A 57,671-nucleotide genomic window follows, 5' to 3' on the forward strand; every position below is an offset into this window, starting at 1 on the left:
AATCTCAAGTAAAAGAAGGAGTACCATCTGGTTCGGAAATTTTAAATACAGCAAAAATTGATTTTACAAATAAAAATGATGTAATTGGAGAAAAGGAATCTAAACCTGTAGTTGTTGTTCCAACAACTGGAATAATTGAGTTAACAAAAATTGATGGTGCTAATAAGAGTAAATTAAAAGGTGCAGAGTTTGTACTTAAAGATAAAAATGGAAAAATAGTTGTTGTAGCAGGAAAAGAAGTAACAGGTGTATCAGATGAAAATGGTGTTATTAAATGGTCTAACATTCCATATGGAGACTATCAAATTTTTGAAACGAAAGCACCAACATATACAAAAGAAGATGGTACAAAAGCTTCTTATCAATTATTAAAAGATCCCATTGATGTAAAGATTAGCGAAAATAATCAAACGGTTAAATTAACGATTGAAAATAATAAAAGTGGATGGGTTCTTCCGGTAACGGGTGGCATAGGAACGACTCTTTTTACTGTAATAGGTCTTACGTTAATGGTTACAGCGGCATTTGTTTTCTTCAGAAAAAAGTTTGCTAATAATTAAGATTTTAGGAACATGTAACTATGGGAAAAGGGGAGAAGCAAAATGCTTCCCTCTTTTCGATATTTAAGCATATACAGAGGTGGAAATATGAAACGAAATCTTGTTTTGGGAGGTATTTTTTTATTTGGATTAGGTGTTTTTTTATATCCTACTATTAGTAATTGGTTGGCGACTCGTGCACATTATTCTGAGATTAGCTCTTACGATAAGAAGATCAAAGCGCTACAAAAGAAAGAAGTTGAACGTAGGGAAAAAGAAGCAGCCGAATATAATAAACAAGTTCACACTTCCACGAAAACATTTACTGATCCATTTTCTGAAAAAAAAAGTAATCATCAAGCATATGCTGATGCGTTAAATTTAGGAGATGTAATGGGGTATATTGAAATATCGAAAATTAATATAAAACTGCCAATCTATCAAGGGACATCTGAGGAAGTATTGAGCCGCGGGATAGGTCATTTAGATTTTTCTTCGCTCCCGATAGGTGGAGAAAATACGCACACTATTTTAACAGGGCATCGTGGTTTACCATCAGCAAAATTATTTACAGATTTAGATAAGTTGAGCGAAGGAGATCTTTTTTATATTCATTCTTTAGACAAAGTTCTTGCTTATAAAGTAGATCAAATTAAAGTAGTGTTACCACACGAAACGGACGATCTACAAATTGTACAAAAAAAAGATTATACAACTTTAATTACGTGTACGCCTTATGGAGTAAACACCAATAGATTGCTAGTTCGAGGTGTGCGTGTGGAGTTAAACGAGAAAGAAAAACAAAAAGTGAGTACAGAGATATTTATATTTAATAAGTGGACTGTAATAGTTCCAATCCTATTGTTATGTGTGTTTCTAGTCGTAATTTATAAGAAAAGGTTAACTAGATAGAATGTATTTATTTATCCTGCATTAATGGACAGTGGGACCGGAAATTCAGAGATAAGTAAAGAAGGTATATAGGGAATGAAGTAAATCCTCATTGATAAATATGTCATTTTATTCGACTATAGAAAAAATACGGTAAAGGTGGGAACAAAGGAATTGAGGCTACGATTAAAGCTGGTAAGTATTCATTTTATTGTTTTGTTAATGTTAAGTGTAAGTTTTGTCGTATATGTACCAAAAGAAGTATATGGATCCACGACAAACTTAGAAGGTCTAGGTGATATATCGCGTTATAATGCAGTTGTCTTTGGTAACCATAAAGCAATAGGTGGCGACATTGAAGGAGCAATTGCAGTTCAAGGTGATATGGATGCATCGGGGTATACGATTGTAGGTGCTGCAGCGGGAACATCTAATATAGTAGGTGAAAAATGGGTTGATGAGGGATATCCGTCCTTGTTATTGTCTGGAAAATTTAAGAAATCAAGAGAAGAATCTTTTATCATTCAAAACGGAATAGTCGTAATGACAAAAGAGAGTGATCCAGATCGCATCATACAATCCTCTTATGATCGTATCGTTTATAAAGAAAAACTAGAAATTGACGCGAAATTTAATGAATTTCGCAATATAGTGAACCAAGTCAGTAAAAATGCAGGTCAATATAAAACGAATACCCCAATTCCAAATATGAGTCATGGAATCGGAAAAGATATAAACAATCCTAATATTTATGTTTCATCAGAATTGACAGGGAAAATCAATTTAGATATAAGAGATGTATTTTTACCAAATGCTAAGGACAAAGATTTTATTGTTATGTATTCGGATGCAACAGAGGTTACATTTAAAAACGGGTCTATTCTATATGACACGAACAATATTGGAAGGGCTACAGATATAGTTCCTACATCACAACCATATTCTCCTAATTCCCCGTTTACTGAGCTATACGGGAAAGTGATTTGGGTTTTTCCAAATGCGAAAAAAATTACAACAGAGGGATATGGTGTCGTTGGGAGTGTGTTTGCCCCAAATGCTGTATTAGAAACAAAAGGCGGCTCGATTAATGGACAAGCATTTGTCGGCGCGGTACAACAAACTGGTGGATTTGAATTTCACAATTTCAAATTTAACTGGCAACATTGGAACAAGCCTAGTACTGGAAAAGTAAAAATAAAAAAAGTTGATAGTAATAATGATAATAAAAAATTGGTGGGAGCAAAGTTTCATATAGAAGATTCAAAAGGAAAAATAGTTGGAGAACTATTAACAAATGAAGAAGGAGAAGCGATATCAAAAGACTTACCAATAGGAAACTATACTTTAGTGGAAAAAGAAGCACCTAAAGGTTACGAATTATCAAAAGATAAAATAGCTGTAAAAGTAGAGAAAGATGCAGAAGTAGAAATTAAAATAGGAAATAAGAAATTGCCAGATCCAATGGGAAAAATGAAGCTTGTGAAAGTAGACATAAGTGATAAAAATAAAAAGCTAGCAGGAGCAAAGTTTAAAATTGAAGATTTAAATGGGAAAATAGTTGGAGAACTAGTAACAAATGAAGAAGGAGAAGTAATATCAAAAGACTTACCAATAGGAAACTATACCTTAGTGGAAGTAGAAGCACCTAAAGGTTACGAATTATTAAAAGATAAAATAACTGTAAAAATAGAAAAAGATGCAGAAGTAGAAATTAAAATAGGAAATAAGAAATTGCCAGATCCAATGGGAAAAATGAAGCTTGTGAAAGTAGACATAAGTGATAAAAATAAAAAACTAGCAGGGGCAAAGTTTCATATAGAAGATGCAAAAGGAAAAGTAGTTGGAGAGTTAATAACAGGTGAAAAAGGAGAAATGATATCAAAGGACTTACCAATAGGAAACTATACCCTAGTGGAAATAGAGGCACCTAAAGGTTATGAATTATTAAAAGATAAAATAGCTGTAAAAATAGAAAAAGATACAGTAGTAGAAATTAAAATAGAAAATAAGAAATTGCCAGATCCGACTGGGCAATTTGAAATTGAAAAAGTTGATGATAAGGATAGTGAATTAAAGCTAAAAGGCGCTGTATTTCAAGTGTTAGATAAAGAAGGGAAAGAAGTTAGTAGATTAATAACGGATGAAAAAGGAAAGGTAATTTCCAACCAATTGGCAATTGGAAAGTATACGATTAAAGAAATAAAAGCACCGAACGGATACATGTTACTTAGGGATCCAATAGAAATAGAAATTACAGAAGCAGTAAAGACACAAAAAATAACAGTGAAAAATGCGAAGAATAATTGGGTAATTCCTAATACTGGTGGGAGCGGAACAACAATTTTTTACGTAATTGGTATTATGCTAATGTTTGGTGTGCTATATTTCTGTAAGAAAAATCGTATATTATGAACTAATTTTATAGAGTTAGACAGATCGTTGCGTTAGAGAGTTTTAGGACATGAGTTTGGTATTGTACTGGACTCATGGTACTAAATTTGTTAAAGGAGGAAGGATAATAGTAAACATAGAATATATTAATGAATTAAAATATTTAAGAGGTGAACATGGTGGCAATAAAACAAGACGAAATTAAAGTAGTTGCCGGAGCTGGAGTGTTTAATAATAATCCAGCTTGGATTCAAACGCAAGAAGATGAACTTAACTTACTAGATAAAGCTACGTGGGAAGAAAGATTTGAATACAACTCTATTTCAGCTATTTTAGCTGAGCATGTATGGGAACACCTTACTTTTGAAGAAGGTGTAAGAGCAGCTGAAATTTGTTATGAATTTTTAAAGCCAGGAGGGCATATTCGTTGTGGTGTTCCTGATGCATTTTTCCGAGATGAAGCATACCAAAACATAGTTCAAATAGGCGGACCTGGCCCGAAAAATCATCCAGCAGCAAGTCATAAAATTGTTCATAATTATAAAACATTAACGGAAATGTTTAAATTTGCTGGATTTGAGGTAGTTTTACTTGAATATTGTGATGAAAATGGTCAGTTTTATTACAACGAATGGGATGCAAACGACGGTGTTATTTTCCGTTCGAAAAGGTATGATTCTAGAAATAAAGGTGAGAAGCTTGGTTTTCCATCGCTAATTGTTGATGCGATTAAGCGGTAAGTCATTCAATAAAAGCAAGGGTTAATACTATAATTTCATGAGTCGCAAATGCGGCTTTTTTTATTGGTGCGTAAGTCTATATTTAATAAGGAAACGGATATACATGATAATTATTTTTCAACATTATATAACTCGACTTGGAAAATATTTAAGTTTTTCTCATTACCATTAACTTTAAATTAATACTTCGTTGACATAAAGATTTATTTTATATTTATATTCGTGTAAAATAGAGTGAGAACATACATTCTGTATAAAGGGGCAATCAATATGATAGCTGAAATTTGGAAACTAACTAATGGGTATATTGTAAAATTTGAACGCCGATTTCCAAATACAATAGAGGAAGTTTGGTCTGTTTTAACAGAAAACAGTAAGCTTAAAAAATGGATGTCTAATTTACAAATTGAAAGTCTTAAAACGGGTGGAATAATAAAGTTCGACATGATGGACGGTTCATTTATAAATATGGATATTTTAGAGTGTCAAGTAAATTCAGTACTTGAATTTACTTGGGATAAAGATCGTGTCCGATTTGAAATACATAAAGAAGAAAGTGGGACTCTTTTACTTCTTAAAGAGTACATTCATGTATTAACTGATCATACACCGAAAGATATAGCTGGTTGGCATATTTGCTTAGATCTTTTTTCTTCCGTACTAGAAGGAAAAGAAAAAGAATTTTCTAAAGATGAATGGCAACAATGGTGTGAAACATATAAGAATAAGATCCTTGAAATGAGAGGATAATTGTATAAAAAGTTATATTCATTATGTAATTATTACACTGTAAAAATGATTTTAAAGAAAAATAAGAATAGAGGTTAATATGAAAGTAAATCAATTAATTGCTAATAACATAAATAAATTAGATACAGTGATTCCATTTAATAAGTCGTTTGGAATCGCTGGGTTATCAGGCTCAGGTAAAACAACCTTTTGTCAAACGATTGGTGAAGAATCAAAAAAACGATTAGTTTCTTTATTGCCAAAGGCTGAATATCAATATTTATTTCCTAACATTATGCAAACGAATTTTAGTGCTATTAAGATAGAAGATATGCCTTTAGTTCTTTTTCTAGGAAAATCATCGATTTCTTCCAATCCACGTTCAACAATCGGTACACATACTGGTGTTTTCACAGAGGTACGTGAAAAACTTGCTGATGTATTTCATCTTTCACCTGAGGTTTTTTCATTCAATAACCAGTTAGGCTGGTGTACTGGCTGTAAAGGCCGAGGTACTACTAAAAATATTGAGTGTAAAAAATGTAAGGGAAAACGTTATAGCGAAGAAATCGAACAACATAAGATAGATTTATTTGCTAAACCACATACAATTTCAAATATTAATGATTTAAGTGTTGAGTCTATTCTTTCGTTAGCGGAAGAGTTAAAAATTAGTGAAGCAAAGCAACATATACTGCAAAATATAATTAATATGAACATTGGTTATTTAACATTAAATCGAATTATGGGTACGTTGTCAGGTGGAGAGTTAACAAGACTATATTTGGCTGAATTTATGGCAGTAAGCGAAAATGCTGTAATTATTATTGATGAGATTTCAGTTGGACTTGATCATGAAACATTATTACAAATATTAGAAGAGATTAAGCAGTTAGGGTGTAAAAATCAAATTTGGCTCATTGATCATTCAGATACTGTACTGGATACAACAGATGAGCAATTGTTCTTTGGACCTGGTAGCGGAAAATATGGTGGACAAATTGTGAAAGAATCGCCAAGACCAAAACCAATACTGTCGGATCTAAATAAAGAAGTACCAACAGAATACTATACATTCCATGAATTATATTGCCGTAATATCCAAATGGCGGAGTTTCAAATCCCTAAAAATAGGCTTGTGACGGTTACTGGAGAATCTGGATGCGGGAAATCTACACTTGTCAATGAATGTTTAGCTACAGATTTCTTGAAACGATATCCAAAAGATAAATTAGTTATGGTAGGACAAGATCGAAATCAATCCATTACAAGTCGATCAACTGTAGCCACTTTCCTAGATATTAAAAAGAAACTATCAAAGTATAGTGAAGAAATTGATGATATTTTTGAGCGTTCGATCGAGGATATTATAGATGAACTTCCAAATGAAGATATTGCGTATAAACGCTTGAGTCTACTTATTAAATTAGGACTTGGTTATTTAACGTTAGAACGAAAAACACAAACATTATCAACAGGTGAGTTTCAATGTGTTCATTTAGTTTCGGAGTTATTTGCAAACACTAGAAATCCACATACATTATTTATCTTTGATGAGCCTTCAAAAGGTTTATCCCAAAATATTTTAAATCAATTTATAGATAGTGTTAGAGGGATATTGCAAGATGAATCAGTCTCTATCATTATGATTGAACATAATAGTTACATGTTAGAAAGCTCTGATTATATTGTAGATTTCGGGAAAAGACAGCCTGAATCTATAAAGCATCTTGATGTAGTAAGTCATGAAAATTATTATCGTCAAAAAAGCAGTGTGAATAATGCTGAGCAAATACATATTTCTTCAGCACTTAAGCATAAAGAAGGCGTTCACTATTTAGAAGAAAATCATATTAACTATTTTAAAAATGCCGAAAACATTTATAAGGGTGGTATTTTAAAAAGTTTATCATCAATGGCCCGTTTAATTTATGGCGAATATGAATCTGATACAATTGCACCTGTTGTTGCTATTGATCTTGAAAGACATTTATATAGTCAATATAGTTTCTTATATGAGATTGGTGGATTAATTAATCATATTGTAGCTGCTCATCCAATTAATAAAGATACGAGAAGTTTTGATTTCTATTCACAGGACAATCATTGTCCATCTTGTTCTGGACGTCTTCAAATTGAAGTTTTTGATAAAGATATTGCCATTCAAGATAAAAGTGTTCCATTTTGGGATGGGCTATTCGATCAAGAAATCATGAAGGTATTAAAATTTTATCAGCATGAAAAAATAGAATTTCTATTCGAAGAAATAAAAAATGAGCTTGGTCACGATTTGTCAAAGAGCTATAATGATATGTCAGAAGAAGAAAAGCATACGTTTTGGTACGGATATTTTGAAAAATCATTTTATGATAAAAAAGGAAAGACACGCAGAACATGGGTAGGGTTTAATACAATTATTGGTGGATATATTGTTATTTCAAAAGCACCTATTAAAGAAGAAATTAAGAGTTCAAAAAAAATGATGAAATGTCCAATTTGTGAGGGGACGGTTTTAAATCATCATAAACCACTTAAATTTGGTAACGTAAATATTCGTGAAATAATCAATCAGCCTATTAATAAAGTATTGAAAATAGTTGGTGATTTACCGGCACTTGTTAAATTGAAGTCTATTGTTGGTGGCGATATGGTATTGACGGAAGATGTTTCTTTATTGCCAAGAAAAGCACAAGTTGCATTGAAAATGTTTGAATTAGAACAAGCAAGCTTTTCAAACTATGAAATGGTGTTACAAAATGTCTTACCATTCTGGAGCGAAATAAAAGGAAATATCGAATCCATTAGTGTTAATAATCAGGTAACTGTTTGTGATTTCCCTAATGTTTATGAAACGAGAGAAACCATTATAGATAAGTATTTCACAAATGGTAAATATAAAAAACTTACGTATGTATACGAAGCGTTTGGATACAAAAAATTAGTTACCCAAATTAATAAAATTAAAAAAAATAATCCATGTCCATTTTGTAAAGGTAAGAAAGTGATAACCGAAGATAATTTACATGATGGTGTCTTTAAACTAACAATTCCATGTGTAACTTGTAATGCAAGTGGTATTAATGACGAAGGGTTAAAAGAAGTTGTCGAGGGCGTGGATGTACAAACGTGGTTAACTGGAAAAGTAAGTGATGTTGTGAATGAAAGCTTATTAACAGAAGCTGTTGGACAAATACCCATTTTCAATCGCATACGTGAGTTGGATAAACGAGATATGATGGCGGTTTATGAATGTCTTGAGAGTAATCAGTAAATTTTATTAATATATGTTTTATTAATATAAATTAATAAAACATATATTCTTTATAATGTATATATTAGCGCAGTATGATTAATACAAGGTAATGAAAGAAGATCCAATTTCTTAATATCAAAATTAAGAAATTGGATCTTTTAGTATTTTTATGTCTCCATACAATATTTTTCAATAAGAAAAGAAGTAATATGGAAGGAGAGATACAAAACAAATAGTGATAAACGATTAATATATTATGTAATTATTATATTATAAAAGCGAAAATTAAGGTTTAAAATGGTTCGTAAGTGATATGTTTTGTTTATTAATCTATTTTTCATTGTGTGATTTTTTAAATTTAACAGAAATATATACTTGAATGAAGTATATATTTCTGTTAAATTTATCCTATGGATAGAACAAGTTTAATTAAAGGTCATTTAGAAATGTGTGTATTATCTATTTTGTCGAAAAAGAAAAGTTATGGTTATGAGATTATGAAAGAACTTGAAATAAACAATTTAAAATTGAAAGGAGTAGGAAGTATTTATCCTATTTTAACTAAGTTGAAAAATCAAGAGTGGGTTAACACTTATCAAGAGGTAACAGACAGTGGTAAAGTGAGGATTTATTATGAAATTAATGAAAATGGGAAAATACGTCTTGAGAAGAAAATTAATGAGTGGTTAGAATTGCAATTGGACATTCAAACATTATTAAAAAGCGGTTTGAAAGGAGACCTTCTGAAATGAGGAATAAATTGATAGGTAAAGAAAAGCAATTTTTAAGAGACGTACTTAAGGAATTAAAGCAATACGATATTAGTTTAGAAGAAAGGGAAAATATTAAGAGACAAATATTAGAACATATTCAAGAGTGTCATGAACATGGTGAAGACAGTATAGATGATTTAGGTACCCCTCAATTATTTGTTAAAGATTTTATAGAAATAAATGAAATTGATTTACAAGTTAAAATGAAACAACTTCAAAATGAAAAAGGAAAATTCAACACATTTATCTTACGTGGCATATTCATCGCAATTATTACTTACCTCATCTCGCAAACTACATTTTCAATATTTTTAACTGAATCATTTAATTCAACTAATAGCAAAAATACATTTAATTATAATATTTTATATCGCATATCAGAGAATCAATGGTGGAACGTTTTATTAATAATGATTAGCTTTATGCTCTCTGTAGTAGTGTTTATTAGCTTAGTAAGTTATAAAAAAAGAAAGCTATCTAAAGTATAATGAAGAAAACTATCTATAAACTATTTCAAATCTATATTCTTTGTAATGTAATAGTATTATGTATCATTTATCCAAAAGCATATGCTCAGCAAGATATTAAAGCTACTTTAGATAAGTATATTGAAAAATTTATAAAGGAACAGAATATTCCAGGGGCTGCTGTTGCAATTGTACATAATAAAGATGTATTCTTCACTAAAACGTGGGGGATTACTGGGGAATCTGAAAAAAAAATAACTAGTAAAACACCATTTGCAATCGGCTCAATAAGCAAATCTTTAACAGCTTTAGCTATAGTGAAATTAATAGAAGACAAAAAGATAAAATTAGAGGATTCAGTTCAACAACATCTTCCTTGGTTTAAACTAAAAGATTCTCAAATATCCTCATCTATAACAATCCAACACCTTTTAACTCATACAAGCGGAATAAACACATATGAAGGCTTATTAATATCAGATAAGCAATCCAAAAGTTCTACAGCATTAAAAGAAAATGTAATGAGACTTTCAAATGTAAAATTAACTGCTCTACCAGGAGAAAAATATCAATATAGTAATGCGAATTATATTGTTTTAGGTGCACTTATTGAGGAAATTACAAATGATACATATTCCTCATATATGGAAAAACATGTTTTTCAGCTATTAAATATGAATGGTGCGGTAGCAAGTAAAGAAACTGCATATGAAAAAGGCTATTTAACAGGTTATCAGTCATGGTTTGGCATACCAAGAAAAAGTGTAGTATCCTATGATAATGCCGGGGCACCGTATGGTTATATTACCGCAAATTTGGAAGATATGATTCAATTTATTATGTTTTTGAATCGACAAGAAGATACTCAATTTTTAAAGAAAGAAAACATCGACCTTTATCTTACACCACTTTATAACATAAATTCAGAAAAAAGCTATGGTTTTGGATTAAGAACAACAAGTATAAATGAAAGCGAAACGATGATTTGGCATTCAGGATCAACGCCCGATGCTCGTACAGAAATATTTACTTTAAATAAAAGTGGCTGGGGTGGTGTGATTTTAACAAATAAAAATCATGTATTAGAAGAACCAGCACTTTCAGTATTAAAAAAGGGGATTATTAATATTTTGAATGAAGAAGAACCGGTTGATCCCCATAAAAGCATACCATTTACACAAATTGTTATGTCTACAGTTATACTCGCGCTTTTCATTTCATCAATTATGTTAATTAAAAAATATAAACATAAGGAAACTGTAAAAAAATTAACTTGGTTATTCGTAGGGGCTCTATTCCTACTATTATCTATTATTTTCATTCCACTTCTTACTTATTGTACAAGCTCACCATGGCGTACGATAAAAATATTTGCGGCAGATGTAGGTTTACTTACAAGTATTATAGTAATTTTATTAGCTGTGAACGGATTATTATCAATCTTTATAGGCATAAGACAGAAGAGTATATAAGGGTAAATAATTAAAGAAATATAATTCAAACGTTATAAACAGTTGACCCTCACACAATGTCATTGTTTAAGATAAAGTTGAGCTTCAAAGTAGATGTAACTTATAGGAGGAAATTATGTTTAAAATAGGGGATTTTTCAAAACTATCTTCCATTAGTATACGAATGTTGAGACACTACGATAAAGTGGAATTACTACAACCAGTAAAAGTCGATGAGCAGAGTGGATATCGATTTTATTCAGCAGACCAATTAAAAAAAGTAAATCAAATTCAAACGTTAAAAGCTATGGGGTTTAATATTGCTACCATCAAAGAAATAATAGAATGCGATAATATAGATACCATAAAAGAGCAATTTTTTAATCGTAGTGCTCAAATTAAAGAAGACATGAATAACCTCCAAAAACAATTACGTCTCCTCGAAGACTCAATGAAAATGATGAGAGAGGATGTTGTTGAGATGAATTATCATGTTTCAATAAAAGAAATTCCAGAAAGAACTGTAGCTAGTGTTAGAAAGATTATTCCATCGTATAATTGCGAAGGTGATTTATGGAGTATATTGATGCAAGAAATTCAAATGAAAAATATTAGTATTGCCCATTCGAGTTATAGTATTGCGGTTTTCCATGATCGTGAATACAAAGAAAATGATGTAGATATAGAAATACAGCTAAGTATTCTTGGTAAGCACGAAAATACAAAAGACGTTACATTTAAAAAGATTGAATCAATTCATGTAGCTTCCATAACGGTTAATGGAAGTTATGAACAGATGACAGCTGTAAATGAAGCTGCGGCAAAATGGATTGAGGCAGAGGGTTACAAATTAGTAGGCCCGATGTTTAATATTTATCATGTGAGCCCAGCGATGGAAGCGGATCCTAATAAGTGGGTTACAGAAGTTTGTTATCCAATAAACAAATAAGTAATAAAAAAGGCATGTTTTATGCCTTTTTTATTTTATTAATATCTCAAAATATGTACTTTTCCCTCTTTACAGTTTTCGTATCGGACTATATAAGGCAATAAAGACTTCAATTAATTTAGTAAAAGCAGCTAAAGCAAATATAAATACAGGATTGTAGGCTGAAATAATTCCACCTACTAATGCGCCTAATGGCATAGCTAATCGTGTAAGTACACGAGAAAAACCTAAAACACGTCCTTGCAAATTGGATGGAACAGTTTCCTGGCGAATTGATGTAACAATCGTATTCCATGTGATATTACATGTCATCGCGATTCCGAAAGCAATTCCGGGAGCGAGCCAATATGTACTTCACAAAGCAAATGTTAATCCAAGCGCTCCTAAAAATAGGAGTAAAGGAATAAGTACACCACGTCGAAATTTCTTTTCTAAAGGAATGGCAATTAAGCTTCCTAAAAGCCCACCTATTCCTATTAAAGTATAATTATAGCCACTTTGTGCGGAGGTAAGATTTAATGTCGATAATAAATAATACATAAGTATACCTAAAACAGCACTTGCTCCAAAGTTACCTACCATAGCTTGAAGTGACAAAGCTATATTTAACCGATCATTTTTGAGCCATTTAAATCCATCAAGCAAATCATTTAGTACATTTTGCAATGTATTTTTATCGGTATTCTTTTTGATTAAGCTTTTCATAGAAGGTAATATAATCACAGCAATTAATGTAGCAATAAATGAAAGAACATTAATCCAAAGTACTTGAAAGCCGCCAATAAAAGATATGAAAAGCCCAGCTATGATTGGACCAAACAAACTAGCCAATTGATTAACCATTTGATATAAAGAATTAGCCTTCGTTAATGATGCACCTGCGATGTGTGGAATGACTGTAACAGTTGTTACATCAAAAAGCATGGACATAACTGCTAAGATAAAAGTAATTACGTATAAATGCCAGATTTCTAATAGATGTAATGCATGTAGAATTGGTACGAGACTTACTAAAATAATATTGGTAATATCTGCCATCCAAAGTAACTTTTTTCGATCATATCGATCAACTAGTACACCAACTAAAGGGCCAAATAAAACGATTGGCAATACGTTAACAGCAAATAAAGAACTCATAATTACAGCTGAACCAGTTAATTGATAGGCAATCCAAGGCAGTGCAAAAGTATATAGTGAATCCCCGATTCGTGAAATGAGTAAACCAAAAATAAAAATCTTGTATTCTTTTGAAAAAGTTGTCTTGACAGTTAATCTTTGTTCTTGTACAAATTTCACAATTGTATGACCTCCCTTTTTTATAGAGGAACTTGAAAATAATCCGTCCAATACGTATTAAATATAGAATTCTGTAAGAAGTTGTTGAATCCTACTTTATAATATTGATTTTATATAAAATTGTAGGGAATAGAAATTAGGGCGGTTTTTATGCGAGGAGGCGGAATGATTCGAGAACAAAAGGGGTTGCTGGATAAAGAGTTAATCTTATGACCTTTTCCGCAATTAGTGTTGTTAGCAGAACTTTTGAAAGAAGATCCTACATTAATAGATCCCTTTTTTAGTTAATAATGCCTCCTTAATGCTAGTTAATACAAGGAGGCATTAAATTTTTAATAATTAATGATATGTGTACCCTCCATCTGGAAATAATACATTACCTGTAGTAAAACTATTTTGCATTAAATATAGAACAGTATGTGCAATTTCATTATTATGGCCAGGCCTTTTTACAAGAGAAAGAGATTTATAAGATTCATAAGCATCATCAAGAAATACCACCTAAAGTAGAATATAGCTTAACTGAGCATGGAAAAACAGTCAGTACTGTTTTGGATAGTATGTGTAGTTGGGGAAGAAGACATTTAGAACATATAGTTAAAGATAAACTATAAAATTGTTATGTAAACTAAATGTAGTGCGAAGTGAAATGTTGTTTTAATAATTTTTATTTTATAATATATAATTAAACAGTGTTGCAGGTTATAATACATGTTTAATTTATTTTTACAAAGGGGAAATTATAAGGTGAATGAATTAGAGTATAAAAGCTTTTATGATAAAGTAGGAAGATTAAATGGATGGGATTTTAGTAAAATAAAAAGTGAAACTGTAGGAGAAGTATGGGACTTTTATGGAGAAGTAAAAGAAAGATGTAAACCATCAGACATTCTACTTGATGTTGGTACAGGTGGAGGAGAAAATGTACTTAACATAGCATCTTGGGCTAAATTGTTAATTGGAATTGATAATTCTAACGGCATGATTGAAACGGCACATTCTAATTTGAAAAAATCAGGTGTACAAAATGTTGAGTTTCTTCAAATGGGTTCTGAAGCTTTAACGTTTCCACATGCGCATTTTGATATCGCTTCAAGTTGTCATGCACCATTTGCAGCGACTGAATTATCAAAAGTAATGAAAAAGGGTGCTTTTTTCTTAACGCAACAAGTTAGCGAACATGATAAATTAAACCTAAAAGAGACATTTGGGAGAGGACAATGCTTAGGTGAAAGAGATGGAACTTTAAAAGAAAAGTATATGGGTGAACTTATAAATGCAGGATTTGAACTCGTGCAAGTACGTGAATATGATGTTACTGATTATTACAGTACGCCTGAAGATCTTATTTTCTTATTAAAACATACACCTATTATTCCTAGATTTGGAGAAGAGGAAGAGGATTTTACTATTTTACAAAAGTTCATTGACACGAATAGTTCTGAAAAAGGGATTCATACAAATTCAAAAAGATTTATGATTATCGCTGTTAAATTATAATATATTTTAGCGTAAAAGCTGCTTTTCATTTAAAGAAAAGCAGCTTTTTGTGTGGAAAAGAATACAGGAAATACTTGAAAATAATAGAAATAAATAAAGTGTAAATCAAAATATGGAGGATAAATGTTTTGAAACGTTACTATATTAGCAATGAAAAAATAAATGTACATATTACTGAATGGGGGAATAATGACAAGCCCGTTATCTTTTGTTTACATGGATTAGGTAGTACGAGTTTAAGTTTTATAGAAATTGCTGAGGAATTAAAAGAAGAGTATAGATTTATCTCCGTTGATGCACCTGGACATGGTAAAACACCGCCATTTGAAAGAACAGAAGATTATGAGATGCAGAATTTAGCAAATTGGTTAAATGAAATAATAAATGAATTGAGAATCGAATACTTCTATTTTCTATCACATTCATGGGGAAGTTTTGTAGCGTTATTTTATTTGTTACATCATTCAGAAAAAGTACAAGGAAGTATTCTTATTGATGGTGGATATCAAACAAAAAGGCTTCAAGAAAAAACGTTGGAAGAAGAAATTGCTTATTATGAAAAGGACTTTGATGAATACGTTTTTAATAATTGGGACGAATTTTTCAAAAGTGAAAAAGAAGCTTATACTAGGTGGTCTTCATTGTTAGAAGTTGCTGTAAAGGACCTAGGGATCGAAATGGATAACAAAGTATGGTGGCATGCCAGGGGGAATACAGCTAGTAATATAATAAGAGGTATGCATAAAGATGAAACGATAGATATATATGAGAAGCTGCCGGCTAATATTGTATTACTCCGAGCTACAGTTCCACAAGTTTGGGCGGATTATAGAGATAAGACAGTAAATGTTTTCAAAGAGAAAACGGACAGGATAGTAAAAGTAATTCCTGATACTACACACATGTTGCACTGGGATAAACCAGAAATTGTTATAGCAGAAATAAAAAATAATTGGAGCTAACATATTCATACTAAAGTTGTAGTTTCTATATGAAAAATCCATCCTTCCGTTTGATTTTATCTATTTATAAGTGTAATACAATACGAATAGATAATAAGAAATGAGGGGGAATGTAAAGTGATTACACATATATCAGATATAAAACTACAAACGGTTTCCATGGAAGGGGTAAAACAAGTTTATAAGGACATATTATCTTTTCCAATAAAAAAAGAAACAGCATCCTTCATTCAATTTGAAGTAACACCTTATACAACAATTAGTTTTCAAGAAGTGTATGAACCAATTGCACCTGCACATGTTGCTTTTGAAATCCCATATTCAAAATTTCATGAAACAGCAAGATGGCTTGAGGAGTCTGGATTACTCATTGCGAAATGGAAAGATGGTCATATAATTGATGAAGAGGATGGTCGATTCAATTTATACTTTAAAGACGGAGATGGAAATCTACTCGAAATTATCGCGCATAGTTATGTTAAAGAAGATGTATTAGTACCGCAGTCACCTTTAAACATTTTATATGTAAGGGAAATTGGTCTTCCTGTTAAAAGTGTACCTATTTTTAGGGAATGGCTGAAATCAAATCTAAATATGAAAACGATGGAAGACGGGGATATTTTTAACTTTGTAGTTGGTGGCACTGCTTATGTCGTCGCAACTTGGTGGCAGCGACCTTGGATTCCAATCGCGATGAAAGCTCTATCACCGAAAGTACACGTTTCTTTCGGAACACCAGACGTCGCATTTTTACAGCGAATCCAAAATAACTTTAAGAAAAATGGTGTATCATTTGAATATAAATGTAATGAAGTATCATTTATTGAGCAAGGATATACATTTTCAATTGTGCATACATCAGAGTTTCATTCTGATATTCCTAAACAATTAAACTTACCGCTTTCTATTTAAGGATGGAAAGCGGTAAGTTTTTTGTATATTCGTGAAGAAGGTTTTAGCTAGGATTATAGTGAATTTAAAGAGAGGTATAAGGTGTTATTTTAATTTATGTTAAGGGGAGAAATGAAGTGGTTTTAGGTAATCCGATTGCAAAAGGGAATACAGCAGAAATTTATTTAACTGATGATAAGGTTGTAAAATTATTTAAAGATTACCTCTCAGATACAGAGTCTATAAAGGAAGCAAAAAAACAAAAATATGCGTATTCATGCGGGCTGCCAGTTCCAAACGTATTTGAAGTGACAAAGATACAAAATAGACAGGCAATTATTATGGAATATGTAAAAGGGGAGAACATTGGTAATCTCCTGCTTAATAATTTGAATGAGGCAGAGCGTTATATCGGACTTTGTGTTAATGAGCAAAAAAAGATCCATGCTATACGTGTGAATACAGATGAAATGGAGTTAATGAGGAAAAGGTTAGAGCGTCAAATTAAATCTGTACATAAATTGGATGAAAGCAAAAAGAAGAATATATTACAAAAATTAGATTCTATTACATTTGATTTTAGGCTATGTCATGGAGATTTCCATCCATTTAATTTGATTTTGAGTAAGGAAGAGAAAGTGAAAGTTATAGACTGGGTAGATGCAAGTTCAGGTGATATTCGCGCAGATGTATTTCGAACATACTTGTTGTACTCACAATCTTCGGTAGAATTAGCTGAGATGTATTTACATATATATTGCAGTCGTACCGGCTTATCAAGAGATGAAGTTTTTCAATGGGCTCCTATTATTATTGCAGCTAGATTTTCTGAAAAAGTATCACCGCAAAATGAAGTGTATTTGAAAAGATTATTGAATCAGTATTTATAAGTCATAAAAAAGGCTGTCAGCAAATTAATAAATGCTGTTGTTTAACCAAAGTTTCCTTGTAGTTAAACAACAGCGTTCTTAAATATTGATATAGGTATTCTTATTTTCGATCTTCATCCTATAAAGGTTCATAATCCGTACTTGTTCCTCCCTTAATTCTTCTTTATCCCAATACATATGCATTAAGCTATATTCAAAAATCTCCTTTAATTTAATAAATAATGGAAACTTGTCTATCATCTCTTTTGGTAGTTCATTTTCCTCTTGGTAGCCTTCAAATAGTGCTTTTGTAATAGAATGTTCATAGTCAATGATATTCCCATTTCCAGCAAATGAATATTCTATCGCACTATAAATAGGAATGGCTAAATCGAATATGTAAAAATGTTTTTGGAATGAATCCAAGAGAATATCAACTTAACAAAATGTCTATTCAATCATTTCTTAAACTAAATTTAAATAAAGAAGGGGCGTTTAATATGAATATTTCTAGAAAAATAGAGGTTGAACAGTTGCGAAATAGGAAGAGTGAGCTATTTGATAAAGAGGTACTTAACATATTAAATGGTCAAGTTATGTATGAAGAATTTAAAAATAAAAAGCTAATGGGTGATTCTGATTATGCCCCATTTAATGAGGCAATGTGTGTGAACTCGGCTACTACTCAAGTTTTTAATGAAGAGTTTATTAAAACAAGAGCGAAAGGACATAACAGTTCAGTAGAAAGTTATATAAAAAAGGTTATAGATCCGTTAGAAAACCTTTTTACGAAAAAGTATAAATGTATTGTTCTATGGTTTGGTGAAGATATGTTTTGCCAAATGAACCTACTTACCATACTTTCTCACCTTGAACAGTCTGCTTATGAAGGGAAGGTATACTTAAATAGCTTTAGAGAGGATGAATTTAAAGTAAATCAAATTGAACTTGAATTGGGGAATTACTCTTCTATATACAATGAAGTATTAGTAAACCATAAAAAGACCCCCCATAAGGTACCACCTGTAATGTATCAGGCTATAGACTTATTTTTAGAAATGTTAACAGAAGATAATGCAGTAATGAAATTCATTTCTAAAAATAAAGATTTATCAACTCAAGAATTATTAAAGAAGTTGTTTCATCTTTTTCCTACAATCGGATATGGAGATACTCAGTACATAGAACTGATTAATAAAATAAAGAAGAAAACTACACCTAAAATATAGGTGTAGTTTTCTTCTTATAATTGCTCAAGTAATTCTAATTCTTTTTCTACAAATAGCATTAGTTCTTTAATGGTTTCACCAGAGAAATCAAAACGAATACCGGCTGCATCATATACTTCTTTTATAGATTGCGAGCTTCCTAGTGATAATGCCTTTTTATAATTTTCTAGTGTTTGCTTAGGATCCTCTTTATATTGTTTATACATTTGTAATGCCCCAAGTTGGGCAATCGCGTATTCAATATAATAAAATGGTACTTCAAAAATATGGAGTACAGGTAACCAACTCGTTGCTATCCAGTTTTCGTAGCCATCAATATGTATGACGCTAGATTGATAATGTTTTTGAAGTTGTAAGTATTTTTCATTTCTTTCTTCAGAAGTATGAATTGGATTTTCATACAGCCAGTGTTGAAATTGATCTACAATAAGCATGATAGGTAAATATGAAATAACATCTTTAAAGAAGTTAATTTTTGCTTGTTTTAAATCTTTTTTGTCTGTATAGAAGGTATCCCAATAATTAAGCGAGAATAACTCCATTGTCATACTGGCTAGTTCAGCTGTTTCAGCTGGAACTTCTATATACTGTCGTAATTCTAATGGTTTTATGAGTTCGTTATGAATACTATGACCCATTTCATGTATAAAAGTGATAATATCATCTTGTGTATAATTTAAGTTCATAAAAATATAAGATAATTGTGAAGCTGGTAAGTACTCACAAAAGCCACCAGCTGCTTTTCCTTTGCGGCTTGTTAAATCAAGACAATTGTGTTTATACATTCGGTTTAAAAGTGCTGAAAATTCAACATCTAGTTTATTAAAGATATGAGTGCTCTTTTCAATTAAATCATTTTCATTTGCAATAGGTTTAAGTACTTTTTGATCTGGAGTTACAGCTGATACATCCCAAGGGCGAAGTGTATCTACTTGCAGTTTTTCTTTTTTCTCTAGCATTATTTTATCTTTAAGAGGCACAACATACTTACGTATGGATTCGGCTAGTTCATAGCAATCTATCGCTGAATAATCAAAACGCTCGTATTTTTTGAACATATAATCGCGATAATTCTCTAGTTGAATATTTTTTGCTTTTTGATGGCGAATTTCAATTAATTGATTTAATATGTTTTGGAGTTCTTTTTCAACAGATAAAAATTGTTCAGAAATAATAGTTTTTGCCTTTTTACGGATGTCACGATTCGAATCTTGTAAATAGGATTGTAATTCTGTTATCGTTTTTTCTTCTCCGTCCCAAATGGCACTTAATCCTCCAGTGATTTCAAAGTACTCTGTGACTAATTTGTCTTCCTGTATTTCTAATTCAATATTTTCCTCACAAAATAACTTTTGAGCATTTTTTATTTTTGTATCTAATAAACCATATACGTTAGAATCTAATTCCATTCGAAAAGGTGACTCTAAATATTTATTATCCAATAAATTTTGGTACCGCTTTAAAAGTGGCTTTACAAATTGTTGATCATGTTCAAATGTATCCTTTATTTCTTCATCATCCGTATTACATTGAAAGGCGATGTAATGTAATCTTAATTGTTCTTCGATTTCCCAAATTACTTTTGACTGCTCTTTTAACCAATTTTCAAGGTCTAGTTTTGAAGAAATCATCTTATTTAACAAAGTCGAAAGAGTTTTTTCCAATTGTAGTACATTACTAATATCAATCGTATTTACACGTTGCATTATATATCCCTCACTTTTTATTTATTCATAGAGATATTCTATTTATTAATTGTAATTCCCTTGTTAAGTGGGGAAAATGTGAAATAATGTTAAATTTAATAATTATAGAAGGTATTTATATGTCAAAGTAAAAAGTTTATCGTAAATGAAAATGTGTGGAGGGGTGCTACATGAGAAAGGGAACAAAGGTACTTGTATTTTTAATTCCATTTGCTTTATTATGTGCCTGTGAGAATGAGATTGAAGATGCTAAAAGTGAAGATTCTATAGTGATGGATATTGCTACAGCAGCGGTAAAGGAGGAATCTTTTTTTAGTGCTGCTATATGGGATGAAAAAGCAAGAATAGTAGATTTAGAAATTGCTGATAGCGAAAATGCTAACGAAATAAAAAAAGAAATTAATAAAAGATTGCAAATTCAAGGTGTTATGTCCTATAAAGTAAATATATCTCAAAGAAACAAGGAGATTGTAAATGCAGAACATAGATGGGAGTTAGTTTTTGGACAGATATTTGATGACGTATTCAGGAAGAATGGATATGAAGGGTTTGGGATTCAGCAAATAAATTATAAAAAGAATCAACCTGTTACCATTGATATAAAAACTAAGATTAGCGATGGTGAAGTAAGGGCGAGAGAACTTGGACAGAAAATAGAAAAAGAAGTTGAAGGGGTACTTAAAACAGAAGCAGTAAAGAAATGGATTGAAAATGATTCATACGCTATTGGGATTTACGATATAGATGATCGGAAAATTAACTAATTGAGGAATGAATGCTATATGAATATAAAATCGATATAATTAAATAGAAAATTGCTGAAGGAGGTGTAATATGTATAAGTATTTACATATTTTAAACGACATAGAAAATATGATTCAAAATGGAGAAATAAATGAAGGAAAGAAATTACCGTCTATACGGTCACTCGTTACGCAATATGAATGTAATAAGGCGACAGTTATACGTGCGCTTCATGAATTAGAAAAGCGTCATATTATATATTCTGTCCCTCAAAGTGGATATTACGTTGTTAAGAAATCTGGGAGTACCATAGAAAATAACGAGATAATTGATTTTGCTTCCTCAGCACCAGATCCAGATGTTTTCCCATATTTAGATTTTCAACATTGTATTAATAAGGCTATTGATACGTATAAAAATGATTTGTTTGTATATGGAACGCCGAAAGGGTTACCATCTTTAATACCAGTTATTCAAAAACAACTAGCAAATTATCAAGTCTTTACAAAAGAAGAAAATATTTTTATAACGTCAGGTGTTCAGCAGGCACTTGCTATATTAACTTCCATACCATTTCCGAATGGAAATGAAACTGTATTAATTGAACAGCCAACATATCATCTATATATTGATTATCTAGAAATAAATAAAGTTCCTGTAATCGGTATTAGACGTACGAATGAAGGTATCGATTTGAATGAATTGGAGCAAATATTTCAAACTGGAAAAATAAAATTCTTCTATACGATACCGAGATATCATCATCCGCTTGGAACGTCTTATTCTAAAGATGAGAAAGAAAAAATCACACTATTGGCTAAGAAATACAATGTATTTATAGTGGAAGATGATTATTTAGCAGATTTAGAAACTGATTCAAAAGCAGATCCGTTATATAGCTTGGATAATTGTAGTCATGTCATATATTTGAAAAGTTATTCGAAGATTATTTTTCCAGGTTTACGGGTTGGAGTTGCGGTCATCCCACGATCCATTGCAAATGCTTTCTATACATACAAAAAAATACTAGATATTGATAGTCCGATGATTTCTCAAGCGGCTTTAGAAATTTATATAAAGAGTGGTATGTTTGAACGTCATAAAAGTAAAATTAATTCTTCCTACTACAATAGATCAATAAAACTAGCAGAAACATTAGAAAAAGTGCAAAATGAAAATTCATCATTATTTACATATAATAGACAAAACACACTGGGAATACACACTTGTTTAGAAATGCAGAAAAACATAGTTACAGAAACACTTATACAAAAATTAGGTGACATTCAAATAAGTGTCGATACTATTGATAAGAATTATATGAGGGATTTTCCTAAAGAAAAACTATTAAAATTAAATGTTTCGAATGTAAAAGAAGATAAGATTGAAGAAGGTATTCGTAAAGTAATTGAGGAAATCAAGCAATCAAGACAGTTGGATTTTCAGTTTAGAAAGGAATAATTTGAATTAGGAGGTTTGTTGTGAGATTGTTTTACAATTAGTTACTCCAGATGGAGAAGCCTATATGAGGAAATATGATAGGAAGCATATACCAGAGGTTATAAAGCTGAATTATAAAAGTTGAATAAAATGAAACGATTACGGAGAAAAGTAGCAGTTGTGGCCGGAGCAACTATATATGTAACTGAATAACTATATGTTTTTTAAGAGCACTCTTAGCAAAAAGTGCTCTTTTTCATTAATGTAAATATTTACTTAGCATCTTTTTAAAATGATTTTTATCATAATTTACATATTGCGTAGCTGTATTTCGTATTGAATCTCCCGCGTAAAATCTTTCGTACAATTCGTGTCTAGATCCTAATGGGCTTCCGATGATATCCCAGGCTAACTTAAATAATTTTGTACGTTGTTCGGCATCTATATTCGTTCCATTAAAGTATTTTTTCAATAAATCAGCTATCGGACTCTGGAAGTCATTCGAGCTCGAAGGAAGTTGAATGAAACCACCTGCTCCAATTAATTGTAAAATTTCTATTGCACGGGGATAATATTTGGAACCAAGATTCCTTGCAGTTTCGATATATTTAAATTTCGGCAAATAAGTTTTTGTTTCATTTGTAGTACCTTCAACTTCTGCAGCAATTAAAAGTGCGCGAATTGTTTCGATTTGCATAATTAATTCCCCAAGCTTCTCTTGAACATGCAAATAAGTAGTAGCACCGATTGCTTCAGCAATTTCACAAGCAATTGCAGTTATAAATTCTAGCTTTACTACTAATCGTACAATTGCTTGGTGATAAGCTAAACTACTAGAAGCTATATCTGACTTTATTGCCCATAACGCTTCAGGGTTGTTATATAGTAAGACACGTTCCCATGGTACAAATACATTATCAAAGATTAATAGTGCATCCATTTCATCGTACTGTGAGCTAAGAGGGGAATCAACTGTAATTGAATGTGTATTCGCAAATGGTTCTCTACAAACCATATGTAATCCAGGAGAATTGGCTGCCACAATGAGAAAGTGAGCTAAATCTTTTTGAGTATCAGTCAGTTTTGCTAATGGATAGATTAATAAATCATTTGAATAAGGAGAAGCAGTACCGATCATTTTAGCACCACTTAAATAAATTCCGTCAGAAGTTTTCTTCGTAACTCTTAGTAATCCTAAGTCATTTGTATTCAACATTGATTCTGTAGATCGATGTATTTGTGGATCACGTTGAACTACGCTTAAGAACAAGTGATTATCTCTCGCTTCTTCATAATAAGATGTAATTTTATCTGGAAACTGTACATCGAATTTTTTATAAAAATATTTTGATACGTACCAGCCGGTAAGTCTCGATCTTGCGTAATCAGATAGTCTACTCATTACACCGTCTGTAGCATAACTCCACGTTTCAAAAGCGGTTCTCCTCATTAATAATTCGTTATAGGAATTCGGAATTAAAAAGGCTGTATGGACAAATTCTTTCGTTTTTGGGCTAACATATCCAACAGAATCTCTTCGTATTGGATCATCAAACAATGAAAATAAATTAGAAATGGTACTTAATGTTCCTGCAAAATGTTTGTCTGTAGTTACATCTACTTTTTGTCCATAGAGCCAAACGTTACGACCATCTTGTAAGCTCTTTATATAGTAATCTTTCAAATTTTGCATATTTCCTCCTTCTAAAGACTATTCATATATTTGGACATGTTTTAATGGTGGGGAATATACGTGGAAAGTTATTACTGCCGAATCTGTAGCATTATACATTTTATGCACAGTATCTTTTTTTACTGTGAAAATATTTCCCTCTGTAAACTCTTCAATCCGCTCGCTATTATTTTCGTACGTTATATTTTGTAGCGTACCATTGACTATTAGTATACATCCTACAGATATTCCGTGATCGTGCACAAAAGTCTTTGCTTTGCTGGGGAAATTTAATACTAAAATCTCTACAAATTCAGACTGATAGATAACGTTCCTTCCGTATTCAAGATTAACTGGTGAAGTAATAAAAGGAGATATTTTATGAAGTGAAATATTTAATGATTGAATAGCGTGTATTAAATTGACTGTATCGTAGTGACATAGGTTATGAAACGCCTTTCTTATGTTATGAATCAATTGCATGTACAACTTCCTCCTAAGCATTTGCAGTGAAAGAAAGTAATCTCCTATTATATCGTGTGTAGTTGATTATATAACATTGTATTGAGTAAATTCAAAAAGGTGACTGGTTTTAATTGGGTAATATCTCCTTGGGATAATATGGTAATTAATCCCGTTTTTTGTGATATGCTTGAACTATAGCCTATTTTCTATTGGAAAGGTGATGAAATAAATGGCAGTTCTTTTATTGGAAAATCTATATCAAATGTCTATTGTTTTACTGATCTTATGTTCATTTTGTTTTTATAGATATTTAAAGAAAATAAAAAGGGAAAGAAAGCTTACAGGTTTTGAAATTACGATGTATATCGTTACGCAACTTGCGTATTTTATTTGGGCGGCAACAACTTTTCTTAAGATGTTATCAGAATAGTAATCTTAAAGTGTTAGATGCTGAACAGTAATGTACAGAAGCAGTAACGGTATAAACCTGGGCAAGGGTAATTTCTCTATTAGGTAAATAAATATAGTCGATAACTAGATGGATAACAATATTACTTATAACATCTTTATAAAAAGAGAGGATATAAATGGAACAATATAAGTTAATTTTGAAAGAGCCTAAACAAATCGAGTGGGAAACAAATGAAATTAAGGACATACAGGACGATGAAATTATCGTTAAAACAATTGCAGGTGCAATAAGTATTGGAGCAGAGTTACCACAGTATAAAGAATCGGATGTTACAGATACAAATCCTATCTATCCAAAAAAAACTGGATATGAAAGTTATGGTGAAGTAATTCAAGTTGATAATAAAGTAACAAATTTAAACGTAGGTGATAAAGTAGTTTCTTTTTATGGACATGAAACGATAGGAATAGTTAAGGGAGATAAAGTAATTCGAGTGCCTAGTTATATAAAACCTAAAGTTGCTTTATTATCTATTCTTTCGTGTGATGCTGCTAAAGGAGTATTGAAGCTAGACCCGCGACAGGATGAAAAAGTACTTATTACTGGAATGGGAGTTATCGGTTTACTCGCTTGTTATTTCTTAAAATACTATGTAGGTGTTGAGCGTGTGGATGTTGTTGAGCCTAATAAAAATAGAAGAGAATTTGCAAAGAAGTTTGGTGCGAAAAACCTCTTTGATTCAGAAAAACAAATAATAGAAACATATAATTACGGTTTGGAATGTTCTGCTATAAATAGAGGGTTTCACACATTGCAAAAGGCTATTAATAGTAATGGAGCGATATGCATTCTTTCTGATGGTAATATAGAAGACTTAACATTAACAGCCGACTTTTATCGAAAAGAATTGAAAATCATTGGTTCAAGTGATGGATATGATTACCAAAAACATGCAGATTGGTTTTTTAGTCAAATAGAACAGACGCCATGGATAGAAGAGATTTTTCAACATGAAATTCATTATACTGCGCTTGAAAAATGTTTTGAGGAATTAAGTGAAGGAATAATTACTCCTTTAAAAGTATTTGTCTCATATGAATAAAATGACAACGTACTTGTCACGTAGCTCACATATATTTTGTCATTAATATGATAATAAAACGAGGAGTAGCATGTACGTGTTAATTTTTAATAGGCACAACGGGTTGTTGCTCTTTCATTATGTACAAATCGTATATTATCTTTCTCAATGTACATATTAAGTAAAGTATTTAATATCACGTACATAAAAGGCGGGGTAATATGGATGGAAATAAGAAAAATGAAGAATTGAGTAAATTTAAGAAACAATGGTTTAATGAAGATAATCAACCAGTAGCTGGTATAGAGCTAGCCTTACCGCCTGATATAGGCAGCATGTTAGACTCGAAATCAGTTGATGATCAAAGTGGAGAAAGTAATAATGAATAAGTTTAATCTATACGCATCCATTTGGGTGCTTTTGTTTTTTTGACAATAGAAAATAGATCATCAAATTCTTATTGAAAAAAGATGGATCTAAATAGATCCATTTTCTATATATGTAAGTTTTAATTTTCACCAAAAAGTTTAAAGTGCATCTAGAATGCTAATAACATTTACCATTAAAGGATTGGGCTATTATGCATATTATTGTTGAAAGCATTATTTTAATTCTCACTGGGATTCTTGCATTAAAAATGACAGGTAGTAAATCTGTTAGCCAAATGACAAGAGCTGAAATCATCATAGTAGTATCAATTGCGCGTATTATTGTAGAGCCTGTATTAAGTAGGAAAGTAGTCCCATCTATATTTGCAGCTGTAATATTTGCAAGCGTACTTCTTATCATTCATTTCTTTGAACTGAAATCAAGGGAGGCGGAACAATTCCTAAATGGCAGTAGCTTTGTAATTGTTGAAAATGGAGAGATTATTAAAGCGAACTTGATGAAGGCAAAAATGTCTGAACAACAACTTTATATGCAATTAAGAGAAAAAGGAATACATGATTTAAAGATTTTGCAGCAAGTTACAGCTGAGCCGAATGGACGTATTGGTTATCAATTAATAGAGAAAGCTCAACCGATAACTTTAGAAATGTTAGAAAAAACATTAGATCAGCACAAAATAAAAAGATAATTTCTTATGTGAAATGCCAATATACAATTGAATTATTGGCATTTTTTATTTTTTCTAAATGTAAAAGTTAATATTTAGAATAGATATTCAGCCAATCTTTAAATTAGATATAGGCTTATTAATATGCTATATTCAATGGAGCTATAGTGACTGTGGTGAAAAAAGCAGCGTTAAAATGAATAGGTCTTTCATGTGATATTAAACATGAGATAAGAATAAGGAGATAAAAATAAAATGGAATTTTGGGAATCAAGTTTTATTGAGAAACAAACAATGTGGGGATTTGAACCTACAGAATCTGCAATTTTGACAAAAGATTTTTTTCTAGAAAAGAACATTAAGGACATATTAGTTCCCGGTATTGGATATGGTAGAAACGCAAAGGTATTTATCGAAAATAGTATAAATGTAACAGGTATTGAAATTTCGAAAACAGCGATCGATTTAGCAAGAGAAAACGGACTAGAAGATGTTAGTATGTATCACGGTTCAGTAAACGAAATGCCTTTTGATAATAAACTGTATGATGGGATATTTAGTCATGCACTTCTTCATTTGTTGAATGGACAGGAAAGAGAGAAATTTATTGAAGATTGTTATAATCAGTTAAAACCAGGAGGATATATGGTTTTTACAACTGTTTCTAAAAAAGCTCCCATGTACGGAAAAAGAAAACAGTTGGATAAAGATTATTATGAGATAATGGAAGGTGTAAAAATGTTCTTCTATGATTCTGAATCTATAAAAAAAGATTTTAATCAATATGGATTAGTACAAGTTTCGGAAATTGATGAACCAAATAAGAACATAGTAAATAAACCTTCAATCAATTTCTTAATGATAAAATGTAAGAAAGAACGATAACTAAAAGTTATTAAGAATGATTAAAGATGTTTATATATTGATTATGCACAAATAAAAAGGACAAGCATATAATATAAATACCTTTTAACTTTAAGTAACCTTAACTTTCGTTAATAGGGTATCTCAAAATCCCCAAAAGAGCACTTGCGGAAACAAGTGCTCTTTTATTTTTTTGTTTCATAAATATTTATACTTGCAAATTTCGTGCAATAAAAATAAATCTGAGAGAAATAACCATATCTTTATTATACGATTATTTCTGAACTACAAACGTTATAGCATTTGTTTTTAATTGAATGTGTCTTTCATTACGAACTATATTATAAGCTAATTCTTTTATTTCAACTTTTACTTCTTTCCATCCTTTATAAATACTTTTTAATAGATGTATCATTTCATCAGTTGGGAGATTAATTTCAATTAAAGCTTCTAATTCTTCATTCGTTTTTAAAACAATTTCTTGTATGTTAGAGTTAATAATTAAACAATTAATACCGTCGTTTTTTGTCCCTTGTTTCATAGAATGGAGCACTTTTTTAAAATCTTCTTTTGATTTAACATGCTCTAAACTTGATACTGCAACGATATAATCATAAGCGTTAGAGTCAATATGATAGTTTTCAATTTCTGCTTGTTCTGTTTTTATAACCTCGAATACATCATGTTCTTTGCTATAAGTTTGTAGCTTTGTTAAAGCGGAATTAAGTAAATCAACACATGTAACAGTGCCGCTAGTATTTCTTAATTTTTGTGCAATTGGAATGCTATTTCTACCGACGCCAGAGCCAAGATCAAGTACTTGCAAGTTGTTTTGTCCTTCAAAGTGATCCATCAAGTCCATAACTGTTTTAACCGGTTTGTACAGCCAAGAGCCAATTTCAAATAGTTTATATTGTTCATAGCAAAGGTCGTGATATTTCTTTTCTTCTTGTCTTATGTAATCGATACGGTTTATATTGTTTCAGCCCCAATATTTTTATTGCAAAATTCATATGTAGGACAACCTTTTATATTTGTTTGAATTCGAAAAATACCACCAGCATGTGGATACTCTTTTAATTCGTCATCCGTCATTCTTGTTCTGGCTGTTGTAACATATAAATCTGTTAAATTAGGTCCTCCAAATGTACATGATGTTACATATAAAGCTGGAATTGGAATATTTAATATTTGTTCTCCAGTAGATGGATTCCATCTAGTTATTTTTGAACCTCCCCAATGTGCAATCCATAAACAACCTTCTTCGTCAATTGTCATACCATCAGGTAGACCATCATTTTCAGAGAAATTGATTACATCACTTGGATTATGAATGTCTCCAGTACGTATATTATATTGATAGCGAACCACTTTTTTAGTAGGTGTATCTATAAAGTAAAAGTATGTATGATCAGGTGACCAAGCAATTCCATTTGATGTATTTACATGTGAAACTTTTTTCTCTACACTTAAATTATGATGTAAACAATACAAGGAACCTGCAGCATTCATACCGTATGTATCTGTAGAACCTGCCCAGAAACGACCAGCTGGATCACATTTTCCATCATTGAAACGATTTTCTATTAAATGTGGTTCAGGGTCAAAAATATGTGTCAGTTTTTCGGTATTTACATTAATAGAATAAAAGCCTTTTTCCATAGCTAAGAGTAGTACATCCTCTAAATATGGAACAACACAGCCAATTTGTTGATTGAGTGCAATTACTCGGTTCGTATTAGCGGTAGGATTGTAGATGCATAATTTTCTCTCCATAATATCAACCCAATATAAAAGTTGCTTTTTTTCATTCCAACATGGTCCTTCAGCTAAACTTGCTTTAGCATCTAAAACTAATTCTATATTACTGAACAAGATGTTCACCTCGCGTTATAAGATATTAATATAATTCGATAAGAATAGAGGTAAACCTTTTAGTCAGAGGATATTAAGATTTATACTGTAGAAAAATGACCTTCTCACAAGTGATTAAAAAAGTGTATAAACAAGGAGAGGAAAATGCATATGATGTTTTATGAAATTGTTTGCTTTTCTTGTAAGAATATATTTCGTGTTTACGAAGGCAGTGAAAAATATAAGCGATTTAAAGAGAAACCAAACGGGGCATATTGTTGTGATGAGTGTAGTCATAAAATTCAATTAGAAGCGATAAAGAATTTTTTTAGGTAATTAAACTAAAATTCCGGAAGTCATAACTTAATTTTTATTTTAGAAGATTTTTTAAGAATAATGTCTAAATATAGAATGTAAATAAAGATGAAGTATACACAAAACAATTCGTTTAATCGATAAGTATATATTATGAAAATTGAGTTAGAAATAAAAACGGCAAGCTAGAATTCGCTTGCCGTTTTTTTTATAGTTTTGTATGTATTTGTATACCTTTTGCTTTTTCTTTTTCGTTCTTTACGCGTACAATTAAATTATAAGATCCAGATTTTGGTGCTTCAAAAGAAAGTAAACCTTCTTTTTGAGAAGTGACTTCTTCTTCGTAAATGACCTTATCGTCTTTAGTGATTTGTAATAAAATTGTACCCTCTTCAACGGTTGCATCAAAAGGAAATTGTACATTTCCTTGTTCAGTTTTGATCGTTTGTACATCGTAATACCCTTTCAGGGAGCCAATGTTTAAAGTTGTTTCGCCGTTTTTTTGAACCTTGGTGACTTTTACTGCTGTATTACCACATGCGCTTAATAATACAACAAGAGTTAGAATGAGAAATAAACGTAGTAATTTCATAGTGATCCCCTTTTTATCATTATAAAATTTTTCCAATGCGTAAATTAGTTTATCATTTTTTTATAAATAAATATATACATTAAAACTAAAAGTTGTTATTTAGTGATAATCTCTTATATACGATTTGGTTTCTATTAGTCTAAGAAACTTCAGTACATGTTGAATATTCGATTAATAAAATGTTATAGGAGTTAAATATTTTATCTTACTATTAGATTACTTGAATGAAAAGAAAACACCGAAAGTATATATAAAAGCAGGTACTTTCGGTGTTTTCTTTTTTACTATCGTGAATACATTTTCGGACATTCATCACCACTTGGTTCATAAAAACAATGGCTTTTAAACTGTCCTACAAATGGCTGATTATACCATTCAGGTGGACAAGCTCCAACTGGACGGAAATACCAAAGAGCCCATCGTGCAGGCCAGCGCCATTCACCTTGTAAAACTTTTCGTGCGATTTCTTTTTCTGATTCACGAGCGCGTTGATAAAAATATCCATATTGTACTGCTTCAAATCCGCCGGGGCTTTGATATACAGCGTCTCGTACGGTACGGAGTTGTTTAAAATCTAAGCAATCACAAAATACACGGTTTACTACAACGCATCCAACTAACTCCTCACCTTGGCGACCTTCGCCCTCAGCTTCAGCACGAATTAAACGAGCTAGTAAATCAACATCACTTTCGTTGTATGGAATAAGGGGCATAGTGATACCACCTTTCTGTTATAGTAAAGAGTGTATGTTATAAAACAATCTGCGTGCTTTTTTACATAAAAATAACATTTAATTTTAAGAGGAGCTTGTATAAAAAAAGCTAATTAGTAATAGTAGATAAATATAAAAGGGAGAGGTATTATGTATCGAATTCATAAAGACCATATCATTTACTCAATGTCACCAGAGAATAAGCCGTGTATGGAAGTGGAAATTGGGAGCAGTCTTGTATTTGAAACATATGATTGCTTTGAAAATCAAATCGATTCTGAAGATATTGTGTTTCAAGAATTAGATTGGAATCGAATTAATCCAGCGACTGGACCTGTATATATTAAAGGAGCAGAACCTGGCGATATATTAGTTGTAACGATTGAAAAAATTAAAATTGCAGAGCAGGGCGTTTTAACTACAGGTGCAAACCTTGGTGTAATGGGGGATGAGTTAAATGAAAATACAGTGAAAATTGTCCCAATACATAACGAACATGTTTTGTTTTCAAGTGAACTACAAATCCCGATTAATCCAATGATTGGGGTAATTGGTACTGCACCGAAAGAAAAGAGCATTTCATGTGGCACACCGCATGATCACGGCGGGAATATGGACTGTAAAGAAATTAAAGAAGGAACAACATTACTACTACCAGTTAATGTCCCAGGAGCACTATTAACGTTAGGTGATTTACACGCAGCAATGGGTGATGGTGAAATTGGTGTTAGTGGTGTAGAGGTTGCTGGTGAGGTAACGGTAACAGTTCAAATTATAAAAGGAAAGAAATGGCCGTTACCAATGGCTATTCAAAAAGAAAAAATGATGACGATTGCTTCAGAGAAATTGTTAGATGATGCAGCAAGTCGTGCTGTACATAATATGGTGAAATTTTTACATGAAGAATTAGCAATGTCTAAAGCTGATGCAACTCTTTTATTATCGGCAGCAGGTAATTTAAAAGTTTGCCAAGTTGTGGATCCGTTGAAAACGGCGCGTATGGAATTAGGGATGGATTATGTGGAGAAACTAGGATTTACTTTTAGTAAATTTCATATTAAATAGATAAGGGACGAAAAAGGATACTTTTGTATAAAAGCATCCTTTTTTAATTTACGGATTTTGTGAAAAGGGGTAGTATTTATTTTATATAAGTATATTTGAGAATGTGGATTAAAAAGGAGTTCAATAATGGTCAAAATTATGATTGTAGAAGACGATATGAAAATTGCAGAACTATTATCAACACATGTCGCGAAATATGGTTATCAAGGAGTTATTGTATCGGACTTTCAAAATGTATTAGACATTTTTTTAGATGAACAACCAGAGTTAGTTTTATTAGATATTAATTTACCGAGTTTTGATGGGTACTTTTGGTGTCGTCAAATTCGCGGTGTTTCTACATGTCCGATACTATTCATTTCGGCCCGTGAAGGCACGATGGATCAAGTTATGGCGTTAGAAAATGGTGGCGATGATTTTATTCCGAAGCCTTTTCATTATGAAGTTGTAGTGGCGAAAATTCGTAGTCATTTAAGACGTGCATATGGAGATTATGCACCGAAACTAGAAGAGCGAATGATTGAGCAACAAGGCCTTTGTTTATATCCTGAAAGACTTGTATTGAAACTTAGAAACGAAGAGATTGATATAACGAGAAACGAAGCTATTTTATTAGAGACATTAATGAAAAATTATCCGCGTGTTGTGAGTAGGGAAGTGTTGTTAAATAAATTATGGGATAGCGAATCTTATGTTGATGATAATACATTAAGTGTAAATACAACACGTGTGCGTAAAAAGTTACAAACGTTACATATAGAAGGTGCGATTGAAACGATTCGTAGTGTTGGATATAGATTGCATATTACTTGGGATACTGGTATAGAAAAATGATAAGGTTGTTTATACGTGATCATATACCACTTATTTGCTTTACTATAATTCAACTACTAGCTATATTTCTCGTATATTGGTTTGATGGGCATAATCATATTACAACGGCGTTATATGCAATGTTTCTAGGGGCTTTCTTTATGGGAAGTTATTTAGTGTTTCGTTATTTTACACATCGTTCTTTTTATGAGCGCTTAGCAAACCCGATGCAATCTTTGGATGAATCTGTTCAAAAATCTGATTTTGCAGCTGTATCGGCTGCTCTTCAAGAACTACTTGAGGTGCAATATCGACATTATCAAAATCAGCTGCAAATGCAAGAGAGAAAAAATAATGACCATTTAACCTTTATGAATCAGTGGATTCATCAAATGAAAACACCTTTATCTGTAATAGAATTAATTACACAGGATGAAGTAGATTCACGTTTTGAAAGTATAAATGAGGAAACTGATCGATTAAAAAAGGGATTAGAAATGGCTCTGTATGTCGCACGTTTAGAAGCATTTACACAAGATTTTTATGTAGAAAGAGTACAACTACATAAAATAGTGAATGATTCGGTACATGAGCATAAACGGTTCTTTATCCGGAATTTTGTATATCCAGAGCTTGAAATTGATAAGGACATTACTGTAGAAAGTGATGCGAAATGGTTACAATTTTTAATTGGGCAAATACTATCGAATGCGATTAAATATTCATCAGGTAGTAGAGAAAAGATTAAAGTGAAAGCTTGTAAGGAAGGTAATACCGTTATACTTGAAATTGCTGATAATGGCGTAGGTATACCGAAGCAAGATTTACCAAGAGTCTTCAAACCTTTCTTTACAGGAGAAAACGGTAGAGATTTTAAAGAATCAACAGGAATGGGGCTATATCTCGTATATGAAATTACGAAGCAATTAGGACATAGTGTAGAAATCCATTCAGAAGTTGATAAAGGTACGGTAGTACGAGTAATATTTTTTAATGTGTAAAAAGTGATCAAGGCTAAAGAACGTTGGAGATAAGTTTTTTAGCCTTGTTTTGTATTTTTTAAAAAGTTTTCATATGAATAAATGATACAAATTAGTAAAAATTAAAGATATGAGCACATGAAATTGTAAAAATAAACTTGAAGAAAAATAATTGCTTTTGAAGTACAAATAATAATATTTACGCATACAGTATTATCATGGTACAATATGGTTATTAATGACAGAAAGGAATGATGGGTGGACGATGATTAACTAATCTTATTTTTAAATGTTGAAATTCAATAAATTTCAATTTCTAAAAAATAGGATTAGTCTGCCCAATTTCCATAGAACGGTATTGCTATTTATGTTACGTAATAGCTTATTTGGGTGTAAATATTTTAACGACTAATCCTGCCAAATTTATTTGGGAGGATTTTTTTATTCTCCCTTTATGAAAGGGATTGGTATTATGAAAGAACTATTAAAATTAAATGATGTTTATATGGAAATAAAAGAAAATACTTTGTTAGAGAAAATGAATGTGACAGTAAGACAAGGGGACGTTATTGGGTTAATCGGCAAAAATGGAGCTGGTAAATCAACGTTACTTCAATTAATAAATGGGAAGATTGAGCCTTCAAAAGGGATTGTTGAATGGCAGCAAATGAATATGACAACCGCATATGTTGAGCAAGAAATAGAATCTTTTATTAGTAATGATGTAATTGCAAAAGAAGCAGAACTTCTTGCGAAATGGGGCGTGCCAACGAACGATTTTCATACTTTAAGTGGTGGTGAAAAGCTGAAAATTCGATTAGCAAAAGGATTTGCTGAAAATCCTAATGTCTTAATATTAGACGAACCGACAAATCATTTAGATGAGATCAGTACGGGATTTCTCATTAAACAAATAAAAAACATGAAAGGTACAGTTATCGTTGTATCACATGATCGATATTTTTTAGATGTTGTCGCAACAAAAATATGGTCAATTGAGGACAAAAAATTAATTGAGCATAGTGGTAATTATACGAGCTACATGAAAGCACGTGAGCAAAAAAGAAAGTCGCAGCAGCGTGAATATGAAAAGCAGCAAAAAAAGATAGAACAAGTAGAAACACATATAAAAGAATTGAGTTCATGGTCACAAAAGGCACACGCGCAGTCTACAAAACAAGAAGGTGTGAAAGAATTCTATCGTGTAAAAGCGAAGCGAATGGATGCACAAGTGAAGTCAAAACGAAAACGACTTGAAAAAGAGCTGGAGAAAACGAAAGTAGAACGTGTGAAAGAAGAGTATTCAGTTGAGTTTTCTATTCAAGCGAACAAAAAAGTAGGAAAACGCTTTTTAGAAGTAAAGCAATTAAAAAAAGACTTTCATGGGAAAGTATTATTTGAAAACGTTAATTTTACAATTCAGCACGGTGAGAAAGTTGCGATTGTTGGACCAAACGGTAGTGGGAAAACAACATTACTGAAGATGATTATGGGAATGGAAACTGCTGAAGGAGAAATATGGATTTCACCTTCAGCAAACATCGGCTATTTAACACAAGAAGTTTTTGATTTACCGCTTGATAAAACACCAGAAAATTTATTTTTTAAAGAGACGTTTGAAGAACGAGGAAAAGTCCAAAATTTAATGAAACATTTAGGATTCCAAGCGTCTCAATGGAAAGAGCCGATTGAGCATATGAGTATGGGAGAAAGAGTAAAGTGTAAGCTAATGGCTTATATTTTAGATGAAAAAGATGTACTCATTTTAGACGAACCGACGAATCACTTGGATCTACCTTCACGTGAACAACTTGAAAATACATTAGCTGAGTATAACGGAACATTAGTAATTGTATCTCACGATCGATATTTTCTGGAGAAAACAACTAACACAAAACTCGTGTTTTCAAACAATACGATACAAAAGCAGCTAGAAGAACCTACTAAAACAAGAGATGATATTGAAGAGCTACGTTTAACGTTAGAAACAGAGAGACAAGAAGTATTAGGGAAATTAAGCTTTTTAACTTCTAAAGACAAAGAATATAAAGCACTGGATGAACGGTTTATTGAACTTACGAAGCAGATTAAGGAGCTATAACGTAAGTAAGGGGGATTAACATGGGAGAAGAGAGATTCACTAAGTTATTTAAAATAGATTGTGGAGATATATACTTGCAAGAGTTTACGGTCAAAGATGCAGAGAGTATTTATAAAATAGCAAATCAACCGGAAATAGCAAAATTTTTACCAGACTGGAAATCAACGAAAGAACAAAGGGTGGATTGGATTGCAGATTATGAAATACCAGCAAACAAAGCATTTCTTGATGCAGTGAAAACTACGAATAACATAGATAATTATATGTTAAAGCTAGGAATATTTAAGAAAGCTACAAATGAACTCATTGGATGGTGCTGCACAGGTATGAAAGAAGAACTCTCTTCACCAAACAGAGAGGTAATGTATGCTATCTCAAATGAATATCAAAATCATGGCCATGCTACAAAAGCGACTAAAGGTTTAATTGACTATTTGTTTAAAGAAACAAATTTAAATGTCCTTAACGCAATTGCTTTAATTAACAATGTAGCATCAAATAAAGTTATTGAAAAATGCGGGTTTATTTATAAGAGCCAACAGAGGATAGAAAATCAAATATATAATCATTATATATTGAGAAAATCTGAGTGGATAAAAATATAACGTTTGGTAGTAAAAGACCGATAGCAATCGGTCTTTTCTCATTTATATAATAAAGATTTATTATACATTATATTTCCTACTACTATACAATTATTATAAGATAGTTATGCGTTAATTTTAGTTTGAAATAATTATGTTGTCAGTTTTTTTAGAAATCTTACAAGCGTGTAAGGTAAATGAAAGATGAATCAATATGAGCTGTAAGACAATTCATTTACACTTTATAGTGAGCAGTGGAAATGAAGGGAGAATATACATGGAAATTTTACATGCAAAAAGTATTAGTAAAGTATATAAAGGGAAAGTACCTTATAAAGCATTAGTAGATATTGATTTATCAATTCAAGAAGGTGAATTTGTAGGAATTATGGGTCCATCAGGTAGCGGAAAAACAACGTTATTAAATATGGTATCTACTATTGATTCTCCATCATCGGGAGAAATATTTATTAATGACACAAATCCTTTTCAATTATCATCAGAAGAATTAGCGTTATTCCGCAGAAAACAATTAGGATTTGTTTTTCAATCATTTAATCTTCTTAGCACACTTACTGTAAAAGAAAACATCGTATTGCCGATGACTTTAGATGGTGTTTCCGTGCAAGAAATGAACAAGCGATTGGAAGAGATTGCAGAGAAGTTAAATATTACAGATATATTGAATAAAAGAACGTTTGAAATATCAGGGGGACAAGCTCAAAGGACAGCAATCGCTCGTGCGATTGTTCATAAGCCGCAATTATTACTTGCAGATGAACCAACAGGGAACTTGGACTCTAAATCTTCAAATGATGTAATGGAGATGCTGGATACTCTAAATAAAGAAGAAAAAGCAACGATGATGTTAGTTACACATGATCCGTATGCAGCGAGCTTTTGCAGCCGAGTAATCTTTATTAAAGATGGTCAACTATATAACGAAATTTATTGTGGTGAAAGCAGACAAGCCTTTTATCAAAAGATTATGGATGTCCTTTCTTTGTTAGGAGGGAAAAGGCATGACTTTTCGTCAGTTCGCATTTAATAATATTTTTCGTAATAAGCGTACATATGCTGCCCATTTTTTAAGTAGTGCATTTTCTATTATGATTTTCTTTACGTATGCTCTTTTATTATTTCATCCTGATTTACAAGGTGAGTTGAAATCGACAAGTGCAACAATAAGTGCATTTGGTACATTGGGATTTTCAGTTTCGCAAGGATTGATTTTTGTATTTTCATTTTTCTTCATTTTATATTCAGTTAGTTCGTTTTTAAAAACGCGTAAGAAAGAATTTGGCGTTTTAATGATGCAAGGTATGTCAATGAGACAGCTTAAGAAATTATTATTAATTGAAAATATGTTGATTGGACTTGGTTCAATTTGTATAGGGATTTTCATTGGACTCATATTTTCTAAACTAGTCTTATTGATAAGTGCAAGTGTATTAATGATTAATAATGGTTTACCTTTTTATATACCAGTGCGGGCTGTATTATTAACAGTTATCACATTTCTTTTCTTGTTTTTAATTGTTTCATTATTTACATTTAAAATGATAAAAGTAACGGAACTTGTGGAACTTATTCGAGCAGAGGAAAAGCCAAAACCTGAACCGAAATCTTCAGTTTTATTATCGCTACTTTCTTTAATTAGTATAGGGTATGGATATTTTTCAGTATTTCGCTTCATACCAAGTACCAATTTTATTACGCTTGGAATAGGTGTGCTCCTAGTAATTATAGGAACGTACTTTTTATATACACAGTGTAGCGTGTATATATTGCGCCTTGCTAAAAGGAGAGAATCTTTCTTTTTAAAGAGAACAAATATATTAACATTTTCTGAATTAATTTACCGTATGAAAGATAATGCAACGATGTTTTTTATAGTATCTATTGTTTCAGCAGTTGCATTTACAGCAATTGGTACAACAGCCGCAATTGGAAATAGGGATTTGGTAAGGATGACAAATCCGTATACATTTTTGTATGGAAGTTTTGAAAATGACAAAGTATTGAATAAAAATCTTTCTATTATAAAAAAGCACCTTTCTGATGCTAATATTCCGTATCGAATGGCTTCATCTTCATATATATACACAGAAAATGGCGTAAATGTAATGAAGTTAAGTGAATACAACGATCTTGCTAAAGCACTAGGCTATCAACAAGAAACAATTGAAAAAGAAGATGAAATTTTATTAATTCCTGGAGTCGTATCACAAAAACAAGAATTTAAAAATGGCGAGTATAAAAAGAATATAGAAGTCATTCAAGGTGACTGGACAAAGACATTTCATGTGAAAAAAGCTGTAGAAAATTTAGTTTTACCACACGATTCTAGAACTATTTATATCGCTGTTCAAGATCAGGTATATGATGGAATGCCTCTTACTAGTGACCCAGTTAATAAAGAAATTCCATATCGTACTTACGGATTTGTTGTAGATGATTGGATAAAAACGAAAGAGATTTCCAATCAATTAAAGAGTATATTTGATAAAGATCTTAGGGACAGAGATTTCTACTTTGAAGCTTTAACATTAAACTTGTTGGAAGCAAAGCAAAAGAATGGTTTATTACTTATGGTAAGTATTTTAGTCGGAATCGTCTTCTTTACATTTGCTGCTAGTTTTATTTATTTCCGATTATATACAGATTTGGATCGCGATCAGCAGCAATATAAAATGATTTCGAAAATGGGATTAAGTAAAGGTGAGTTAAAAAAAGTTGTAACGAGACAGTTATTATTAATGTTCTTTTTACCAATTGTCGTTGCAGTGATTCATACTGTAGTCGCTTATATAGCATTACAGCAATTAGTCGATTTTTCTATCATAAATAGCTCTATCGTTATTTTAATTTCATTTATATGTATACAAGTTTTATATTTCTTTATAACCCGTTGGCGTTATCTGCAAAAGCTTTATAAGGTTATGGAGCAATAGAATTTATTAGCTTGTAAGACTACAATAAAGTATGTAGAAAAATGTACTGTATGATGAAAGGAAACGAGATGAAAAGAACTTTAACTATTTTTATGTTAACGATACTACTATTAATAAGTTTTAGTGCATGTTCTAAAAAGGAAAATCCATTTCCTGCAAACGGTGTATTAATTATTGGAGATGAAAATAATATTTCACCAATTATTAATCGTTATCAGGAAATTACGGAAGAAAATGAAGTGTTTTCTGTGAAAAAAGGGGAAGTTGGAAATGGAAATGTCTTAATTTTAAATGAATCTACAGCACAAGCATTGATTAAAGAAAAACTTTTTCGAAAACAAGATAATGGCTCCAATTATATTATAGATACGTTACCGAAATTCCCAAAAGAAGGGGCGCTATTATTTACAAGTGAAGACAATAAGACTATGAAAAGTATTAAAATAGGAGAGGAAGAGATTCCTGTTACATACGATAGTGATGCTTGGATAGGTAACAATCGTAAATATTCAACGGAATGGTATATGATTGTAGCAAAAAATAGTGTTTATAAAGAAATAAAGGCAAATGAAATGAAAATGCATCTTCTTCATTTGAAAAAATCACTAGGTGACGAAAAACCTAAAATGTCGACAGATAATACATTGGTTAATGAAAATGTCAAAGTAAAAAAGTTAATTAAAGGTTTGGAAGGAGAAGTATCTTTTCACTTTGTAACGATTGGCGAAAAACCTTAAAAAAGAGTTCGAAGTTGATAAAAATTTCATCAGCTTCGAACTCTTTTTAGTTTATAGACAAATCAATTATTATGCTTTACATTACTTCATTTAATCGAGTCTCACTCGTTTCTTCAATCGCATTTGAATTTTGAACTGAATTATTTTGTGCTTCTTTTTCTTTACGAGCCTTTTGTAGCATTTCAAGTATAATCCATAAAGGAACACCTTTATCCTTTAACATCTTCCATAAATCTAATTCATTAAATTTATGTTCAGGCTGTTTCATTTCTTTTTCGGATGAACGAATATCGAACTTGATAGGATCATTTACTTTCTTACTTTCAAGTTTAGTAGAAGAGATAGTATTATGCTCAAGAGTAGATGGAGTTATTTTAGTAGGTTGAGATAATGTATGAATATTTGATCCGATTTGCATGCTTTTTTCCTCCTTTTCAAGCAATGAGATTAGTTTTCTTATGGTTTTTAAATCTTTTTAACATGAGGAAACTATATTTAATTATAAATTCTAATAAACAGATTTACAAGTTGTATTGTAAAAAGTAAATGTTTATTTGAATTAATATTTATCAACATCTGTATATGTTTTCTATATATACAACGTATATAAAATACTTTACATTATGTTTAAGTTATTAAAGTATTCTGTTATTTTTTAAAAAAGAAAAATGTAAACGTTTTATTAGGGGGAGAAAGTATGGGGAAGTTATTTTTAAAAATATGTTTTTTCGCATTAGTGACCGTATGTTCATTCGCAGCGAAAATATCATACGCTGAAGAGAGGCAACAAAATAATTATCCTATCATATTGGTGAATGGATTTGCTGGATGGGGTAGAGAAGAAATGCTTGGCGTAAAATATTGGGGTGGTGTTCATGATATACAGGAAGATTTGAAACGCAATGGTTATACGGTACATACCGCAGCTGTTGGACCTGTTTCTAGTAACTGGGATCGTGCATGTGAATTGTATGCACAAATTAGCGGTGGGACAGTAGACTATGGTGCAGTACATGCTGAGAAACATGGACATAATCGTTTTGGCAGAACTTATAGTGGTTTTGCGCCGAATTGGAGTGAAACAAATAAAGTTCATTTAGTTGGACATAGCATGGGTGGACAAACGATTAGAACATTAGTACAGCTATTAAAAGAAGGTAGTTTTGAAGAAAAGAATTATGTAAAAAATCACCCAGACACCAAAATATCACCACTATTTGAAGGCGGAAAATCATATGTTCATAGTGTTACAACATTAGCAACCCCTCACAACGGTACAACACTTGCGGATGGTAGTCTTCTACTGCCGTTCGTTAAAGATTTACTCATTACAGCTGCAAGCTTTGGAGGAAACAATAATTTATCATTATATGATTTTAAATTGGATCAATGGGGTATAAAGAAAAATGCTGGAGAGTCCTTTTTCCAATATAGTAATCGTATTCTAAATAGTTCACTTTGGAAAAATACAAAAGATATAAGTCAATGGGATTTAAGTACAGATGGTGCAAAGGAGTTAAATAATTGGGTAAAGACGCAACCAGATGTGTATTACTTATCCTATAGTGGGCATGCATCACAAGCAGCACCTATAACAGGTTTACATTTGCCTCATATAACGATGAATAAAGTGTTAATGGGAAATGCATTTTTCTTAGGTTCTTATGCGAGATATGAAGAAAACCGTCCGTTAGTTGATACTTCTTGGTGGCAAAATGATGGTGTAGTAAATACAAATTCTATGATTGCACCCTCTTCTAATGTTGCTGTAAATAATAATGAGTCATTACAGATTGGAAAATGGAATCATATCGAAACGAAAGCGAATTGGGATCATCTCGATATGGTAGGATTAAGTGTTTCAGACTCATTAGGTTTTTCTAGCATTCAAGAGTTTTATAGAACAATTGCTGAAAAGCTATCACGTTTACCGAAATAGGTAATAATAAAGCGCTCTCGATGGAATTCGAGAGCGCTTTATATTATATTGAAAGAGGGATTTGGTAGAAAAATATGGGGGGATATTATGAAAATTCAAGTTGTATTATCAGGATACGGAACAGTAGGTAGAGAGTTTATAAAATTATTAAATGAAAAATATTCATATATATATGAAACATATGGGATTCAATTAGTTGTAAGTGGCGTATTAGGGAGAAATATTGCGATACATAATGAAGACGGCTTATCACTTCATCATTTATTGATGTATGGTGGCGGTACCGCTGCAATTGAAAAATATTTAGAGTATCATCCGAAGGAACGTGCAACAACTAGCATAAGTGGTACTGTATTGGTAGAATCAACAGTTACAAATCTTAAAGATGGAAATCCAGGGAAACAATATATGAAACAAGCGATGGAGAAACAGATGGATATAGTAGCAATTTCTAAAGGGGCGCTCGTTACAAACTGGAGAGAAATAAATGAAGCAGCAAGAGGCGCAAATGTACGAATTCGATATAGCGGTGCAACAGCCGCTGCACTACCGATCCTAGATATCGGACAATTTAGTTTAGCGGGTTGCAGTATTGAAAAAATAGAAGGAATATTAAATGGAACAACTAATTATATTCTTACGAAAATGTATGAGGAAGATATGATATTTGAAGAAGCACTGAAAGAAGCACAAGATAAAGGAATTGCTGAGACAAACCCTATATTAGATATAAGTGGTTCAGATAGTGCGTGTAAATTGTTACTTTTGACAAACAGCTTAATGGGAACAGAGAAAACACTTACTGATATACATATAAAAGGAATCGAGCACGTTACAAAACAGCAAATTAGAAATGCTAAGGAACAACATAAAATTATTAAATTAATAGCATCAACATATAAGGATGAGGGGGGCAATGTCAATTTAAATGTTGAACCGTGCGAAATAGAAAAAAATCATCCGTTAGCAAAAGTAAATGGGACCGAAAAAGGAATTACGTTCTTTACAGATACGATGGGACAAGTTACTACAATTGGTGGGGCTTCTAATCCACGAGGCGCTGCAGCTGCAGCTTTAAAAGATGTAATTAACTTATATCGAAAAGATTTGTAAGACCGTACCGCCCTTTATAAAAAATACATATGTTGTGGACCTTTTGAGAATGAAATAAATATGCAAAAATGATTGCAGGGGGTAAGGAATTGTTTAAGGATTTTAAAGTTGTTAAAGATCGTCCCGTTTATATTCAATTGAAAGATTATTTGAAGAAGATGATTATGAAAGGGCATTTGCTCGGGGATCAAAAAATCCCATCAACAAGGGAACTAAGTGAATTACTAAGTGTGAGTAGAAACACTGTACTCGCTGCTTATGCAGATTTAGAGCAAGAAGGACTCATTTATGCAGTTAAAGGAAAAGGGAACTTTGTTGCGAAGGTGGATATATCTAACACTTCGTCTGTTGAAATAGATTGGAAAAATAAACTTAATACAGTGACCGCATTAGCGGATGAATTAGATTTAATGAAACATGGTGTTCGTTGGGAAAAAGGAATGATTGTTTTTAATAGTATAGCCCCGGATGAGAAGCTATTTGATGTTGAAAATTTCAAAAGAGCTTTTCTTACTCGTATGTCCATTGAAGGAGACATCGTATTGAACTACGGATATGCAAAGGGATATAGACCGTTAATGAATTATTTACTTCATTACATGGAAATGAAAGGTGTAGACATTTCGAATAAAGATATTCTAATTACAAATGGATTTACAGAAGGATTGGATATTGTACTCTCTTCTTTATCAAAAAAATCCGGGCGTGTCATTTGTGAGAATCCAACTCACCACGCTTCACTTAAGCTTTTCCGTTTACATGGACTTGAAGTTCATGGGATTGATATGCATGAGGATGGTATTGATACGAATGAAGTTGAAAAAAGTTTGCGTGAAAAAGATTTTGATTTTGCTTATTTAATTCCTTCTTATCATAATCCAACTGGTATTGTTACGAGTTCAGAGAAAAGGACGGAATTGATGAGGTTATTCTCAAAATACAAGGTTCCTATTATAGAGGACGGATTTAATGAAGAATTACGTTATTCAGGTTCACATTTAGCTCCATTATTAACTTTTGCTGGAGCTGGCAATAATGTGATTTATATTAGTAGCTTTTCAAAGGTACTTTTCCCTGGTTTACGTGTAGGCTGGATTATTGCAGATAAAGAGCTGATTCATTATTTAGAAAGCGTAAAAAGAGCAAGAACGATCCACACATCTACGTTAGATCAAGCTGTTCTGTTTCAATATTTACATGAGGGATATTTTGAGAAATATTTAAAAAAGGCAAGATCTGTTTATAAGAAAAAATATGAGTTAGCTGTCGGGGCATGTAACCAGTACATTCATTTCAAAAGAATGACTGGAGATGGTGGACTTCATTTATTTATAGAACTAGAAGAGCATATGAATGCCCGCACACTTTTACAAAAGTGTTATGAGAAAGGCGTTACGTTTTCACCTGGAGATGTTTTTTACTCTGATGGAGAAGGAGCGAACACTTTCCGATTAGGGTTTTCGCGCTTGAAAGAAGAAGAAATAGTTCGGGGAATTAAAATAATTGGTGATACAATAAAAAATGAAATTTGGAGTTGAGAAAATGAAAATCGGTGTTATTATGGGCGGGGTATCGTCTGAAAAACAAGTTTCAATTATGACGGGGAATGAAATGATTGCTCATTTAGATAAAAATAAGTATGAAATAGTTCCAATTACATTAAATGAAAAAGTGGATTTAATTGAAAAAGCGAAAGACATTGACTTTGCGTTGCTCGCGTTACACGGAAAATACGGAGAAGATGGGACAGTTCAAGGAACACTGGAGAGTTTAGGAATTCCTTATAGCGGAAGTAATATGTTATCTAGCAGTATATGTATGGATAAAAATATTTCGAAAAAGATTTTACGTTATGAAGGTGTAGAAACACCAGATTGGATTGAACTTACAAAAATGGAGGATCTAAATCTTGATGAGTTAGATAAGTTAGGATTTCCATTAGTAGTAAAACCAAACTCTGGCGGATCGAGTGTCGGAGTGAAAATCGTTTATAATAAAAATGAATTGATCTCAATGCTAGAAACTGTATTCGAATGGGATTCTGAAGTAGTAATTGAGAAGTATATAAAAGGTGATGAAATTACATGTTCAATTCTGGATGGAAAACAGTTACCTATAGTTTCAATTCGACATGCAGCCGAGTTCTTTGACTACAATGCAAAATATGATGATACTAGTACAGTTGAGGAAGTTATCGAACTTCCAGCAGAAATTAATGAACGTGTAAATAAAGCGTCACTTGCTTGTTATAAAGCATTAAAATGTAGTGTTTATGCAAGAGTTGATATGATGGTGAAGGACGGAATTCCATATGTAATGGAAATTAATACATTACCAGGGATGACACAATCAAGTTTATTGCCAAAAAGTGCAGAAGCAGCGGGAATTAGTTATAGCAAACTATTAGATATGATTATTGAAACATCATTAAAAGTTAGAAAAGAAGAAGGGTTTTAAGGGAATTATATAACTAATTTTTTGACAGTTTCACGAAGTATGCTATGATGAATACATTATAAAAACAAAATATTTATCCACTAGGGGGGCCTTTTATAGGCTGAGATCAAATGTGATTTTGAGACTCTTAGTACCTGATCTGGTTAATGCCAGCGTAGGGAAGTGGGAAAGACGTTGCTATTTAATGAGTAAATAAATACTGTCAATTTCACTTTCTTTACGCCTGTAAAGAAAGTTTTTTTATTTTACAGCTTTAATAATTGTGGATAAATAGTTATATTTTATATATTATTGGAGGGATTTAAATGACTTTTTCACAATCATTACGTAAAGAAGTAGATTCAATTTGGGAAGCGAGTTTTAACCATCCTTTTGTAAAAAAACTTGGCGAAGGAACGTTAGATTTAGCTAGTTTTCGTTATTATGTGCTTCAAGATTCATATTATTTGAGCCATTTTGCTAGAGTACAAACTTTAGGAGCTGCAAAAGCTCTTGAATTAGAGACGACAGCTCGTATGGCACATCATGCTCAAAATACATATGAAGCAGAGTTATCTTTACATGAGAATTTTGCTAAAAAGCTAGGGATAACAAAAGAAGAAAAAGATAATTTTATTCCTGCGCCAACTGCATATGCGTATACTTCACATATGTATCGTGCTGCGTATGAAGGGCATTTAGGAGATATTATTGCAGCAATTTTACCTTGCTATTGGTTGTATTATGAAATTGGTGAACGCTTAAAAGAGTGCCAGCCGGAAGAGGCAATTTATAACGAATGGATTTCTGCTTATGGATCTGATTGGTTCCGTACGCTAGTTGAAGAACAAATTACACGGTTAGATACTATTGCTGAAAAAGTAACAGAGGCAGACCGCAAGCGTATGAAACAGCATTTTATTATTAGCAGTCAATATGAATATTCATTTTGGGAAATGGCTTATACATTAGAAAAGTGGCCAGTGGATACAGACGTAAAAGACGTAATTGGATAAAGAATAGAAGTAATGTTATAGATAGGTGTGGATCATACCTATCTATATATTTTTTCTTGTCAAATTTGTGTAAAGTCATTAGTGCTACGGATATGGCGAAATAGAATATCGATAAGTTAGCTAATTTAATTGTCTACGAATTAACTGGATAAATTTCTGCCACATTTATTTTACATTCAAAAAACGTAAAGATTGGTGGTATGAAGTTAAATAAGAAAAGAAACCGGCTCTGTTAATTGTAATGGATTTGCTTTTTCTTTACGGGAATTGCTAAATCATCATGGAATGCTGTTCATACAATATGCAAATATGCATATTGTATCTTTTTGAGTTCTTTATGTGTTAAAATTAGATATAGAGATATAGGAATATAAAGAAGCAAAAGCAGGAATATCCAATGAATTTTGAGAGGTGTTATATGTTTACAAATAAGAAATTAATTCGATTTGGTTTATCGTTATTTGTATTTTTAGGGATAATTAATTTTACAATCAGCTATTTCCAAACATATCTTGAAACAGCAGCAGATATTAAATGGGTAATTCCAGAAATTTGGAAAACTATTTTGCTAGATGTTCCTCAAGGGATACTTGTTCTTTTAGGCGCAATTGCTTTATATGATTTCACAAAAGAGGCATCAAAAAAAGACGCATCAATCTAAATGTGTCTTTTTTCAATTAGCAATTTCATATAGAGATTTGCTGGAGAAATAGAATGAAAAGCCCTAATTAGGGCTTTTTTTGTTGGAATTTCTTAACCGTCATAGAAACTGGTCACTTGGAGGTGTTATAGCGAAAGCCATTTACAGTACAGAAAAATCTAAGCAGCAGACGGAAATATATAGGATATGGATCATAATTATTGAGAAATTAATTGAACTTAGTAAGTATGAAGATATGACGCTAGAATTCATATTTTTTAATTTTTATTTATCTCGCTATTTGCCGGGCAGTAAGCCCCCCACCTCAAAATTCAGCGGAAGCAAAGAAGTTAGGTAGGGGATGAACAAAACCCCACTGATTAAATTTTCACTTTATAAAAATGAGCCCATAGTAAAAATAGGTATATGAACAAGGTGCATCATCTAGTGATAAGTCATACTTTGTTGGTGTACGTATTGAACTTAGTTTATAGCGCTATTTCTACTTAGATGTAACGAACAGGAATATAGGGAAGTATTGATGAGGTTGTATTTTATAAACGGAGGTTATGAAAATGAATCAGTTTCAACAAGAACTACAAGCGTTAAGCCTTAATGATTACCGGTCTGGAAATATTGTCTATTGGGACCAGCAAAACCAATATCCGTATTACTATATTGAAGATGCTGCTCGTCGCTGTGGCGGTTGTGGTCGTTGTGGCGGTTGTGGTGGAGGTCGTTGTGGCGGCTTCCGTTGTGGTGGCTTCCGTTGTATTGGTTGCTTCGGTTGTTTTGGTTGTGGAGGTTGCGGAGGTTGTGGCGGCTGTGGTGGTTGCTCTAACTGTTTTGATGGTTTTACTGATACTACCGGTACTATTGTAACGTATGAATATTGATAACATCTATCTTGCTAGTTGCGGGTAGTAACATCCCCAAAAAAATTCAGTGAGAGCAAAGAGAAGTTAGGTGGCGGACTGCCCATAAAATCCCGATTGGTGAGAGCTGATTAAATTTTCACTTTATCAATTAAAAAACATTAGTTATATATGTACGTGCCGACAAAGAATATAGCCATTATTCATGGATATATTCAATCATTCAAGTAAAAGAGTAACAATAAGATATATAGATGTAATCAAGATGTGATGGATAAAGCAATGACTAGATTTAAAATCTAATCATTGTTTTTTTCTTATGGTTTTATCATTAAATATCTGTCTAGTTTGGGCATTGCTTCCTTCTAGCTAATGATTTTATTACAACCGTGTAAGGTTAATGTAATGTTAATCGATAGTAAAATAAGTTGCTTGAGTGTATTTTAAATAAGATTAAAAAGTACTGTTTATCTATAAAATAATTGGGTAAATAATATGTAATTAGGAAGTGTATGAATATGGTTGAACTAAAATCTATTTTCCATTCGTATAAACTAAAGAGAAAAATAGCTAAAGATTTATACGGAAAAAGAGATGAATTATCACTGTTATTAAATGAATTTAATAATATGAAATGTACAGTAACATCTGAAAAGAAGAAAAACAATATGTTATCTCGTTTGCAACTAATTTATGAAAATATGAAATTAGATAAGCAGTATCCTCTATCAGTTTCTTTTGATAGTAAATTATTGGAGCGATTAGAAAAAGAATCTCTACATACTATTGAGGATGGTGTAACATGTCTACATTTAATGTTAGATATGAATTATGAAAAAATAAAACAATATGGGTCGGGTACAAGTAGGTCATTCGTTCCATTATCGCAGTCTTCTATTTGTCTCGCTGATTGTATTTGTTTAACAGGATTTGTAGTAGGTTTACTAGGAGCAATTTCATTTGGAGCATTACTGTTATCTATATGTTCAGTCACATAACGCTTAATATTTGTAAAGAGAGCACCGATTTAAGGTGTTTTTTTAGTTTTTTGTAAATTTATTGTAAATGATAAGTACAATATACCAAGTAAATTGTATAATTCAAATGTATTAAAATATAAATGTAAGGGGGTGCTGTATATGATAATTACTTTTAATTTTTAAAAGAGTCATTTTGATAATGTTTTGTTTAGATAAATAGTTTTTACTTTTCTTTTAAATACTTCGTTTAAATGAATTAGATTAAGTAATTATTGTTCTAGCTTTTTGATAATCAAGACAATCGAAGAAAGGAATCATTTTATGAAAAAATTAAGGCTGTTAACATTTGAAAATATAGTAGAACCCCTTTTAAATGAAGAGGTATCATTTATATACTTTCCTATTGAATGGCTGGACATCGTAGAGATACATTATAAGACGTTTTTATTAACGAGTAAGTTGAAACGTTTGAATAAAAGATTATATGATATGTTTTCGGATATATTGTTTATTCAGCATAATCCGTACGTATTAAATGAAAATATACCATGGATTGTATCAAAAGAACCTATTAAACAAGAGCAACTCGATTATATTTTTCAAAGTTGGTATGAGATTATTCATGATTGGAAGCCAAATAGATTAGTAGAACCACCAAAATATGAATGGCAATCCGATTTGATTTCTAATTTGCCAGTACTACATGATAATGAAACGTATTCTAAGTGGGTACCCGCTTTAATCTCACATATTTTTTGTGAGCGTCCTATATATTTAGAAAATACAAATGAAGAAGAAATCTATTTTTCTCCTCTTAGATCACAAAATATTTGTGAGGCGATGTCAGAGCCGATAAAAGATGAAAAAACACAAGATTTTTTCTCCTATGTATATCGATTCCAATGCATAACCCGTGGTGGTGAGAACGCTCCATTATTAAATATTTCAATAGGGATTCGGAGATTTTATCAAGAATATAAGATGTTAGGTCAAACAAACCTTGATATGACAACGTTTGTTTGACTTTTTTTGATAAAATGCAAACATTTTGCAAACATAGGTTATCCAAAGATACTTTTACCGAAGTTTTTAACAGCTTCTTCCTGCATATTCGGTAAAACATGAGAATAGACACTTAATGTCATTGAAATATCTGTATGACCTAATCGCTCACTGATGATTTTAGGATTAACTCCTTGTTTCAATAGTAGAGTTGCGTGTGTATGTCTTAAATCATGAAATTTAATTTCTTTTATACCTACTTTGTGTGTTATCCTAATGAAACTTTTTCTGAAATGTGCTCTTTTTATGATTCTTCCAAACTCATTACAATTTATTAAATCTTGATCTAGATAAGCAGAACCAAACCTTAATTTCTCTTTATTGATTAAAATTTTATGTTTTTTTAAGGCTGCTATTGTTTCATTAGGTACAGGAATTGTGCGTTTTGATGAATTTGTTTTTGCAGTTTTTTTGATTTTATTGTCATGACCAGATGTTTGATTTATTGTAACAGTATGTTTTTCAAAATCAATGTCCTGCCATCGTAAACCTAGAACTTCTCCCAGACGCATACCTGTAGTTATTGCAAGTAGATACCCAATGTGATATCGTGATTCTTGTGAATGAGCTAAAAACTTTTTTACCTCTTCCTCTGTCCAAGTCTGGATAGGGGTTTTTTCTTTTTTAGGTATCTCAGCAAAATCTGCTGGATTTCGAGAAATAATATTTTGTTTTACGGCTAGGTTTAAAGCGCTCTTTAAAATTCTATGCATAAGTAGAATAGAATTGTTTGCAATCCCTTTATCTATCGCAGTTTTATAGCATTTTTGAATGTGCATAACATTTAATTTATGGAGCACGACCATTCCTATACTAGGTATAACATGTTGGTTGATAAATGCCTTATAGCCAGCAAAGGTACTCTTTTCTATGCTCATACTTTTAATTTCTAGCCAATGATTTAGGTAATCTTTTAGTGTAACTTTAGATGGCTCTATAAAAGTTCCTTCATTCAACTCTGTAATCTTCTTTGCTACATCGGCCTGTGCTTCTTTTTTTGTCTTATATCCAGAAAACCACTTCTGTCTTCTTTTTCCTGTCTCTGGATCAGGACCGATATCAATAACGATGCAATATTTATTTCCTCTTTTTCGAATATGTCCTTTCACTTAAAACACTCCTTCATTTTATTTTGAATCATGTTGTATAAGTCTAGTTGTAATTTTGCTGCTATAAAAATTACATGTTTGGACATATCAGCGATGGATATATTTTACCATATAAAAATAAATTCAGTTATAGTGTAGGGGATTCATTTGTTGTTAAACAATAGTGAAATGTCTACTCAGATTATTAAATGCAATATTGCATATTTTTTTAGGGAGTCTAAAAAATAAGGATTATATTAATATTTTTAACTTTCTCAAGTATTTTCAGAATATAAGAGAATAGATGTTTGGGTTATTTGTGATAGAATATTCTTAATAATATAATTTGACGGAACGAAAAAGACCCATAGCGTGTGTAATTGTGCTGGGAACACTTTTACACCGTTTGCCCTAATTGTAGTAGGGAAAACATTTGCCATGAGCCTTTTAGTTACGACTATGCGTAACATATACGGCTAGTATAACACAACTTTTAGATGTAATTCATCATTAAGGTGCGTTTTCATGATAGGGAAGTGTGTCTTGTTCCAATAAGGGGGACAAAACATGTGGAAAGCTCTAAATCAAATTGAAAAAGAGTTATGTGCAGCTGGAATAAGGAAAAATCAACTAGCAAATTATTGGGGAGTTAAGCCAAGTACTGTTACAAAAGTTTTTAAAGGTAACACAGACATGAGTTTTGGCTTTCTTTCTAAGACAGTCATCCTATTAAACAAAGGCATACAGGTTCAAGAAAATTTATTAACAGATTATATATATATAACGAAACCAAAATCAGAAAACTTACGTGAGGCAATGGAGGATTTAGCTTTAAGGGGAAAGTTTAATCTATTAATTAATATTATAAATAGTGAATCACAATCAAAGGTAGCAGAAAATAGAGAATTTGCTAATGTGTATCGAATTATATATAGACGATATATAGGTGAGATTGATGCTATACAGTACCATAAGGCATTAAGTCTCGAAAGTAAATCAATAAGAACCTCAGAGATGGAAGTGTTAATTGAAATTTTATTATGTCAAGCGCAATATCAATCGGGTAATTTTACTTCTTTAAATGAGCGATTAAAATCTCTTGAAATAAAAATAAATAAAATAAGTAATAGGTACATTCGAGAATGTTATAAATTACGATATAAAGAAGCCATTGCGGTTACTTCGTTGCAGGGTGGTGAAGTCATTGAAGCAAGGCATGTTAGCATGGAACTATTAGATGATCTTGAATGGGATAACTTTTTTTCTTTTCCAAAAGTAAATGCATATTTAAAGCTAGGAGAATCGTATATTTTTTCAGCGAATGAATATGAGAAGGCAAAATATTATTTGGAAAAGACTCTTGAAGTGCTAGGGGATAATAAGATTAATGGAATTGAGAGAAAAAGAAAAATGGTGCAACATACATTATCATTTCTAAAGATTCATCATGATAAAGAAATTAGTAGCGTAGATGTTGTTCATCCAGGTGAACTAGCATATTTAAGGATTAAACAAGGTAAGAGGATTGAAGCGAGAAAACTATTGATTCAATTAAAAGAGAAGAATGGAAGATTAACAGACATACAGACTGCATATTTAGGTTTAACATATGAAGGTACTAAAAAAGAAGAGTTAATGAAACGTTCTCTTTTGATGTGTCAAAAATCAGGGAATATATTTTATTCGAATTTACCAAAAATACACTTGGGTTTAATTTGAATAATTGGTATAATTGTCTTCGGAAAGAGGTGAAATAATGAAAAAAATAATTACAATCATTCCTGCGCTATTAATAGCTGCTACATTATTCATTAACACTGATTCTATAAAAGAAAAACCTAGTAAAAATGATTTAAAACCTACAATTCAACACATGATGGTTGACCCTGGTGGCGGCTGGTAAAATACATAATAAAGGTTTATATATATTACAAATGACATCGTCTTAATTGACGATGTCATTTGTAGTTTTAGGAGAAATTTCTTTTTTTGCTGAAAGAAGAAAAAAGAAATTATTGTAAAAAAAATACAAAAACACAAAGAGGGAGATTGAAGAAGATGAAGAGCAAAGAAGGGGAAGTTAATCTAATTAAACAAGCTTTATTACTTTTGCAAGAAGAGGATAATCCAAAAGAGAAATTATTTTCTATCTGTTTGACTGAATCCAAAAAAGAAAAAGTTATGTGAAAAAGACTATCTAACTTTTTTGGATAGTCTTTTTACACTACATATTTCCTTTAGATTTTTCGTAGTTCACAAACATCTCTAATTGCTCTAACGCTTTTTTTCGTTGTTCTTCAGGTAAGTCATTAATGATCTGAAGAATTTCGTGTGCTTCTTTTGTTAACTGTAAGTCTTCGCCCGCTGTTAAATCTGGTGAATCAGATAAACCTAACAAATAATCTGTTGTTACTTTTAAATAATTTGCTATCTTCTGAAGTGTACGTGTACCGGGTGCTTTTTTTCCCTCAACATAATTATAAACAGAAACATGACTAACACCAATTGCATCGGCTAACTGTTGTTGGGTGATGCTCTTCTTTTCAATTAATGATTTCAATCTCTCATGACTAAACATAATAAAAAACACCCCAAGCTTATTTTATATGAAATTATTTTTTTCTTAATTACTATTATGGTGTCACACTGTCATTATATATTAACTATCAGTTAAGTGGAAAGGTAATTTTTTTGAAAAAAGTTTTGGGAAACACTTGAACTTAACTTTAGGTTAAGTTATTATGTAATTAACAACAAAAACGGAAGAGAGGAGTTGTTTATGAAAACTCTAAAGCAGCTACGTGTAGAACAGGGATATACATGTAGGGAAGTAGCTGAAGCCGTGGGTATTACTGAAGTTTATTATTGGTATATAGAAAACGGGAAGCGTCGACCTTATTATGATTTAATTGTGAAAATTGCTGAGTTTTTTAAAGTGAAGTTAGATGCAATTAAAATTTTTTGTCCATAACTTAACCTTAAGTTAAGTTATGTTTGGTTAAGTAACTTAGAAAGGAGCAAAAAAATGGGATTAGATCAAATCATTAAAGAGTCAATCCGCGAAGTTGTTCGCGAAGAAATTCAAGCAGCTTTAGCTTCATTCCAACAACAATCACAACCAAACAAGGTAATGAGGGTGAAAGAAGCAGCTGCTTACCTCAATATAGCAGTTTGTAGAATGTATGAATTAGCAAATCATCCACATTTTCCAGTGATTAGGGAAGGTCGTAAATTACTTTTCTTGCAAAAGGATTTAGAAGCTTGGCTTGAAGCACAAAAGGAAGTGATTTAGTGGAAGATACAACATCATTAGCTATATTAGCGATATTAATTGCATGTGGTTCATGGTTGTTTTACATAACTTATGAGCCGATAAAACAATGGGCTTGGAGTGATGTGAAGCAAAGTAAAAAGACCCATGGCAGTGGGTCCTTTTCGAAAAATAAGTTGTTATAAGTATACCACGGAAAGTAGGGAAATAGCACATTGGTTTTATGAAAAGGAGTGAAAGCTATGAACAACAAGGTATTACAAATAGGGCAAATAAATTTTCGTGGCAATGTTATAGATCATGGATGGTTTAAAACACTTACATTAGATAATGGTAAACCTAATATTGTTGCAATTACTATCTTAGGAGAAATTGTTTATTGGTATAAACCTACTGAAGTAAGAAGTGAAGAATCTAGTCAAGTTCAATATAAACAAAAGTTTAAGGCAGACATGCTTCAAAAGAGTTATCAACAATTAGCCGATTCATTTGGGTTTACAAAAAGACAAGTAAAAGAAGCATGTGACTTTCTGAAAGAACGTGGACTTATAAAAATTGAATTTAGGACGATTCTTGTTAACGGAACTAGGTGTAATAACGTTATGTATGTTGAACCTGTACCTGAAATGATTCAGAAAATATCTATTATATATTGGGGAAATGGTAACCCTCCTACACTGAAAAGTAATAGCCCTATTGCTTTAGAAAGCAAGAGAGTCTTACATTCTAAAGCAATACCCTCCTACGATAAAACGGAAGAGTCTCTTACACTAGAACGTAAGACAAATACAGAGATTACTACAAATATTACTACAGAGATTACTACAAATATAAATGATGATGATGCTACTTCAGCTCAGAAATTAATTGATCAAGAATTTAAAATTAGTTACAACTTTTTACTTGAAAAGGGGATTCCGTTAAGTGAAATTGCAATTCAAGAATTAGGTAAGTTTTGTGATAGATTTGGTAATGAATTAGTTATTCACGCTGTTAATAAAGCAATTGATGAAAATGTACCAAAGTGGAGATATATTCGCAGTATTTTAAGTAGTTGGGAAAAGGAAAAAGTAAAAACATTAAATGATGTTGCTGCTTTAGATACTCGATTTGAAATGAGTAAGAAAAACAACAAACGTACTGGTAAAGGTTATTCCAAACGAACGGAAGTTGTACCGGATTGGTTATGCAAACAAGAAGAACAAGAGCCAATACAGCAGCCACAGCAAATTCAAAGCGATAATCTTGAAGATAATAAGAAACGTTTGGATGAGATTCTAAATAAATATAAAAATACTAAAGGAGAGTAAGGTATGAAAAACACAGGCTTTGCAAGAAAATTGGACGAGCTAGGTCGTGTAGTAATTCCAGTAGAGTTACGCAGAACTTTAGGGATTGTCGAAAGTACGGCACTAGATTTTCATGTTGAGGGTGAAAACATTGTTCTAAGAAAATATGAAAAGTCATGCTTTGTAACGGGTGAAGTTTCTGAAACCAACATAGAGTTGCTAGGTGGCCGTATGTTTTTAAGCAAGGAAGGGGTAATTGAATTACTGAATCTTATTCAGAAGAGTGGGCTGGCACATGCCTAAGCAACTAAACATTTTCGATGTAGATCCAGCAATTTGTGAATTCGATGTAATGAAAGCCAATGTTAAGAAAGGAAATGGACGCGTTACATATGCAGATGTACGTGTCCAAGTTCCTAAGAATGCAAAGTGTACGGATGAATTACCACGCACAACTAAACAAGATGATCGCTATGACATCTTTGAGCAATATGTAATGGCAATATGGAGATTTCAAAGAGCTGTAGATAAGTTTTTCAATTGGGATACAGCTGAAGAATTGTGTAAGGCAGCAAGGGATAAAAAAGAAATAATTCCGGTAAGGGTTTATTTAGGAAGTGGCTTTAAACCTAATGTTGTTGAGTACATGAGGTAGTAAAAGGGAGATGGGCATATGAAAAAAGTAGAAATTGATGTTAGTAACAACAAGCTTTTAATAGTAAAGGATGGAAATGTTACAGCATTCAATCCACCGGAGAGTGGTTTTGGTGAACAAGTTGCTGTTTGGATAAACGGTAAAGTTGATCGTGTAGATACTAAGTTTACTGAAAAGGTAAAATAATTTTTTAGAAAGTAGGTTCGCTTATGAGTGTAGCGAGAAATC

At 31.8% G+C, this 57,671-nt stretch carries 62 protein-coding genes, 4 pseudogenes and 1 riboswitch (2 of these 67 cut by a window edge); of the genes and pseudogenes, 53 read left to right on the top strand and 13 right to left on the bottom strand.

Annotated features, from left to right (window positions below; translation table 11 throughout):
• From MKY21_RS12560 to MKY21_RS12605, 10 genes are all read left to right on the top strand, one after another.
• A protein-coding gene (locus MKY21_RS12560; protein WP_080336350.1) for an LPXTG cell wall anchor domain-containing protein crosses the window boundary here: on the top strand, window positions 1–560 show its final stretch. It extends 1,102 nt beyond the left edge of the window; the window shows 560 of its 1,662 coding nt (coding positions 1,103–1,662); its start codon lies beyond the left edge, outside the window; it ends in the stop codon at window positions 558–560.
• Window positions 561–647: 87 nt separating this feature from the next.
• Window positions 648–1,451, top strand: coding sequence for a class C sortase (locus MKY21_RS12565; RefSeq protein WP_080336351.1), 804 nt, complete (start codon window positions 648–650; stop codon window positions 1,449–1,451).
• A 153-nt stretch (window positions 1,452–1,604) separates the two neighbouring features.
• Window positions 1,605–3,842 carry an MSCRAMM family protein gene (locus tag MKY21_RS12570; RefSeq protein ID WP_341076374.1) on the top strand — a complete coding sequence of 746 codons (2,238 nt, stop codon included), beginning with the start codon at window positions 1,605–1,607 and terminating at the stop codon, window positions 3,840–3,842.
• Between the two features lie 155 nt (window positions 3,843–3,997).
• Entirely contained in the window at window positions 3,998–4,561 is a 564-nt protein-coding gene (locus MKY21_RS12575; RefSeq protein WP_341076378.1) for a class I SAM-dependent methyltransferase, read from the top strand.
• Window positions 4,562–4,831: 270 nt separating this feature from the next.
• A complete protein-coding gene (locus MKY21_RS12580) occupies window positions 4,832–5,311 on the top strand; it encodes an SRPBCC domain-containing protein (RefSeq protein ID WP_044797387.1) in 480 nt (159 codons plus the stop codon).
• Between the two features lie 79 nt (window positions 5,312–5,390).
• Window positions 5,391–8,561 (top strand): ATP-binding cassette domain-containing protein, encoded by a 3,171-nt coding sequence (locus MKY21_RS12585; RefSeq protein WP_044797386.1) that lies wholly within the window; start codon window positions 5,391–5,393, stop codon window positions 8,559–8,561.
• 428 nt (window positions 8,562–8,989) lie between these two features.
• Window positions 8,990–9,295: a PadR family transcriptional regulator gene (locus MKY21_RS12590; RefSeq protein WP_002094025.1), complete on the top strand. Its 306-nt coding sequence runs from the start codon at window positions 8,990–8,992 to the stop codon at window positions 9,293–9,295.
• Window positions 9,292–9,804: a hypothetical protein gene (locus MKY21_RS12595; RefSeq protein ID WP_001244705.1), complete on the top strand. Its 513-nt coding sequence runs from the start codon at window positions 9,292–9,294 to the stop codon at window positions 9,802–9,804. Before MKY21_RS12590 ends, MKY21_RS12595 begins: the two co-directional genes overlap by 4 nt.
• On the top strand, window positions 9,804–11,255 hold the full coding sequence (locus MKY21_RS12600; protein ID WP_341076383.1) for a serine hydrolase domain-containing protein: 1,452 nt from the start codon (window positions 9,804–9,806) through the stop codon (window positions 11,253–11,255). The genes MKY21_RS12595 and MKY21_RS12600 overlap by 1 nt, the downstream gene beginning before the upstream one ends.
• Before the next feature lie 115 nt (window positions 11,256–11,370).
• Window positions 11,371–12,183 (top strand): MerR family transcriptional regulator, encoded by an 813-nt coding sequence (locus MKY21_RS12605; protein WP_044797383.1) that lies wholly within the window; start codon window positions 11,371–11,373, stop codon window positions 12,181–12,183.
• 69 nt (window positions 12,184–12,252) lie between these two features.
• On the opposite strand, the pseudogene MKY21_RS12610 reads toward MKY21_RS12605, so the two are convergent.
• A pseudogene (locus MKY21_RS12610) lies at window positions 12,253–13,479 on the bottom strand (MFS transporter).
• A gap of 339 nt (window positions 13,480–13,818) precedes the next feature.
• Window positions 13,819–13,962, bottom strand: a pseudogene (locus MKY21_RS12615) (SDR family oxidoreductase); the annotation flags it as partial.
• Here MKY21_RS12615 and MKY21_RS12620 point away from each other — a divergent pair.
• The 5 genes and pseudogenes from MKY21_RS12620 to MKY21_RS12640 form a co-directional block, all read left to right on the top strand.
• Window positions 13,929–14,093: pseudogene (locus MKY21_RS12620) on the top strand (winged helix-turn-helix transcriptional regulator); the annotation flags it as partial. The pseudogenes MKY21_RS12615 and MKY21_RS12620 overlap by 34 nt on opposite strands.
• A 133-nt stretch (window positions 14,094–14,226) precedes the next feature.
• Window positions 14,227–14,979: a class I SAM-dependent methyltransferase gene (locus MKY21_RS12625; protein WP_001003884.1), complete on the top strand. Its 753-nt coding sequence runs from the start codon at window positions 14,227–14,229 to the stop codon at window positions 14,977–14,979.
• 128 nt (window positions 14,980–15,107) lie between these two features.
• Entirely contained in the window at window positions 15,108–15,941 is an 834-nt protein-coding gene (locus tag MKY21_RS12630) for an alpha/beta fold hydrolase (RefSeq protein ID WP_044797381.1), read from the top strand.
• Between the two features lie 117 nt (window positions 15,942–16,058).
• Window positions 16,059–16,853, top strand: coding sequence for a VOC family protein (locus MKY21_RS12635; RefSeq protein WP_000627961.1), 795 nt, complete (start codon window positions 16,059–16,061; stop codon window positions 16,851–16,853).
• 116 nt (window positions 16,854–16,969) lie between these two features.
• Entirely contained in the window at window positions 16,970–17,722 is a 753-nt protein-coding gene (locus MKY21_RS12640) for an aminoglycoside phosphotransferase family protein (protein ID WP_000242842.1), read from the top strand.
• A gap of 78 nt (window positions 17,723–17,800) precedes the next feature.
• Here MKY21_RS12640 and MKY21_RS12645 read toward each other — a convergent pair whose 3' ends face one another.
• Window positions 17,801–18,127 (bottom strand): aminoglycoside phosphotransferase, encoded by a 327-nt coding sequence (locus tag MKY21_RS12645; RefSeq protein ID WP_341076387.1) that lies wholly within the window; start codon window positions 18,125–18,127, stop codon window positions 17,801–17,803.
• On the opposite strand from MKY21_RS12645, the gene MKY21_RS12650 reads away from it, so the two are divergent.
• The gene (locus MKY21_RS12650; protein WP_232292424.1) at window positions 18,118–18,930 is read left to right on the top strand and encodes an AraC family transcriptional regulator; all 813 of its coding nucleotides are present in this window, start codon (window positions 18,118–18,120) and stop codon (window positions 18,928–18,930) included. The two genes, MKY21_RS12645 and MKY21_RS12650, sit on opposite strands and share 10 nt — an antisense overlap.
• A gap of 14 nt (window positions 18,931–18,944) precedes the next feature.
• On the opposite strand, the gene MKY21_RS12655 is transcribed toward MKY21_RS12650, so the two are convergent.
• A complete protein-coding gene (locus tag MKY21_RS12655) occupies window positions 18,945–20,636 on the bottom strand; it encodes a M3 family oligoendopeptidase (RefSeq protein WP_001190035.1) in 1,692 nt (563 codons plus the stop codon).
• 170 nt (window positions 20,637–20,806) lie between these two features.
• Between MKY21_RS12655 and MKY21_RS12660 the strand changes: the two genes are divergently transcribed.
• The 3 genes and pseudogenes from MKY21_RS12660 to MKY21_RS12670 form a co-directional block, all read left to right on the top strand.
• The gene (locus MKY21_RS12660; protein ID WP_044797378.1) at window positions 20,807–21,400 is read left to right on the top strand and encodes a DUF4030 domain-containing protein; all 594 of its coding nucleotides are present in this window, start codon (window positions 20,807–20,809) and stop codon (window positions 21,398–21,400) included.
• Window positions 21,401–21,470: 70 nt separating this feature from the next.
• Entirely contained in the window at window positions 21,471–22,841 is a 1,371-nt protein-coding gene (locus MKY21_RS12665; protein WP_097797164.1) for an aminotransferase-like domain-containing protein, read from the top strand.
• 13 nt (window positions 22,842–22,854) lie between these two features.
• A pseudogene (locus MKY21_RS12670) lies at window positions 22,855–22,965 on the top strand (carboxypeptidase regulatory-like domain-containing protein); the annotation flags it as partial.
• Window positions 22,966–23,079: 114 nt separating this feature from the next.
• On the opposite strand, the gene MKY21_RS12675 reads toward MKY21_RS12670, so the two are convergent.
• Entirely contained in the window at window positions 23,080–24,513 is a 1,434-nt protein-coding gene (locus MKY21_RS12675; protein ID WP_341076392.1) for a 4-hydroxyphenylacetate 3-hydroxylase family protein, read from the bottom strand.
• Window positions 24,514–24,531: 18 nt separating this feature from the next.
• Window positions 24,532–24,975, bottom strand: coding sequence for a cysteine dioxygenase (locus MKY21_RS12680; protein WP_044797376.1), 444 nt, complete (start codon window positions 24,973–24,975; stop codon window positions 24,532–24,534).
• Between the two features lie 211 nt (window positions 24,976–25,186).
• Between MKY21_RS12680 and MKY21_RS12685 the strand changes: the two genes are divergently transcribed.
• The 5 genes from MKY21_RS12685 to MKY21_RS12705 all read left to right on the top strand — a co-directional run bounded on the left by MKY21_RS12685 (window position 25,187) and on the right by MKY21_RS12705 (window position 28,392).
• Window positions 25,187–25,387: a hypothetical protein gene (locus tag MKY21_RS12685; protein ID WP_000279681.1), complete on the top strand. Its 201-nt coding sequence runs from the start codon at window positions 25,187–25,189 to the stop codon at window positions 25,385–25,387.
• A 157-nt stretch (window positions 25,388–25,544) separates the two neighbouring features.
• Entirely contained in the window at window positions 25,545–26,471 is a 927-nt protein-coding gene (locus MKY21_RS12690) for a zinc-binding dehydrogenase (protein ID WP_000438838.1), read from the top strand.
• 200 nt (window positions 26,472–26,671) lie between these two features.
• On the top strand, window positions 26,672–26,839 hold the full coding sequence (locus tag MKY21_RS12695; RefSeq protein ID WP_000348947.1) for a hypothetical protein: 168 nt from the start codon (window positions 26,672–26,674) through the stop codon (window positions 26,837–26,839).
• Between the two features lie 191 nt (window positions 26,840–27,030).
• Entirely contained in the window at window positions 27,031–27,528 is a 498-nt protein-coding gene (locus tag MKY21_RS12700; RefSeq protein WP_000547582.1) for a DUF421 domain-containing protein, read from the top strand.
• Window positions 27,529–27,762: 234 nt separating this feature from the next.
• Window positions 27,763–28,392 (top strand): class I SAM-dependent methyltransferase, encoded by a 630-nt coding sequence (locus tag MKY21_RS12705; protein WP_000397590.1) that lies wholly within the window; start codon window positions 27,763–27,765, stop codon window positions 28,390–28,392.
• Window positions 28,393–28,645: 253 nt separating this feature from the next.
• Here MKY21_RS12705 and MKY21_RS12710 read toward each other — a convergent pair whose 3' ends face one another.
• Complete coding sequence (locus MKY21_RS12710; RefSeq protein ID WP_001079461.1) at window positions 28,646–29,347, bottom strand: class I SAM-dependent methyltransferase; 702 nt, start codon at window positions 29,345–29,347, stop codon at window positions 28,646–28,648.
• The gene (locus MKY21_RS12715; protein WP_000492422.1) at window positions 29,344–30,246 is read right to left on the bottom strand and encodes an SMP-30/gluconolactonase/LRE family protein; all 903 of its coding nucleotides are present in this window, start codon (window positions 30,244–30,246) and stop codon (window positions 29,344–29,346) included. Before MKY21_RS12715 ends, MKY21_RS12710 begins: the two co-directional genes overlap by 4 nt.
• Before the next feature lie 144 nt (window positions 30,247–30,390).
• Between MKY21_RS12715 and MKY21_RS12720 the strand changes: the two genes are divergently transcribed.
• Window positions 30,391–30,561 (top strand): DUF2197 domain-containing protein, encoded by a 171-nt coding sequence (locus MKY21_RS12720; RefSeq protein ID WP_000551047.1) that lies wholly within the window; start codon window positions 30,391–30,393, stop codon window positions 30,559–30,561.
• 187 nt (window positions 30,562–30,748) lie between these two features.
• Here MKY21_RS12720 and MKY21_RS12725 read toward each other — a convergent pair whose 3' ends face one another.
• The gene (locus MKY21_RS12725) at window positions 30,749–31,132 is read right to left on the bottom strand and encodes a BA_1872 family lipoprotein (protein ID WP_000771814.1); all 384 of its coding nucleotides are present in this window, start codon (window positions 31,130–31,132) and stop codon (window positions 30,749–30,751) included.
• A gap of 284 nt (window positions 31,133–31,416) precedes the next feature.
• Entirely contained in the window at window positions 31,417–31,845 is a 429-nt protein-coding gene (locus tag MKY21_RS12730; RefSeq protein WP_001128398.1) for a cell wall hydrolase, read from the bottom strand.
• A 150-nt stretch (window positions 31,846–31,995) separates the two neighbouring features.
• Here MKY21_RS12730 and MKY21_RS12735 point away from each other — a divergent pair, with 150 nt between their 5' ends.
• The 8 genes from MKY21_RS12735 to MKY21_RS12770 all read left to right on the top strand — a co-directional run bounded on the left by MKY21_RS12735 (window position 31,996) and on the right by MKY21_RS12770 (window position 41,079).
• Window positions 31,996–32,910, top strand: coding sequence for an acetamidase/formamidase family protein (locus tag MKY21_RS12735; RefSeq protein ID WP_016117979.1), 915 nt, complete (start codon window positions 31,996–31,998; stop codon window positions 32,908–32,910).
• A 126-nt stretch (window positions 32,911–33,036) separates the two neighbouring features.
• Entirely contained in the window at window positions 33,037–33,744 is a 708-nt protein-coding gene (locus MKY21_RS12740) for a response regulator transcription factor (protein ID WP_000238990.1), read from the top strand.
• Window positions 33,741–34,724, top strand: a complete 984-nt coding sequence (locus MKY21_RS12745; RefSeq protein ID WP_002103134.1) for a sensor histidine kinase — start codon at window positions 33,741–33,743, stop codon at window positions 34,722–34,724. Before MKY21_RS12740 ends, MKY21_RS12745 begins: the two co-directional genes overlap by 4 nt.
• A 451-nt stretch (window positions 34,725–35,175) precedes the next feature.
• Window positions 35,176–36,804 carry a ribosomal protection-like ABC-F family protein gene (gene abc-f / locus MKY21_RS12750; protein WP_341076400.1) on the top strand — a complete coding sequence of 543 codons (1,629 nt, stop codon included), beginning with the start codon at window positions 35,176–35,178 and terminating at the stop codon, window positions 36,802–36,804.
• Between the two features lie 20 nt (window positions 36,805–36,824).
• Window positions 36,825–37,409 (top strand): GNAT family N-acetyltransferase, encoded by a 585-nt coding sequence (locus MKY21_RS12755; protein WP_341076402.1) that lies wholly within the window; start codon window positions 36,825–36,827, stop codon window positions 37,407–37,409.
• Between the two features lie 256 nt (window positions 37,410–37,665).
• Entirely contained in the window at window positions 37,666–38,436 is a 771-nt protein-coding gene (locus tag MKY21_RS12760) for an ABC transporter ATP-binding protein (RefSeq protein WP_000404273.1), read from the top strand.
• On the top strand, window positions 38,411–40,342 hold the full coding sequence (locus MKY21_RS12765) for an ABC transporter permease (protein WP_044797372.1): 1,932 nt from the start codon (window positions 38,411–38,413) through the stop codon (window positions 40,340–40,342). The genes MKY21_RS12760 and MKY21_RS12765 overlap by 26 nt, the downstream gene beginning before the upstream one ends.
• A gap of 50 nt (window positions 40,343–40,392) precedes the next feature.
• A complete protein-coding gene (locus tag MKY21_RS12770; protein ID WP_000975419.1) occupies window positions 40,393–41,079 on the top strand; it encodes a lipoprotein BA_5634 family protein in 687 nt (228 codons plus the stop codon).
• Between the two features lie 76 nt (window positions 41,080–41,155).
• Here MKY21_RS12770 and MKY21_RS12775 read toward each other — a convergent pair whose 3' ends face one another.
• Window positions 41,156–41,497 (bottom strand): DUF3914 domain-containing protein, encoded by a 342-nt coding sequence (locus MKY21_RS12775; RefSeq protein WP_001165518.1) that lies wholly within the window; start codon window positions 41,495–41,497, stop codon window positions 41,156–41,158.
• A 279-nt stretch (window positions 41,498–41,776) separates the two neighbouring features.
• On the opposite strand from MKY21_RS12775, the gene MKY21_RS12780 reads away from it, so the two are divergent.
• The 9 genes from MKY21_RS12780 (at window position 41,777) to MKY21_RS12820 (ending at window position 51,101) form a co-directional block, all read left to right on the top strand.
• A complete protein-coding gene (locus MKY21_RS12780; RefSeq protein WP_061662919.1) occupies window positions 41,777–43,018 on the top strand; it encodes an esterase/lipase family protein in 1,242 nt (413 codons plus the stop codon).
• Window positions 43,019–43,105: 87 nt separating this feature from the next.
• Window positions 43,106–44,131 (top strand): homoserine dehydrogenase, encoded by a 1,026-nt coding sequence (locus MKY21_RS12785; RefSeq protein WP_044797699.1) that lies wholly within the window; start codon window positions 43,106–43,108, stop codon window positions 44,129–44,131.
• Between the two features lie 89 nt (window positions 44,132–44,220).
• Window positions 44,221–45,669, top strand: coding sequence for a MocR-like pyridoxine biosynthesis transcription factor PdxR (gene pdxR, locus MKY21_RS12790; RefSeq protein ID WP_044797698.1), 1,449 nt, complete (start codon window positions 44,221–44,223; stop codon window positions 45,667–45,669).
• Between the two features lie 4 nt (window positions 45,670–45,673).
• Window positions 45,674–46,588 (top strand): D-alanine--D-alanine ligase, encoded by a 915-nt coding sequence (locus tag MKY21_RS12795; RefSeq protein WP_001999863.1) that lies wholly within the window; start codon window positions 45,674–45,676, stop codon window positions 46,586–46,588.
• A 72-nt stretch (window positions 46,589–46,660) separates the two neighbouring features.
• Window positions 46,661–46,766: riboswitch (TPP riboswitch) on the top strand.
• A gap of 127 nt (window positions 46,767–46,893) precedes the next feature.
• A complete protein-coding gene (tenA, locus tag MKY21_RS12800; protein WP_000144508.1) occupies window positions 46,894–47,583 on the top strand; it encodes a thiaminase II in 690 nt (229 codons plus the stop codon).
• 397 nt (window positions 47,584–47,980) lie between these two features.
• A complete protein-coding gene (locus MKY21_RS12805) occupies window positions 47,981–48,244 on the top strand; it encodes a DUF3937 family protein (RefSeq protein WP_002101034.1) in 264 nt (87 codons plus the stop codon).
• 554 nt (window positions 48,245–48,798) lie between these two features.
• The gene (locus MKY21_RS12810) at window positions 48,799–49,119 is read left to right on the top strand and encodes a heterocycloanthracin/sonorensin family bacteriocin (protein WP_001071364.1); all 321 of its coding nucleotides are present in this window, start codon (window positions 48,799–48,801) and stop codon (window positions 49,117–49,119) included.
• A 491-nt stretch (window positions 49,120–49,610) separates the two neighbouring features.
• Window positions 49,611–50,096 carry a hypothetical protein gene (locus MKY21_RS12815; RefSeq protein ID WP_001999865.1) on the top strand — a complete coding sequence of 162 codons (486 nt, stop codon included), beginning with the start codon at window positions 49,611–49,613 and terminating at the stop codon, window positions 50,094–50,096.
• Window positions 50,097–50,399: 303 nt separating this feature from the next.
• Window positions 50,400–51,101 (top strand): pPIWI_RE module domain-containing protein, encoded by a 702-nt coding sequence (locus MKY21_RS12820; RefSeq protein ID WP_341076406.1) that lies wholly within the window; start codon window positions 50,400–50,402, stop codon window positions 51,099–51,101.
• 38 nt (window positions 51,102–51,139) lie between these two features.
• Here the strand turns inward: MKY21_RS12820 and MKY21_RS12825 are convergent, their stop codons facing one another.
• Window positions 51,140–52,249: a site-specific integrase gene (locus tag MKY21_RS12825; RefSeq protein ID WP_341076408.1), complete on the bottom strand. Its 1,110-nt coding sequence runs from the start codon at window positions 52,247–52,249 to the stop codon at window positions 51,140–51,142.
• A 546-nt stretch (window positions 52,250–52,795) separates the two neighbouring features.
• Here MKY21_RS12825 and MKY21_RS12830 point away from each other — a divergent pair.
• The 3 genes from MKY21_RS12830 (at window position 52,796) to MKY21_RS12840 (ending at window position 54,415) form a co-directional block, all read left to right on the top strand.
• Window positions 52,796–53,947 carry an AimR family lysis-lysogeny pheromone receptor gene (locus MKY21_RS12830; RefSeq protein ID WP_341076409.1) on the top strand — a complete coding sequence of 384 codons (1,152 nt, stop codon included), beginning with the start codon at window positions 52,796–52,798 and terminating at the stop codon, window positions 53,945–53,947.
• A 37-nt stretch (window positions 53,948–53,984) separates the two neighbouring features.
• Window positions 53,985–54,131, top strand: coding sequence for a complement C1q protein (locus MKY21_RS12835; RefSeq protein ID WP_341076412.1), 147 nt, complete (start codon window positions 53,985–53,987; stop codon window positions 54,129–54,131).
• Window positions 54,132–54,217: 86 nt separating this feature from the next.
• Entirely contained in the window at window positions 54,218–54,415 is a 198-nt protein-coding gene (locus MKY21_RS12840; RefSeq protein WP_341077967.1) for a hypothetical protein, read from the top strand.
• Window positions 54,416–54,452: 37 nt separating this feature from the next.
• Here MKY21_RS12840 and MKY21_RS12845 read toward each other — a convergent pair whose 3' ends face one another.
• The gene (locus MKY21_RS12845; RefSeq protein WP_000491236.1) at window positions 54,453–54,806 is read right to left on the bottom strand and encodes a helix-turn-helix domain-containing protein; all 354 of its coding nucleotides are present in this window, start codon (window positions 54,804–54,806) and stop codon (window positions 54,453–54,455) included.
• A gap of 201 nt (window positions 54,807–55,007) precedes the next feature.
• Between MKY21_RS12845 and MKY21_RS12850 the strand changes: the two genes are divergently transcribed.
• The 8 genes in view from MKY21_RS12850 to MKY21_RS12885 are tightly spaced (at most 57 nt apart) and all read left to right on the top strand, a layout consistent with a single transcriptional unit that may run on beyond the window.
• A complete protein-coding gene (locus tag MKY21_RS12850) occupies window positions 55,008–55,199 on the top strand; it encodes a helix-turn-helix domain-containing protein (protein ID WP_000854271.1) in 192 nt (63 codons plus the stop codon).
• A 54-nt stretch (window positions 55,200–55,253) separates the two neighbouring features.
• On the top strand, window positions 55,254–55,520 hold the full coding sequence (locus MKY21_RS12855) for a helix-turn-helix domain-containing protein (RefSeq protein ID WP_000522030.1): 267 nt from the start codon (window positions 55,254–55,256) through the stop codon (window positions 55,518–55,520).
• A complete protein-coding gene (locus MKY21_RS12860; protein WP_000390287.1) occupies window positions 55,520–55,684 on the top strand; it encodes a hypothetical protein in 165 nt (54 codons plus the stop codon). The genes MKY21_RS12855 and MKY21_RS12860 overlap by 1 nt, the downstream gene beginning before the upstream one ends.
• Before the next feature lie 57 nt (window positions 55,685–55,741).
• Window positions 55,742–56,809 carry a DnaD domain-containing protein gene (locus MKY21_RS12865; RefSeq protein ID WP_341076415.1) on the top strand — a complete coding sequence of 356 codons (1,068 nt, stop codon included), beginning with the start codon at window positions 55,742–55,744 and terminating at the stop codon, window positions 56,807–56,809.
• Window positions 56,810–56,812: 3 nt separating this feature from the next.
• Window positions 56,813–57,091, top strand: a complete 279-nt coding sequence (locus MKY21_RS12870; RefSeq protein WP_341076416.1) for an AbrB/MazE/SpoVT family DNA-binding domain-containing protein — start codon at window positions 56,813–56,815, stop codon at window positions 57,089–57,091.
• A complete protein-coding gene (locus MKY21_RS12875) occupies window positions 57,084–57,443 on the top strand; it encodes a hypothetical protein (protein ID WP_001125948.1) in 360 nt (119 codons plus the stop codon). The genes MKY21_RS12870 and MKY21_RS12875 overlap by 8 nt, the downstream gene beginning before the upstream one ends.
• An 18-nt stretch (window positions 57,444–57,461) precedes the next feature.
• On the top strand, window positions 57,462–57,629 hold the full coding sequence (locus tag MKY21_RS12880; RefSeq protein ID WP_000754942.1) for a DUF3954 domain-containing protein: 168 nt from the start codon (window positions 57,462–57,464) through the stop codon (window positions 57,627–57,629).
• Between the two features lie 23 nt (window positions 57,630–57,652).
• Window positions 57,653–57,671: the start of a hypothetical protein gene (locus MKY21_RS12885; RefSeq protein WP_000109497.1), read on the top strand. It continues 233 nt past the right edge of the window; only the first 19 of its 252 coding nucleotides appear in the window; it begins with the start codon at window positions 57,653–57,655; its stop codon lies beyond the right edge, outside the window.

This window comes from Bacillus sp. FSL R9-9497 (genome assembly GCF_038005805.1).
In the GTDB taxonomy this organism is placed as follows: Bacteria; Bacillota; Bacilli; order Bacillales; family Bacillaceae_G; genus Bacillus_A; species Bacillus_A cereus.

Bases quoted from the DNA above. Each gene is read 5' to 3' on its own strand.
- MKY21_RS12565 (WP_080336351.1), top strand. From the start codon at position 648: ATGAAACGAAATCTTGTTTTGGGAGGTATTTTTTTATTTGGATTAGGT.
- MKY21_RS12575 (WP_341076378.1), top strand. From the start codon at position 3,998: ATGGTGGCAATAAAACAAGACGAAATTAAAGTAGTTGCCGGAGCTGGA.
- MKY21_RS12580 (WP_044797387.1), top strand. From the start codon at position 4,832: ATGATAGCTGAAATTTGGAAACTAACTAATGGGTATATTGTAAAATTT.
- MKY21_RS12585 (WP_044797386.1), top strand. From the start codon at position 5,391: ATGAAAGTAAATCAATTAATTGCTAATAACATAAATAAATTAGATACA.
- MKY21_RS12590 (WP_002094025.1), top strand. From the start codon at position 8,990: ATGTGTGTATTATCTATTTTGTCGAAAAAGAAAAGTTATGGTTATGAG.
- MKY21_RS12595 (WP_001244705.1), top strand. From the start codon at position 9,292: ATGAGGAATAAATTGATAGGTAAAGAAAAGCAATTTTTAAGAGACGTA.
- MKY21_RS12600 (WP_341076383.1), top strand. From the start codon at position 9,804: ATGAAGAAAACTATCTATAAACTATTTCAAATCTATATTCTTTGTAAT.
- MKY21_RS12605 (WP_044797383.1), top strand. From the start codon at position 11,371: ATGTTTAAAATAGGGGATTTTTCAAAACTATCTTCCATTAGTATACGA.
- MKY21_RS12650 (WP_232292424.1), top strand. From the start codon at position 18,118: ATGAATCCAAGAGAATATCAACTTAACAAAATGTCTATTCAATCATTT.
- MKY21_RS12655 (WP_001190035.1), bottom strand. From the start codon at position 20,636: ATGCAACGTGTAAATACGATTGATATTAGTAATGTACTACAATTGGAA.
- MKY21_RS12660 (WP_044797378.1), top strand. From the start codon at position 20,807: ATGAGAAAGGGAACAAAGGTACTTGTATTTTTAATTCCATTTGCTTTA.
- MKY21_RS12665 (WP_097797164.1), top strand. From the start codon at position 21,471: ATGTATAAGTATTTACATATTTTAAACGACATAGAAAATATGATTCAA.
- MKY21_RS12675 (WP_341076392.1), bottom strand. From the start codon at position 24,513: ATGCAAAATTTGAAAGATTACTATATAAAGAGCTTACAAGATGGTCGT.
- MKY21_RS12680 (WP_044797376.1), bottom strand. From the start codon at position 24,975: ATGCAATTGATTCATAACATAAGAAAGGCGTTTCATAACCTATGTCAC.
- MKY21_RS12685 (WP_000279681.1), top strand. From the start codon at position 25,187: ATGGCAGTTCTTTTATTGGAAAATCTATATCAAATGTCTATTGTTTTA.
- MKY21_RS12690 (WP_000438838.1), top strand. From the start codon at position 25,545: ATGGAACAATATAAGTTAATTTTGAAAGAGCCTAAACAAATCGAGTGG.
- MKY21_RS12695 (WP_000348947.1), top strand. From the start codon at position 26,672: ATGGATGGAAATAAGAAAAATGAAGAATTGAGTAAATTTAAGAAACAA.
- MKY21_RS12700 (WP_000547582.1), top strand. From the start codon at position 27,031: ATGCATATTATTGTTGAAAGCATTATTTTAATTCTCACTGGGATTCTT.
- MKY21_RS12705 (WP_000397590.1), top strand. From the start codon at position 27,763: ATGGAATTTTGGGAATCAAGTTTTATTGAGAAACAAACAATGTGGGGA.
- MKY21_RS12720 (WP_000551047.1), top strand. From the start codon at position 30,391: ATGCATATGATGTTTTATGAAATTGTTTGCTTTTCTTGTAAGAATATA.
- MKY21_RS12725 (WP_000771814.1), bottom strand. From the start codon at position 31,132: ATGAAATTACTACGTTTATTTCTCATTCTAACTCTTGTTGTATTATTA.
- MKY21_RS12730 (WP_001128398.1), bottom strand. From the start codon at position 31,845: ATGCCCCTTATTCCATACAACGAAAGTGATGTTGATTTACTAGCTCGT.
- MKY21_RS12735 (WP_016117979.1), top strand. From the start codon at position 31,996: ATGTATCGAATTCATAAAGACCATATCATTTACTCAATGTCACCAGAG.
- MKY21_RS12740 (WP_000238990.1), top strand. From the start codon at position 33,037: ATGGTCAAAATTATGATTGTAGAAGACGATATGAAAATTGCAGAACTA.
- MKY21_RS12745 (WP_002103134.1), top strand. From the start codon at position 33,741: ATGATAAGGTTGTTTATACGTGATCATATACCACTTATTTGCTTTACT.
- abc-f (WP_341076400.1), top strand. From the start codon at position 35,176: ATGAAAGAACTATTAAAATTAAATGATGTTTATATGGAAATAAAAGAA.
- MKY21_RS12755 (WP_341076402.1), top strand. From the start codon at position 36,825: ATGGGAGAAGAGAGATTCACTAAGTTATTTAAAATAGATTGTGGAGAT.
- MKY21_RS12760 (WP_000404273.1), top strand. From the start codon at position 37,666: ATGGAAATTTTACATGCAAAAAGTATTAGTAAAGTATATAAAGGGAAA.
- MKY21_RS12765 (WP_044797372.1), top strand. From the start codon at position 38,411: ATGACTTTTCGTCAGTTCGCATTTAATAATATTTTTCGTAATAAGCGT.
- MKY21_RS12770 (WP_000975419.1), top strand. From the start codon at position 40,393: ATGATGAAAGGAAACGAGATGAAAAGAACTTTAACTATTTTTATGTTA.
- MKY21_RS12775 (WP_001165518.1), bottom strand. From the start codon at position 41,497: ATGCAAATCGGATCAAATATTCATACATTATCTCAACCTACTAAAATA.
- MKY21_RS12780 (WP_061662919.1), top strand. From the start codon at position 41,777: ATGGGGAAGTTATTTTTAAAAATATGTTTTTTCGCATTAGTGACCGTA.
- MKY21_RS12785 (WP_044797699.1), top strand. From the start codon at position 43,106: ATGAAAATTCAAGTTGTATTATCAGGATACGGAACAGTAGGTAGAGAG.
- MKY21_RS12795 (WP_001999863.1), top strand. From the start codon at position 45,674: ATGAAAATCGGTGTTATTATGGGCGGGGTATCGTCTGAAAAACAAGTT.
- tenA (WP_000144508.1), top strand. From the start codon at position 46,894: ATGACTTTTTCACAATCATTACGTAAAGAAGTAGATTCAATTTGGGAA.
- MKY21_RS12805 (WP_002101034.1), top strand. From the start codon at position 47,981: ATGAATTTTGAGAGGTGTTATATGTTTACAAATAAGAAATTAATTCGA.
- MKY21_RS12810 (WP_001071364.1), top strand. From the start codon at position 48,799: ATGAATCAGTTTCAACAAGAACTACAAGCGTTAAGCCTTAATGATTAC.
- MKY21_RS12815 (WP_001999865.1), top strand. From the start codon at position 49,611: ATGAATATGGTTGAACTAAAATCTATTTTCCATTCGTATAAACTAAAG.
- MKY21_RS12820 (WP_341076406.1), top strand. From the start codon at position 50,400: ATGAAAAAATTAAGGCTGTTAACATTTGAAAATATAGTAGAACCCCTT.
- MKY21_RS12830 (WP_341076409.1), top strand. From the start codon at position 52,796: ATGTGGAAAGCTCTAAATCAAATTGAAAAAGAGTTATGTGCAGCTGGA.
- MKY21_RS12835 (WP_341076412.1), top strand. From the start codon at position 53,985: ATGAAAAAAATAATTACAATCATTCCTGCGCTATTAATAGCTGCTACA.
- MKY21_RS12845 (WP_000491236.1), bottom strand. From the start codon at position 54,806: ATGTTTAGTCATGAGAGATTGAAATCATTAATTGAAAAGAAGAGCATC.
- MKY21_RS12850 (WP_000854271.1), top strand. From the start codon at position 55,008: ATGAAAACTCTAAAGCAGCTACGTGTAGAACAGGGATATACATGTAGG.
- MKY21_RS12855 (WP_000522030.1), top strand. From the start codon at position 55,254: ATGGGATTAGATCAAATCATTAAAGAGTCAATCCGCGAAGTTGTTCGC.
- MKY21_RS12865 (WP_341076415.1), top strand. From the start codon at position 55,742: ATGAACAACAAGGTATTACAAATAGGGCAAATAAATTTTCGTGGCAAT.
- MKY21_RS12870 (WP_341076416.1), top strand. From the start codon at position 56,813: ATGAAAAACACAGGCTTTGCAAGAAAATTGGACGAGCTAGGTCGTGTA.
- MKY21_RS12875 (WP_001125948.1), top strand. From the start codon at position 57,084: ATGCCTAAGCAACTAAACATTTTCGATGTAGATCCAGCAATTTGTGAA.
- MKY21_RS12880 (WP_000754942.1), top strand. From the start codon at position 57,462: ATGAAAAAAGTAGAAATTGATGTTAGTAACAACAAGCTTTTAATAGTA.